The sequence below is a fragment of the Blastococcus sp. DSM 46786 genome, from assembly GCF_900109665.1.
Taxonomy (GTDB): Bacteria; Actinomycetota; Actinomycetes; order Mycobacteriales; family Geodermatophilaceae; genus Blastococcus; species Blastococcus carthaginiensis.
This window is the reverse complement of record NZ_FOAO01000010.1, coordinates 1-55,943: the sequence shown is the minus strand read 5'-3', so window position 1 is coordinate 55,943 and position 55,943 is coordinate 1. Positions and strand designations below refer to the sequence as shown.

The 55,943-nt window shown below is 74.1% G+C and carries 53 protein-coding genes and 1 riboswitch; of the genes, 34 read left to right on the top strand and 19 right to left on the bottom strand.

Annotated features, from left to right (window positions below; translation table 11 throughout):
• Positions 1-96: 96 nt before the first annotated feature.
• The 7 genes from BMW62_RS10730 to BMW62_RS10700 all read left to right on the top strand — a co-directional run bounded on the left by BMW62_RS10730 (position 97) and on the right by BMW62_RS10700 (position 6,840).
• Complete coding sequence (locus tag BMW62_RS10730) at positions 97-1,116, top strand: hypothetical protein (protein ID WP_091930853.1); 1,020 nt, start codon at positions 97-99, stop codon at positions 1,114-1,116.
• A 203-nt stretch (positions 1,117-1,319) separates the two neighbouring features.
• A complete protein-coding gene (gene rpsF, locus BMW62_RS10725) occupies positions 1,320-1,607 on the top strand; it encodes a 30S ribosomal protein S6 (protein WP_091930951.1) in 288 nt (95 codons plus the stop codon).
• Between the two features lie 2 nt (positions 1,608-1,609).
• The gene (locus tag BMW62_RS10720; protein WP_091930852.1) at positions 1,610-2,080 is read left to right on the top strand and encodes a single-stranded DNA-binding protein; all 471 of its coding nucleotides are present in this window, start codon (positions 1,610-1,612) and stop codon (positions 2,078-2,080) included.
• Positions 2,081-2,179: 99 nt separating this feature from the next.
• Positions 2,180-2,416: a 30S ribosomal protein S18 gene (gene rpsR / locus BMW62_RS10715; RefSeq protein WP_014378671.1), complete on the top strand. Its 237-nt coding sequence runs from the start codon at positions 2,180-2,182 to the stop codon at positions 2,414-2,416.
• Positions 2,417-2,427: 11 nt separating this feature from the next.
• Positions 2,428-2,874 carry a 50S ribosomal protein L9 gene (gene rplI / locus BMW62_RS10710; RefSeq protein ID WP_091930950.1) on the top strand — a complete coding sequence of 149 codons (447 nt, stop codon included), beginning with the start codon at positions 2,428-2,430 and terminating at the stop codon, positions 2,872-2,874.
• Positions 2,875-3,659: 785 nt separating this feature from the next.
• Positions 3,660-6,275 carry a replicative DNA helicase gene (dnaB, locus tag BMW62_RS10705; protein ID WP_091930851.1) on the top strand — a complete coding sequence of 872 codons (2,616 nt, stop codon included), beginning with the start codon at positions 3,660-3,662 and terminating at the stop codon, positions 6,273-6,275.
• A 64-nt stretch (positions 6,276-6,339) separates the two neighbouring features.
• Complete coding sequence (locus tag BMW62_RS10700; RefSeq protein ID WP_139206242.1) at positions 6,340-6,840, top strand: GIY-YIG nuclease family protein; 501 nt, start codon at positions 6,340-6,342, stop codon at positions 6,838-6,840.
• Positions 6,841-6,930: 90 nt separating this feature from the next.
• On the opposite strand, the gene BMW62_RS10695 is transcribed toward BMW62_RS10700, so the two are convergent.
• Both BMW62_RS10695 and BMW62_RS10690 read right to left on the bottom strand, forming a co-directional pair.
• Complete coding sequence (locus tag BMW62_RS10695) at positions 6,931-8,127, bottom strand: fatty acid desaturase family protein (protein WP_091930849.1); 1,197 nt, start codon at positions 8,125-8,127, stop codon at positions 6,931-6,933.
• Positions 8,128-8,156: 29 nt separating this feature from the next.
• The gene (locus tag BMW62_RS10690) at positions 8,157-9,266 is read right to left on the bottom strand and encodes a ferredoxin reductase (RefSeq protein WP_091930848.1); all 1,110 of its coding nucleotides are present in this window, start codon (positions 9,264-9,266) and stop codon (positions 8,157-8,159) included.
• 92 nt (positions 9,267-9,358) lie between these two features.
• Between BMW62_RS10690 and BMW62_RS10685 the strand changes: the two genes are divergently transcribed.
• Genes BMW62_RS10685 through BMW62_RS10675 form a run of 3 tightly spaced genes read left to right on the top strand, consistent with a single transcriptional unit; the run spans position 9,359 to position 12,802 of the window.
• Positions 9,359-10,567: a PucR family transcriptional regulator gene (locus BMW62_RS10685; RefSeq protein WP_091930847.1), complete on the top strand. Its 1,209-nt coding sequence runs from the start codon at positions 9,359-9,361 to the stop codon at positions 10,565-10,567.
• Positions 10,564-11,883, top strand: a complete 1,320-nt coding sequence (locus BMW62_RS10680; protein WP_091930846.1) for a CoA transferase — start codon at positions 10,564-10,566, stop codon at positions 11,881-11,883. Before BMW62_RS10685 ends, BMW62_RS10680 begins: the two co-directional genes overlap by 4 nt.
• 13 nt (positions 11,884-11,896) lie before the next feature.
• Positions 11,897-12,802 carry a hypothetical protein gene (locus tag BMW62_RS10675; RefSeq protein ID WP_244523959.1) on the top strand — a complete coding sequence of 302 codons (906 nt, stop codon included), beginning with the start codon at positions 11,897-11,899 and terminating at the stop codon, positions 12,800-12,802.
• Positions 12,803-12,894: 92 nt separating this feature from the next.
• Here the strand turns inward: BMW62_RS10675 and BMW62_RS10670 are convergent, their stop codons facing one another.
• The 7 genes from BMW62_RS10670 to thiM all read right to left on the bottom strand — a co-directional run bounded on the left by BMW62_RS10670 (position 12,895) and on the right by thiM (position 19,443).
• Entirely contained in the window at positions 12,895-13,509 is a 615-nt protein-coding gene (locus BMW62_RS10670) for a class I SAM-dependent methyltransferase (RefSeq protein ID WP_211435083.1), read from the bottom strand.
• 34 nt (positions 13,510-13,543) lie between these two features.
• Positions 13,544-15,118 carry an FAD-binding oxidoreductase gene (locus BMW62_RS10665; protein ID WP_091930843.1) on the bottom strand — a complete coding sequence of 525 codons (1,575 nt, stop codon included), beginning with the start codon at positions 15,116-15,118 and terminating at the stop codon, positions 13,544-13,546.
• The gene (locus tag BMW62_RS10660) at positions 15,115-16,452 is read right to left on the bottom strand and encodes a DNA polymerase IV (protein WP_091930842.1); all 1,338 of its coding nucleotides are present in this window, start codon (positions 16,450-16,452) and stop codon (positions 15,115-15,117) included. Before BMW62_RS10660 ends, BMW62_RS10665 begins: the two co-directional genes overlap by 4 nt.
• A gap of 48 nt (positions 16,453-16,500) precedes the next feature.
• A complete protein-coding gene (locus BMW62_RS10655) occupies positions 16,501-17,169 on the bottom strand; it encodes a TenA family protein (protein WP_211435082.1) in 669 nt (222 codons plus the stop codon).
• Positions 17,166-17,978: a bifunctional hydroxymethylpyrimidine kinase/phosphomethylpyrimidine kinase gene (thiD, locus tag BMW62_RS10650; RefSeq protein WP_091930841.1), complete on the bottom strand. Its 813-nt coding sequence runs from the start codon at positions 17,976-17,978 to the stop codon at positions 17,166-17,168. Before thiD ends, BMW62_RS10655 begins: the two co-directional genes overlap by 4 nt.
• Positions 17,975-18,637, bottom strand: a complete 663-nt coding sequence (thiE, locus tag BMW62_RS10645; RefSeq protein ID WP_091930840.1) for a thiamine phosphate synthase — start codon at positions 18,635-18,637, stop codon at positions 17,975-17,977. Before thiE ends, thiD begins: the two co-directional genes overlap by 4 nt.
• Positions 18,637-19,443 (bottom strand): hydroxyethylthiazole kinase, encoded by an 807-nt coding sequence (gene thiM, locus BMW62_RS10640; RefSeq protein WP_091930839.1) that lies wholly within the window; start codon positions 19,441-19,443, stop codon positions 18,637-18,639. Before thiM ends, thiE begins: the two co-directional genes overlap by 1 nt.
• Positions 19,437-19,530, bottom strand: a riboswitch (TPP riboswitch). It overlaps the preceding gene by 7 nt.
• Before the next feature lie 90 nt (positions 19,531-19,620).
• On the opposite strand from thiM, the gene BMW62_RS10635 reads away from it, so the two are divergent.
• The 4 genes from BMW62_RS10635 (at position 19,621) to BMW62_RS10620 (ending at position 21,894) form a co-directional block, all read left to right on the top strand.
• Positions 19,621-20,124, top strand: a complete 504-nt coding sequence (locus tag BMW62_RS10635) for a DUF3291 domain-containing protein (RefSeq protein WP_091930838.1) — start codon at positions 19,621-19,623, stop codon at positions 20,122-20,124.
• Complete coding sequence (locus BMW62_RS10630; RefSeq protein ID WP_170852326.1) at positions 20,121-20,774, top strand: Type 1 glutamine amidotransferase-like domain-containing protein; 654 nt, start codon at positions 20,121-20,123, stop codon at positions 20,772-20,774. Before BMW62_RS10635 ends, BMW62_RS10630 begins: the two co-directional genes overlap by 4 nt.
• A gap of 32 nt (positions 20,775-20,806) precedes the next feature.
• Positions 20,807-21,154: a hypothetical protein gene (locus BMW62_RS10625; protein WP_091930836.1), complete on the top strand. Its 348-nt coding sequence runs from the start codon at positions 20,807-20,809 to the stop codon at positions 21,152-21,154.
• 101 nt (positions 21,155-21,255) lie between these two features.
• Entirely contained in the window at positions 21,256-21,894 is a 639-nt protein-coding gene (locus BMW62_RS10620; RefSeq protein ID WP_091930948.1) for a maleylpyruvate isomerase family mycothiol-dependent enzyme, read from the top strand.
• On the opposite strand, the gene BMW62_RS10615 is transcribed toward BMW62_RS10620, so the two are convergent.
• Positions 21,881-23,629, bottom strand: a complete 1,749-nt coding sequence (locus BMW62_RS10615; RefSeq protein ID WP_091930947.1) for a DEAD/DEAH box helicase — start codon at positions 23,627-23,629, stop codon at positions 21,881-21,883. The genes BMW62_RS10620 and BMW62_RS10615 overlap by 14 nt on opposite strands.
• Positions 23,630-23,851: 222 nt before the next feature.
• Between BMW62_RS10615 and BMW62_RS10610 the strand changes: the two genes are divergently transcribed.
• Genes BMW62_RS10610 through BMW62_RS10600 form a run of 3 tightly spaced genes read left to right on the top strand, consistent with a single transcriptional unit; the run spans position 23,852 to position 26,494 of the window.
• Positions 23,852-25,099 (top strand): DUF3152 domain-containing protein, encoded by a 1,248-nt coding sequence (locus tag BMW62_RS10610; protein ID WP_170852325.1) that lies wholly within the window; start codon positions 23,852-23,854, stop codon positions 25,097-25,099.
• Positions 25,100-25,142: 43 nt separating this feature from the next.
• On the top strand, positions 25,143-26,162 hold the full coding sequence (locus BMW62_RS10605) for an alpha/beta fold hydrolase (protein WP_244523958.1): 1,020 nt from the start codon (positions 25,143-25,145) through the stop codon (positions 26,160-26,162).
• Entirely contained in the window at positions 26,159-26,494 is a 336-nt protein-coding gene (locus BMW62_RS10600) for a YnfA family protein (protein WP_091930834.1), read from the top strand. The genes BMW62_RS10605 and BMW62_RS10600 overlap by 4 nt, the downstream gene beginning before the upstream one ends.
• Before the next feature lie 25 nt (positions 26,495-26,519).
• Here BMW62_RS10600 and BMW62_RS10595 read toward each other — a convergent pair whose 3' ends face one another.
• Positions 26,520-27,734: an HNH endonuclease signature motif containing protein gene (locus BMW62_RS10595; protein ID WP_170852324.1), complete on the bottom strand. Its 1,215-nt coding sequence runs from the start codon at positions 27,732-27,734 to the stop codon at positions 26,520-26,522.
• A gap of 351 nt (positions 27,735-28,085) precedes the next feature.
• On the opposite strand from BMW62_RS10595, the gene BMW62_RS10590 reads away from it, so the two are divergent.
• From BMW62_RS10590 to pgm, 4 genes are all read left to right on the top strand, one after another.
• Complete coding sequence (locus tag BMW62_RS10590) at positions 28,086-28,538, top strand: DUF4190 domain-containing protein (RefSeq protein WP_091930832.1); 453 nt, start codon at positions 28,086-28,088, stop codon at positions 28,536-28,538.
• A gap of 100 nt (positions 28,539-28,638) precedes the next feature.
• A complete protein-coding gene (locus BMW62_RS10585) occupies positions 28,639-29,493 on the top strand; it encodes an AraC family transcriptional regulator (protein ID WP_091930831.1) in 855 nt (284 codons plus the stop codon).
• Positions 29,490-29,927 carry a VOC family protein gene (locus BMW62_RS10580; RefSeq protein WP_244523957.1) on the top strand — a complete coding sequence of 146 codons (438 nt, stop codon included), beginning with the start codon at positions 29,490-29,492 and terminating at the stop codon, positions 29,925-29,927. Before BMW62_RS10585 ends, BMW62_RS10580 begins: the two co-directional genes overlap by 4 nt.
• 38 nt (positions 29,928-29,965) lie before the next feature.
• Positions 29,966-31,600: a phosphoglucomutase (alpha-D-glucose-1,6-bisphosphate-dependent) gene (gene pgm, locus BMW62_RS10575; RefSeq protein ID WP_091930830.1), complete on the top strand. Its 1,635-nt coding sequence runs from the start codon at positions 29,966-29,968 to the stop codon at positions 31,598-31,600.
• Positions 31,601-31,845: 245 nt separating this feature from the next.
• Here pgm and glpK (BMW62_RS10570) read toward each other — a convergent pair whose 3' ends face one another.
• From glpK (BMW62_RS10570) to BMW62_RS10555, 4 genes are all read right to left on the bottom strand, one after another.
• A complete protein-coding gene (gene glpK, locus BMW62_RS10570; protein ID WP_091930829.1) occupies positions 31,846-33,363 on the bottom strand; it encodes a glycerol kinase GlpK in 1,518 nt (505 codons plus the stop codon).
• Positions 33,364-33,386: 23 nt separating this feature from the next.
• Positions 33,387-34,124, bottom strand: coding sequence for an MIP/aquaporin family protein (locus tag BMW62_RS10565; RefSeq protein WP_091930828.1), 738 nt, complete (start codon positions 34,122-34,124; stop codon positions 33,387-33,389).
• A 154-nt stretch (positions 34,125-34,278) separates the two neighbouring features.
• Positions 34,279-35,781: a glycerol kinase GlpK gene (gene glpK, locus BMW62_RS10560; protein ID WP_091930827.1), complete on the bottom strand. Its 1,503-nt coding sequence runs from the start codon at positions 35,779-35,781 to the stop codon at positions 34,279-34,281.
• Positions 35,774-36,502 carry an IclR family transcriptional regulator gene (locus BMW62_RS10555; RefSeq protein WP_091930826.1) on the bottom strand — a complete coding sequence of 243 codons (729 nt, stop codon included), beginning with the start codon at positions 36,500-36,502 and terminating at the stop codon, positions 35,774-35,776. Before BMW62_RS10555 ends, glpK (BMW62_RS10560) begins: the two co-directional genes overlap by 8 nt.
• A 225-nt stretch (positions 36,503-36,727) precedes the next feature.
• Here BMW62_RS10555 and BMW62_RS10550 point away from each other — a divergent pair, with 225 nt between their 5' ends.
• Genes BMW62_RS10550 through BMW62_RS23465 form a run of 3 tightly spaced genes read left to right on the top strand, consistent with a single transcriptional unit; the run spans position 36,728 to position 41,734 of the window.
• Positions 36,728-38,458 carry a glycerol-3-phosphate dehydrogenase/oxidase gene (locus tag BMW62_RS10550; RefSeq protein WP_091930825.1) on the top strand — a complete coding sequence of 577 codons (1,731 nt, stop codon included), beginning with the start codon at positions 36,728-36,730 and terminating at the stop codon, positions 38,456-38,458.
• Positions 38,459-38,501: 43 nt separating this feature from the next.
• Complete coding sequence (locus BMW62_RS10545; RefSeq protein ID WP_091930824.1) at positions 38,502-40,163, top strand: alpha-amylase family protein; 1,662 nt, start codon at positions 38,502-38,504, stop codon at positions 40,161-40,163.
• Positions 40,160-41,734, top strand: coding sequence for an alpha-amylase family glycosyl hydrolase (locus tag BMW62_RS23465; RefSeq protein ID WP_091930945.1), 1,575 nt, complete (start codon positions 40,160-40,162; stop codon positions 41,732-41,734). The genes BMW62_RS10545 and BMW62_RS23465 overlap by 4 nt, the downstream gene beginning before the upstream one ends.
• A 121-nt stretch (positions 41,735-41,855) precedes the next feature.
• Here the strand turns inward: BMW62_RS23465 and BMW62_RS10535 are convergent, their stop codons facing one another.
• Positions 41,856-42,758: a GGDEF domain-containing protein gene (locus BMW62_RS10535; RefSeq protein WP_091930823.1), complete on the bottom strand. Its 903-nt coding sequence runs from the start codon at positions 42,756-42,758 to the stop codon at positions 41,856-41,858.
• Positions 42,759-42,914: 156 nt separating this feature from the next.
• Between BMW62_RS10535 and BMW62_RS10530 the strand changes: the two genes are divergently transcribed.
• The 3 genes from BMW62_RS10530 (at position 42,915) to BMW62_RS10520 (ending at position 45,313) form a co-directional block, all read left to right on the top strand.
• Complete coding sequence (locus BMW62_RS10530; protein ID WP_091930822.1) at positions 42,915-43,850, top strand: hydroxymethylglutaryl-CoA lyase; 936 nt, start codon at positions 42,915-42,917, stop codon at positions 43,848-43,850.
• Entirely contained in the window at positions 43,850-44,365 is a 516-nt protein-coding gene (locus BMW62_RS10525; RefSeq protein ID WP_091930821.1) for a flavin reductase family protein, read from the top strand. The genes BMW62_RS10530 and BMW62_RS10525 overlap by 1 nt, the downstream gene beginning before the upstream one ends.
• Positions 44,366-44,626: 261 nt before the next feature.
• Complete coding sequence (locus tag BMW62_RS10520) at positions 44,627-45,313, top strand: hypothetical protein (protein WP_091930820.1); 687 nt, start codon at positions 44,627-44,629, stop codon at positions 45,311-45,313.
• On the opposite strand, the gene BMW62_RS10515 is transcribed toward BMW62_RS10520, so the two are convergent.
• Both BMW62_RS10515 and BMW62_RS10510 read right to left on the bottom strand, forming a co-directional pair.
• Positions 45,310-45,735, bottom strand: coding sequence for a hypothetical protein (locus tag BMW62_RS10515; RefSeq protein WP_211435080.1), 426 nt, complete (start codon positions 45,733-45,735; stop codon positions 45,310-45,312). The two genes, BMW62_RS10520 and BMW62_RS10515, sit on opposite strands and share 4 nt — an antisense overlap.
• Positions 45,728-46,090: a hypothetical protein gene (locus BMW62_RS10510; protein ID WP_091930819.1), complete on the bottom strand. Its 363-nt coding sequence runs from the start codon at positions 46,088-46,090 to the stop codon at positions 45,728-45,730. The genes BMW62_RS10515 and BMW62_RS10510 overlap by 8 nt, the downstream gene beginning before the upstream one ends.
• A 187-nt stretch (positions 46,091-46,277) precedes the next feature.
• On the opposite strand from BMW62_RS10510, the gene BMW62_RS10505 reads away from it, so the two are divergent.
• The 7 genes from BMW62_RS10505 to ngg all read left to right on the top strand — a co-directional run bounded on the left by BMW62_RS10505 (position 46,278) and on the right by ngg (position 55,588).
• On the top strand, positions 46,278-47,291 hold the full coding sequence (locus BMW62_RS10505; RefSeq protein ID WP_091930818.1) for a siderophore ABC transporter substrate-binding protein: 1,014 nt from the start codon (positions 46,278-46,280) through the stop codon (positions 47,289-47,291).
• Between the two features lie 37 nt (positions 47,292-47,328).
• On the top strand, positions 47,329-48,351 hold the full coding sequence (locus BMW62_RS10500; RefSeq protein WP_211435079.1) for an ABC transporter permease: 1,023 nt from the start codon (positions 47,329-47,331) through the stop codon (positions 48,349-48,351).
• Entirely contained in the window at positions 48,341-49,399 is a 1,059-nt protein-coding gene (locus tag BMW62_RS10495; protein WP_211435078.1) for an iron chelate uptake ABC transporter family permease subunit, read from the top strand. The genes BMW62_RS10500 and BMW62_RS10495 overlap by 11 nt, the downstream gene beginning before the upstream one ends.
• Entirely contained in the window at positions 49,396-50,154 is a 759-nt protein-coding gene (locus tag BMW62_RS10490) for an iron ABC transporter ATP-binding protein (protein WP_091930817.1), read from the top strand. The genes BMW62_RS10495 and BMW62_RS10490 overlap by 4 nt, the downstream gene beginning before the upstream one ends.
• A 191-nt stretch (positions 50,155-50,345) precedes the next feature.
• Positions 50,346-51,824, top strand: coding sequence for a S8 family serine peptidase (locus tag BMW62_RS10485; RefSeq protein WP_091930816.1), 1,479 nt, complete (start codon positions 50,346-50,348; stop codon positions 51,822-51,824).
• A gap of 211 nt (positions 51,825-52,035) precedes the next feature.
• Positions 52,036-53,820 (top strand): N-acetylglutaminylglutamine amidotransferase, encoded by a 1,785-nt coding sequence (locus BMW62_RS10480; RefSeq protein ID WP_091930815.1) that lies wholly within the window; start codon positions 52,036-52,038, stop codon positions 53,818-53,820.
• Between the two features lie 10 nt (positions 53,821-53,830).
• Complete coding sequence (ngg, locus tag BMW62_RS10475; RefSeq protein ID WP_244523956.1) at positions 53,831-55,588, top strand: N-acetylglutaminylglutamine synthetase; 1,758 nt, start codon at positions 53,831-53,833, stop codon at positions 55,586-55,588.
• 34 nt (positions 55,589-55,622) lie between these two features.
• Here the strand turns inward: ngg and BMW62_RS10470 are convergent.
• Positions 55,623-55,943, bottom strand: a 321-nt coding sequence (locus BMW62_RS10470) for a transposase (protein ID WP_139206241.1), incomplete at its 5' end; no start/stop codon positions are given.

Genomic DNA, 55,943 nt, shown 5'->3' with positions numbered 1-55,943 from the left:
AGGTGTGCCCGTATCGCCGAGGTCACATCATCGTTGAGGCTGTGACGGGGGTTACTCGCCGGTACAGCTGTGACGTCGACGTGGAGGTAGCAGAACATGGCAACGGGTCGCATCCGACGCTCGGCCCGCCGGGGCGTCGCCGTCGCCCTCCTGGGCTGGCTCGGCATCACCGCGGCGTCGGTGACGGCGACCCCTGCCGCGAGCGCCGCCCCGACGGCGACCGTGCCGATCCGCGACCTCACCCAGCTGATCGTGTCGATCGACGAGGGCGGCGCGGTCACCTTCGTCAACGAGCTCCAGGACAGGACGCTCCAGGTCGGGGGTGGTGGGCTGCTGCCCTCGCTGGTCAGCGTCACGGCCAGCACCGAGGTCACCCTCACCGTCCCGTCGGGGCAGCGGACGCTGGCCCCCGGCGCGAGCGTCACCGAGCGGTTCGACCGCAGCTGCGTCACCGGCTGCTGGCTGACCTTCACCTACTCGATGACGTCCGGTGCGGCGCTCACCCAGCCGCTGATCGACGCCACCACCGCGCTCCTGCCACCCCTCCCCCGGCCGCAGCCCCTCGTGGTGAACACGCTCCTGCCGCTGCCGAACGTGCCCGGGGTCAACCTGCCCCAGCTGCCACCGGTGACGCTGCCGGCCACCCCGCCCTCGGCCACCCCGCCGCCCGCACCGGCGCCGGAGGCCCCGCAGCCGCCGACGACCGCGCAGCCCCCGGCCCAGGCCGGCCCCGCGCCGCAGGACGTGCCGGGCGACCAGTACACCTACGAGACCGGGTCCGGTGGGGCCGCGCAGCTCCTCCCCGGGGCGCGGGCCGCGGCGGCGGCGTTCGACCCGTCCCGCTTCGTGCTCCCCGGCCTGACGGGCAGCAGCGCCGACGGCGGCGGCTCGGGCGGCGTGACGGGGACCTACGACGGCGCCGCCGTCCCCGAGTTCGGCCAGCTCGCCGGCCTGAGCACGCCGGCTCCGGGCGGCGAGGACGCCGGCCAGGTCGTCTCCGCCACCGGGGCGCGGCCGGTCACCCTGCCCGTCGCGGCGCTGGCCGCCGTCGTCGCGCTGGCCGCGGTCACCGCAGCCCTGGTCCGCACCGCGCAGGCGGCCCGCGGGTCCCGCTGAGCGCGGCGCCCGCCCAGGGTCCCGTCGCGGGCCTGCGAGGGGTGGGGTCCTTCCCCCGTCCGGGCAGCGCCTGGCCCGCCGGTCCCGGCCGCTGGTAGCCTGGGTTCGCGCGTTCCGGCTCCTGCCGGGGCGCGCGACGCGTGTACGACCCTCCTGCTGCAGATTCCCTGCAGCCGCGAAGACCAGAGGAGGTGGGGTTCTCCGTGCGTCACTACGAACTGATGGTCATTCTCGACCCCGACCTGGAGGAGCGCACGATCGCGCCCTCGCTCGAGCGGTTCCTGACCGTCGTCACCAACTCCGGTGGCACCGTCAAGACCGAGATCTGGGGCCGTCGCCGCATGGCCTACGAGATCAAGAAGCACGTCGAGGGCATCTACGCCGTCGTCGACATCCAGGCCGAGCCCGCCGCGGTGGCCGAGCTCGACCGGCAGCTGAACCTCAACGAGTCGGTGCTGCGCACGAAGCTGATGCGGCCCGAGGTCCACTGACCATGGCCGGCGAGACCGTCATCACCGTCATCGGTAACCTGACCGCCGATCCGGAGCTGCGCTTCACGCCGTCGGGCGCTGCCGTCGCGAACTTCACCGTGGCCTCCACGCCGCGGACCTTCGACCGCCAGTCGCAGGAGTGGAAGGACGGCGAGGCGCTGTTCCTCCGCTGCAACGTCTGGCGGCAGGCCGCGGAGAACGTGGCCGAGTCGCTGACGCGTGGCTCGCGGGTAATCGTCAGCGGTCGCCTGAAGCAGCGCTCCTTCGAGACGAAGGAGGGCGAGAAGCGCACCGTCGTCGAGCTCGAGGTCGACGAGATCGGCCCCTCGCTGCGCTACGCCACGGCCAAGGTCACCCGCGCCTCGCGCGGTGAGGGTGGCGGCGGCTTCGGTGGCGGTGGCGGCGGCGGCGGCGGTGGCGCGAGCGACCCGTGGTCGACTCCCGCCGGCCCGTCGGACGAGCCGCCCTTCTAAGAGGACCCTCCTGCCCCCCACGCCTCGCTTCGCTCGGCGTGGGCCTCTGCAGGAGGGCCACCCCAGGTCACCCACGCACTTCCCTCACTGGAGATATCAGTGCCCAAGCCCCCTGTTCGCAAGCCCAAGAAGAAGGTCTGCCAGTTCTGCAAGGACAAGGCGACCTACGTCGACTACAAGGACACGACCCTGCTGCGGAAGTTCATCTCCGACCGCGGCAAGATCCGTGCCCGCCGCGTCAGCGGCAACTGCAGCCAGCACCAGCGGGACGTCGCCACGGCCGTGAAGAACAGCCGTGAGATGGCCCTGCTGCCCTACACCTCGACGGCGCGCTGATCATGAGCACGATGAAGCTGATCCTGACGCAGGAGGTCACCGGTCTCGGGTCCTCCGGCGACACCGTGGAGGTCAAGGGCGGCTACGGCCGCAACTACCTCCTGCCGCGCGGGCTGGCGATCGTCGCCACCCGGGGCGCGCAGAAGCAGGTCGAGTCGCTGCGCCGGGCGCGTGCCGCCCGCGAGGTGGCCTCGCACGAGGAGGCGCAGACCCTCGCCGGCCGCGTGTCCGGGCTGACCGTCCAGGTGCCGGCCCGCGCCGGTGACGGCGGTCGTCTGTTCGGCCGGGTCACCACCGCCGACGTCGCCGCGGCCGTCACGGCTGCCGGCGGCCCGGAGCTCGACCGTCGCCGGATCGAGCTGCCCAGCAGCATCAAGACCACGGGCCAGCACACCGTCACGGTGCGGGTGCACCCGGAGGTCACCGCCCAGCTGACCATCGAGGTCGTCGCAGGCTGATCGAAGGCCCCCGTCCTCCTCACCCCTCGCACGCTCGGGGTGAGCCTCGGGACGGGGCCGTGCTCACGAGGGGCGTCGGACGCGAGTCCGGCGCCCCTCGTGGCGTCTCCGGGCCGGCCGCCGGCCGCTGTCCCGGCCCTCCGATCCCCGGGCCGGTCGCTGGGCCCTGTCGCTCCCCCTGCCCCAGGCCGGCCGCTGCGCCTCGTGGTTCCTCCTGCCGCCGTGCGGGCGGTGCCGGGCCCCCCGCAGACGGGTGGAGCACTCTCCGCGTCGCCCAGGCCCGCTGAGGGGCCGCGCCGCGCCCCGCGGTCTCCATGCGCGACCGCGTGACGCCGACCCGCCGGGCTGCCCGATCGCGGCCTCCACTCCGCCGAACCACCACCGTCGGCGACCGACGGCGGACCGCTGTGACTCGTGGTGCGTCGCCCGGAAGTTTCTTCCGAAGTTTTCTCCGTCCACACCCCGTGGGAGGAGTCCGTGCAGGTCAGCCGCGGTGGTCCGCACGACGTGCGGTGGCTGTCCCCCGACTCGTCCACATGTCGACACGCCTCCGTCCACCGACTTGTCCACAAGTTGTGCAGATCGGTGTGCACACCGGTGGTGGACGCGGCCCGCTGAGCTTCCTAACGTCCTCTCCGCCACCGAGCAGACGACGCGAATGTCGGTCCCCTCCGGTAGGCAGGAGCCGAACAGGTGTTCGGCAAGGCGCCGTCCGCCGAGCTCGCGTACTTCCCCTGCGCGCGGTGGTGATGCGGGCGCGCCCGCAAGGAGATGGAGGTACCCCCGTGGCGGTGGCCGACGAGTTCAGCCGACCGTCCGTGACGGCGCCGGAGTACGACCGGCAGCCGCCTCAGGACGTCGCGGCGGAGCAGTCGGTGCTCGGCGGCATGCTGCTGAGCAAGGACGCGATCGCCGACGTCGTGGAGGTCTTGCACGGCAACGACTTCTACCGGCCGGCGCACCAGGTGATTTTCGACTGCATCCTGGACCTCTACGGGCGGGGTGAGCCGGCGGACGCGATCACCGTCGCCGCGGAGCTCAACCGGACCGACCAGCTGTCCAAGATGGGCGGCGCGGTCTACCTGCACACGCTCATCCAGTCCACGCCCACGGCGGCCAACGCGGGCTACTACGCCGCGATCGTCGCCGAGCAGGCGGTGCTGCGGCGCCTGGTGGAGGCCGGCACCCGGGTGGTGCAGCTCGGCTACGGTGCGGCCGGCGGCAAGGGCGACGTCGACGACATCGTCGACCGCGCCCAGCAGGAGATCTACGACGTCACCGAGAAGCGCATGAGCGAGGACTACTCGCGCCTCGAGGACGTGCTCCAGCCGACGATGGACGAGCTGGACGCGATTGCCTCCCGCGGTGGCACCGCCCGCGGCGTCCCCACCGGGATCCGCGATCTCGACGAGCTGACCAACGGCCTGCAGGCCGGTCAGATGGTCGTCATCGCGGCGCGGCCCGGTGTGGGCAAGGCTCTGGCGCTCGACACCCTCATCGCCACGCCATCGGGGTGGACCACCATGGGCGAGGTCCGCGTCGGCGACCAGGTCATGGGGTCCGACGGGCGCCCGACGACGGTCGTCGCGGCGACCGAGGTCATGGACGGGCGCCCCTGCTACGAGGTCCACTTCTCCGACGGCTCGGTGATCGTGGCCGACGCCGAGCACCAGTGGCTCACCGACACCCGGGCCAGCCGGAAGTCGGCCCAGGCGGCGGCAACCGGCTACAACGGCTACCGCAACCAGCGCACGTTCGCGGAGGTGCGGACGACCGAGGAGATCGCGCGCACCGTCCGATGCGCGACGAAGGACGCCCGTCTCAACCACTCGGTGCGCAACTGCCGGCCCCTGGACCTGTCGCCGGCCGATCTCCCCATCCCGCCGTACGCCCTCGGCGTGTGGCTGGGAGACGGCACCTCCGCGGCAGCGCAGTTCACCAGCGCGGACCCGGAGATCGCCGTCTACATCGAGGCCGAGGGGCTCGTGGCCCAGCCGACCGGGGCTGACCGTCGGTACTCGTTGCGGCTGCCGGCGCGGGTCTCCGCAGAGATGCGGAGCTGCCCGATGTGCGGCGAGCTCTTCCTGCCGCGCACGTCGCAGGTGCAGACCTGCGGCAAGACGTGCGGCGGTCGACTGCGCGCCAGCGGCGGCGTGGGCATCCAGGCCACGTGTCCCGACTGCGGTCGCCCCTCGAGCGGCCTGGCGCAGTGCCAGGGCTGCCGCGACGAGCACGGCACCGTGAAGGGCCTCCTGCGCACCCTGGGCGTGCTCGGCGACAAGCACATCCCGACGTCGTACCTCCGGGCGTCCGTCCCCCAGCGACGGGCGCTGCTGGCCGGCCTGCTCGACACCGACGGCACCGTCACACCGAGCGGGGCCGTCCAGTTCGCCGTCACCAACCGGCGGTTGGCCGAGGACGCCCGTGAACTCGTCGCGGGCCTCGGCCACCGGGTGAAGTTCAGCACCAAGCGGGTGCGTGGTCGGTCCGAGGCGTCGTCGACCTGCTACACGCTCACCTTCAGCACCGACGACGAGGTGTTCGCGCTCGAACGGAAGAAGCTCCTGCACAAGGAGCGGGGCGCACGCACGTTCACCGCCCGTGGTGTCCGTTTCATCACCGACGTCCGGCCGGTGGCCAGCGTGCCCGTGCGGTGCATCCAGGTCGATGCTGCGGACTCCCTGTTCCTCGCGGGCCGCAGCTTCATCCCGACGCACAACTCGACCCTGGGCCTGGACATCGCGCGCTCGGCCACCGTGAAGCACCAGATGCCCGCGGTGATCTTCTCGCTCGAGATGAGCAAGCACGAGATCACCATGCGTCTGCTCTCGGCCGAGGCCAAGGTGCCGCTGCACCACATGCGCGCCGGCACGCTCTCGGACGAGGACTGGGCGAAGCTCGCCCGCCGCATGGGCGAGGTGGCCGACGCCCCGCTGTACATCGACGACTCGCCGAACATGACGATGATGGAGATCCGAGCCAAGGCGCGGCGCCTCAAGCAGCGCAACGACCTCAAGCTCGTGGTCATCGACTACCTCCAGCTGATGACCTCGGGCAAGCGCGTCGAGAGCCGCCAGCAGGAGGTCTCGGAGTTCTCCCGTGCGCTGAAGCTGCTGGCGAAAGAACTGGAAGTTCCGGTCATTGCTATGAGTCAGCTGAATCGCGGTTCGGAACAACGGCAGGACAAGAAGCCGATGTTGTCCGACCTTCGCGAATCCGGCTCGATCGAACAAGATGCGGATATGGTCATGATGATTCACAGAGAAGATATGTACGAAAAGGAATCCCCGCGGGCCGGTGAGGCCGACATCATGCTGGTCAAGCACCGCAACGGCCCGACCGCCAACGTCACCGTCGCCTTCCAGGGCCACTACAGCCGCTTCGTCGACATGGCGAACTGACTTGGAGGCTCGCGAGGACGACTCGGGCGGCAGTGCGCCCGGAGAATCGGTGCGATGCGTCGAAGTGGTCGGCATCGACGCGCGGTTGACGTTCGAGGTGCGCCACCGAATCTCGTGGAATCCGCGCTTCCGTCGGTACGAGCTGAGCCCTGAGCTCGTCGCGGGGCCGGGCGTCTACCGCATCGTCCTCTGGCCCAACGTGTTTTACGTCGGGGAGGGAAAGGACCTTGCGGCGAGGATCCGAGGCCACCTCCGCCGGAAGGGGTCGCGGACGTCGCCTGTCCGTCTCGCGTTGGACCGAGCCCGGGCCGCCGGGGGCGACGAGCGTGATCTAGGTCAGGTGGAAGTCGTCTCGATGACCGCCACCGCGGACCAACTCCAGCCCACTGCAGACTACGAGCTCCTGGAGTTCGTCCCGGTCACGCGCGCACTGCTTCCTGACAATGTCTACACACGACTGACCATCGAGGGACTCGCGCTCGCCGTGTCGGTCGAGATGTGGCCGAGCGGCCGATGTCTCAATCGCTTGACGCGCGATGGCGAAGGCATGAGGTACCTGAAATAGCGCAAGCAGCTGGGAAGTGCCAAGCTGTGAACCTGAGAGGCCCAGAACCAACATGGTTCTGGGCCTCTCAGGTTCAACGCGGTGCGGCGGTCAGGCGGCGGCGCGCATGAGCTCGCGGCGGACCTTCTTGCCACCGGTGGTCATGCGGACCAGCTTGACGACCTGCGCCGGCGCGTTCTTCGGCGTGGTCTCGGCCAGCCAGCCGTTGGGCAGCGACAGCCGGATCACCTTGTGCCACGCACTGCCGACCTGCTTGTACAGCGGCGCGGAGTGGTAGGTCAGGCCGTACCGGTCGAAGATGTCCTTCACCCGCGGGGCGATCTCGGCGTACCGGTTGCTCGGGATGTCGGGGAACAGGTGGTGCTCCACCTGGTGCGACAGGTTCCCGGTCATCAGGTGCATCGCCTTGCTACCGGAGATGTTGGCCGAGCCCAGCATCTGCCGGACGTACCACTCGCCGCGGGTCTCGCCGTCGATGGACGTCTTCTCGAACGTCTCGACGCCCTCGGGGAAGTGGCCGCACATGATCACCGAGTGCGACCAGAGGTTGCGCACCACGTTGGCGGTGAAGTTCGCGGCCAGGGTGGGCAGGAACGACGGACCCGACAGCAGCGGGTGGACGACGTAGTCCTTGGCGGCCTGGTTGCGGATCTTCTTCAGCACCTGCTTGGCGGCGGCGCGGAACTTGGGGTCGTTGCGACGCTTCTTGGTGGCCAGGTTCTTGCCGAGCTCCAGGTCGTAGGCGGCGATCCCGTACTCGAAGAAGCAGGCGTTGATGAAGTTCCAGACCGGCTGCGCCAGGTACATCGGGTGCCACTTCTGGTCCTCGTCGACGCGCATGATGCCGTAGCCGAGGTCGTTGTCCTTGCCGATCACGTTCGTGTACGTGTGGTGCAGCTCGTTGTGCGAGTGCTTCCACTGCTCGGCGGGGCTGGCCATGTCCCACTCCCACGTCGTGGAGTGGATCTTCGGGTCGCGCATCCAGTCCCACTGGCCGTGCAGGATGTTGTGCCCGATCTCCATGTTCTCGAGGATCTTGGCGACCGACAGGCCGGCCGTCCCGATCAGCCACGCGGGCGGGAACTTCGAGAACAGCAGGACGGCGCGGCTGCCGAGCTCCAGCTTGCGCTGCACGTCGATGACCGTGCGGATGTACTTCGCGTCGTCCTCGCCGAGGCTGTCGCGCACCTCCTGGCGGATGGTGTCGAGCTCCTTGCCGATGAGCTCGATGTCCTCGGGGGACAGGTGCTCGATCGGGTTGTCGGGCTTCTTCTGCAGAACGGTCATCGTCGGCGCTCCTCTGTCTGGGGGCTGGATCAGTGGTCGATGGCGCAGGCGCCGGCGGCGGCGCTGACGCAGGTCTGGATGAGGACGCCGTCGCCGACGTCCTCGGCGGTGGTGATCTCGCCGTTGCGCAGGTCGCGGACGGCGCCCTCGCGCAGGGGCAGCACGCAGCCGTAGCAGATGCCCATCCGGCAGCCGCTGGGCATGAGGACCCCGGCCTCCTCGGCGGCGTCGAGGATCGGCGTGGCGCCGTCGGCCTCGACGGTCGTGCCGTTCTTCGTGAAGGCGACCGTGCCGCCCTCGCCGGTGACCAGGACCCGCGGCCGGAAGCGCTCGGTGTACAGCCGGTCGGCGATCCCCACCGACGCCCAGTGCTCCTCGAGCGCCTCGAGCATGCCGACCGGGCCGCAGGCCCAGGTGGCGCGCTCGTGCAGGTCGGGCACCAGCTCGGCGATGGAGCGGGCGTCGAGCATCCCGGCGCTGTCGGTGTGCTGCTCGATCAGCCGGATCCGGCCCTCGGCCGCCATGCGCCGGAGCTCCTCGCCGAAGACGACGTCCTCGGCAGTGGGCGCGGAGTGCACCAGGACGGTGTCGGCCAGCTGGTCGACGGAGTTGCGCAGGATGCCCATGACCGGCGTGATGCCGGAGCCGGCGGTGACGAACAGCGCCTTGGCCGGCACCTGCTCGGGCAGGCAGAACTCACCGGTGGCCTGGTCGAGCTGGATGATCGTGCCGGGCTTCGCCCGGTGCACCAGGTGGTTGCTGACCTTGCCGCTCGGGATGGCCTTCACGGTGATCGTGAAGCAGCCGTCGGCGCGGTCGAGCACCGAGGTGATCGAGTAGGCGCGCCACTGGCGCACCCCGTCGATGTCGATGCCGATGCGCACGTACTGGCCGGGGACGTACGGCAGCCAGTCGCGGCCGGGGCGGATCACGATCGAGGCGGCGTCCCGGGTCTCCCGGTGGACGGCCTCGATCCGGCCGCGCAACGCCGCCCCGGAGCGGAGCGGGTCGAAGAGGTCGAGGTAGTCGACCGGGAGCAGCGGGGTGGTCACCAGCTCGGCGAACTTGAACACGCGGTCGCGCAGCGCCTTCCGTGCCGGCGGGCGGGCCGCGGCGGGGCGCGGAGCTGTTGCGGTCATGCTCTAGAGCTTTCCCAGGCCGGCGACCAAATACCTGTGCCCGGGACGTGAATCGGGCGGTAGGTTCTGTTCCCGGAGAACAAGGAGGCGCGATGCCGGTGGACCCTGCACCGTTCCCGGAGGCGGTGGCGGAGGCGATGCGCGCCGACCTGCCGGCGGTGGCCGAGCGGGCCGTCGAGGAGATCATCGTGGGCGTCCCGAGCTACGCCGATGCGTTCCTCGGCCCGATGGGGCGGAAGATCTCCACCGCGGTCGAGCTGGCGCTCCGGGGGTTCCTGCAGGTGGCCGCCGACGGGGGCAACGTGGACGCCGGCACCCCGGGCGGCCCCGTCGTCGAGGCCGCCTACGCCCTGGGTCGCGGCGAGGCGCGCAGCGGCCGGTCGATGGACGCCCTGCTGGCCGCCTACCGGGTCGGCGCGCGGGTGTCGTGGCGGGACATGAGCGCCACCGCCGTCCGCGCGGGCCTGGACCCCATGTCGCTGGCCCGGTTCGCCGAGCTGGTGTTCGCCTACATCGACCGGCTCTCCGCGGCGAGCGTCGCCGGGCACGCCGACGAGCTGGCCTCCAGCGGCCGGGCGCGCCAGCGGCTGCTCGAGCGGTTGGCGCGCGGCCTGCTCACCGGGAGCCCGCACACCGAGCTCGCCGAGATGGCGCAGCGGGCGGAGTGGGCCCCGCCGCGCACGCTGACCGCCGTGCTGCTGCCCGAGGGCAGGGTGCGCGGCGCGCTGGTCTCGCTGGACCCGCGCACCCTGGTCGCGACGGAGGACCTGCCGGGGCTGGACGCGCCGGGGGAGCTGGCGGTGCTGCTGGTGCCGGACGCCGACGGGGCCGCCCGCGGCGCGCTGCTGCGCGGGCTGGCGGGCCGCCGTGCCGTGGTGGGGCCCGCCCGGCCCTGGTGGGGCGCGCAGGCCTCGTACGGCCGGGCGCTCCGGGCGCTGCGGCTGGGCGTGGCCGAGGAGGACGACGCGCCGCTGGACACCGATGCGCGGCTGGCGGAGCTGGTCCTGCGCGCCGACGAGGAGGCGCTGGCCGACCTGAGGGCCCGGGTGCTGGCCCCGCTGCAGGAGGTGGGGGAGACCGCGCGCGAGAAGCTCACCGAGACGCTGCGCTGCTGGCTGCTCCACCACGGCCGGCGCGACCAGGTGGCCGCCGCCCTGTACGTGCACCCCCAGACGGTGCGCTACCGGATGACCCAGCTGCGCGAGCTCTACGGCCCCGGGCTGGAGGAACCGCAGGCAGTGCTGGAGCTGACCATCGCGCTCGGTGTCGCGCCCCGCCCGCAGCCTGCCGGGCCGGCGTGACGCTCCCCCCGGGTGCGGCCGGGCTGGTCGACGAGGTGCGGACGGCGGTCGGCGCCACCTGGGACGTCGGTGCGCCGGTGCTGCGCGCGCGGACGGGGCTGGGCGGCGCCCTCGACGTCCCGGGCCTGGCGGTCGGCGCGGTCGCTGCGCAGCTGCTCGCCGCCCGGGCGCTCGAGGACGCTTCGCCCGGGCCGCTCTCCCTCGATGCCGGGCACGTGGCCGCGTCCTTCGCCGGTGAGCGGCACGTGAGGTTTCACGGGAAACCAGCCGGCGGCGGGTTCGCCCCGCTGTCGCGGTTCTGGCGCACCGCCGATGGCTGGGTCCGGCTGCACGGCAACTACCCGCGACACCGCGCCGCCGCGACGGCGGTGCTGGGGGAGGACGTCGCGTCGGCGGCGCTCGGGTGGCGCGCCGAGGAGCTGGAGACGGCGGTCGTCGCGGCCGGCGGGGCGGCGGCGGCCGTCCGTGGCGCCGCGGCCTGGGCGGCGCTCCCCCAGGCCGCGGCGGTGCGCGAGCGCCCCCTCGTGGCCGTGGCCCGCACCGCCGCGCACCCGGGGCGCAGGGTCGGGCTGCGCGGGCTCCGGGTGCTCGATCTGACCCGGGTCATCGCCGGCCCGGTGGCCACCCGGGCGCTGGCGGCGCAGGGGGCCGACGTCCTGCGGATCGACGCCCCGCAGGCGCCCGACGACCCCGCCCTGCTGGACGACACCGGCGCGGGGAAGCGGCACGTGCTGCTCGACCTGGCCGACCGGCACGACCGCGCGCGGGTGGAGGAGCTGGTGGCCGCGGCCGACGTCGTCGTCCAGGGCTACCGGCCGGGCGCGCTGGACGCCCACGGCCTGGACCCCGGCTCGCTGGCCGAGCGGTACCCGCACCTGGTGGTGGCCCGGCTGTCGGCGTGGGGCACCCGCGGCCCGTGGGGGAGCCGCCGGGGGTTCGACTCGCTGGTGCAGGCGGCGACCGGCATCGCCGCGTTGTACGGGGGCGACGAGGCCCCCGGTGCGCTGCCGGTGCAGGCGCTCGACCACGCGACCGGTCACCTGGCGGCGGCCGCCGTCCTGGGGCTGATCGGTCGCCAGCAGGACGAGGGCGGCGGCTGGTGCGCGGAGCTCTCGCTCGCCGCCACCGCGCACTGGCTGCTGGGAACCGGACCCGGGCACGAGCCGCCGGGCAACCCGCCCGATCCCGGCCCGTGGCTGGTCGAGCTGCCGTCCCCGGCCGGGCCGGTGACCGTGGTCGGCCCGCCGGGGGCACCCCCGTTCACGACCGGGGCGCTGCTGCCGCCGGGCACGCGACCCCGGTGGCTGCCCCGCTGACACCGTCGGCCAGGTGGGGAAGGCTGGCACGGTGACCGTCGACCTCACCGCTGCCGCCGACTTCCTCGCCACGGCCGGGCGCGTCCTCGACCGCCGCCGCTTCGAGCTGCTGTTCAGCGGGGGGACGCCGGAACCGGTGCTCGCCGCCGTCGACGGCTACCGGAACGCCGACGGTGGCTACGGGTGGGGGCTGGAGCCCGACCTGCGCTCGGCCACCAGCCAGCCGGGTGGGGCGCTGCACGCGCTGGAGGTGTTCGCCGACGTCGCCCCCGCCACGACGGGCCGCGCCCTCGAGCTCTGCGACTGGCTGGCGGCGGCGACCCTGCCCGACGGCGGCCTGCCCTTCGCGCTGCCGGTGCCCGATCCGGCCGCGTGCGCCCCGTTCTGGGCCGGGGCCGACCCCACCCGGTCCTCGCTGCAGATCACCGCCGTCGTCGCCGCGACGGCACACCTGGTCGCCGCCGCCGACCCTGCCGTGGCCGGGCACCCGTGGCTGGCCCGGGCGACCGGCTACTGCCTGGACGCCATCAGTGCGCTCGACGGCAGCGCGCACGCCATGGAGCTGGCGTTCGCGGTGCGGTTCCTCGACGCCGCCGCCGTGGTCCGGCCGGACGCCGCGGACCTGGTGGAGCGCCTGCGGCCGCACGTGCCGGAGGACGGGCTGCTGCACGTGGCCGGGGGTGCGCCGGACGAGCACATGCGCCCGCTCGACTTCGCTCCGCTGCCCGGTGGGCCGGCCAGGTCCCTGTTCGCCCCGGCGGTCGTGGTCGCCGAGCTCGACCGGCTCGCCGCGGGTCAGCAGGCCGACGGCGGCTGGACGGTCGACTTCGACAGCTGGTCCCCGGCGGCCGTGCTCGAGTGGCGCGGCCACCGGACGGTGCAGGCGCTGCTCCTGCTGCGTGCCAACGGCCGCCTCTGAGCGCCCATCCGCGGAGCACTCGGGATCCGAACGCCGGGCGTGCCGTGCGGTCCGCCGATGACCCTGGCGGGCCGCACGGTGCTCTGGGCTGCTCAGGCGGGGCGCAGCACCGCCACCAGGAAGTCCGCGCCGGGGGTGAACGGCCGCAGGTCCCAGGTGGCAAGCAGCAGGTCCGGGGCCCAGCCCGCCGCGCGCGCGTCGTCCAGGAACTCGTCGAAGTCGTAGCCGCGGTCGGCGCCGAAACCGATGACCGCCCGGCCGTCCGACGCGATGTGGGCGCGCAGCCGGCGCAGCACGGCGCCCCGGGTGGAGGGTGCGAGGAACGCCATCACGTTGCCGGCGCTGACGATCGCGTCGAAGGGCTCGTCGATGCCCCGCGCCGGGAGGTCCAGCTCGGCGAGGTCGCCGACGAGCCACCGCGGGCCGGGGTGGTCCTCCTCGGCCGCCGCGATCAGCACCGGGTCGACGTCGACGCCCACCACCCGGTGACCGACCTCGTGCAGGTGGGCGCCGACCCGGCCGGGCCCGCAGCCGGCGTCCAGCACCCGCGATCCGCGCGGCAGCATCGCGTCGACCAGCCGCGCCTCCCCCACCAGGTCCATCCCCTGCTCCGCGAGCGTGCGGAACCGCTGCACGTAGGCGGCCGAGTGCTCGGGGTCCTCCTGCGTCATGCGGGTCCAGGCGCTGGGTTCGGGGCGTTCGGCCATGCAGCCGTTCTACAGGGCGGACGGCCCGGTGCGCTCAGCGGCCGGCAGGCAGTTCGTCGAGCAGCACCCCCGGGTTGAGCACCCCGGCCGGGTCGAGCGCGGACTTGGTCGCGCGCAGCGCGACGGCGAAGGGCTCCGGGCGCTGCCGGTCGTACCCGGGGCGGTGGTCCCGGCCGACCGCGTGGTGGTGGGTGATCGTCGCCCCGAGGCGCCCCAGCACCTCGGAGGCCGCCGCCTTCACCTCGTCCCACATCGCCACCTCTGCGCCGGGACGCCCGGCGGCGAGCACGGTGAAGTACGGCGCGGCGCCGTCGGGGTAGACGTGGGTGAGCCGGCAGTTGACGAGCCCGGGTGCACCGGTCACCCGCGCCACGGCGTCCCCCACCTCGGTGCGCACGGTCGCGTACAGCTCCTCGAGGCGGTCCCAGGTGCACGCCGTCTCGAAGGTCTCCACGAGCGCGCTCATCCGGGCCAGCCCGTCGCGGACGTACGGCATGCGCAGGAAGCTGCTGCGCCAGGCGTCCGCGGCCGCATCGCCCGCCCCCGCGGCGTCGGCGACCCGGCCCCCGTGCGCGCGCGCCAGGTCCGTCAGCTCGGCCAGCCGGCCCGCCACCGGGTGCGCCGCGGACTCCACGCCGAGGACCAGCACCCACTCTCCCGACGCGGCGCCGGCCAGCGCCGCCTCGCCGGGGTCCAGCAGCCGGCAGTTCGCCGGGTGCAGCCCGGCCTGCGCGATCGCGCGGACGGCCTCGAACGCGGCCGTGGCCCCGGTGAACGTCGCCGACGCCGAGGCCTTCCAGCGGGGCCGGTCCTGCAGCCGCATCCAGGCCTCGGTGAGGACGCCGAGCGTGCCCTCCGAGCCGAGGAAGAGCCGGTCGGGCGAGGGGCCGGCGCCCGAGCCGGGCAGCCGCCACGAATCGCTGATGCCCACCGGCGTGACCACCCGCAGCGACTCCACCAGGTCGTCGACGTGGGTGTGCAGGGTCGCGTAGTGGCCGCCGGCCCGGGTGGCCAGCCAGCCGCCGAGCGTGGAGAACTCGAAGCTCTGCGGGAAGTGCCGCAGCGTCAGGCCGTGCGGCCGCAGCTGCGCCTCGAGCACCGGCCCGAGCGCGCCGCCCTGGATCCGCGCGGCCCGGCTCACCGGGTCGACCTCCAGCACGCGGTCCAGCGCGGTCAGCTCCAGCGCGAGCCAGGGTCGGTCGCCGCGGTACTCCACCCCGCCCACCACCGAGCTGCCGCCACCCACGGGCACCACGACGACGTCCGAGGCGGCGGCCCAGTCGAGCAGGTCGACGACCTCGGCCTCGGTAGCGGGCCGGGCGACGGCGTCCGGTGCGCCGGCGAGGTTCCCCGACAGCGCCCGGACGACGTCGCGGTAGGCCTTGCCGAAGGCGCGGGCGGCGCGCGCCGCCGGATCGGTGGTCACCGGCAGGGTCGACGGCGGGGCGATCCGGGTCGGCGGGAGCACGAGATCCCGCACGTCCGGCACCGGCCGCGGGCGCGCGGGCAGCCCCGGGAGGAGCGCGGCGAGCGCAGCGCACTCGTCGTCGGGGAGTGCCTGGTCGGTCGTCCCCCAGCCCCACCAGGAGCGCGTCGCCGTGGTGGTCATGAAGGGGTCCTCCAGTCGGGTGGGTCGCCGGGCTGCAGCGCCGGGTCGTCGGCGGCCAGCGTGCGCACCGGGCCGGGCGGCGTCAACGGGCCCTCGAAACGCACGGTCACCCGGCCGAGCCCGCGGCCCCACACCCAGCCCGGCCCGTGCTCCTCGTGCCGCACGTCCTGCCCCGGCCACCAGCGCTTCTCCACCGGCTGCGGCGGCTCCGCGGTCGTCTCCGGCTCGGGTGCCGCGGTCTCGTCCGGCTCCTCGTCGTCGGCCGTGAAGAGGTCACCCTGCGCGTAGAGCGAGAGCCCGGAGACCCCGACCCCCAGCAGGCGCAACCCCCCGCCGGTGCCCGCCTCGGTGAGCAGCCGGCGGGCCGTGGCGGCGATCAGCCGGGGGTCGTCGGTGGGCTGCGGCAGCGTCTGGGAGCGGGTGATCGTCGTGAAGTCGTAGCGGCGCAGCTTGAGCGTGACGGTGCGGCCCGAGATCGCGGAGGTGCGCAGCCTCGCCCCGACCCGGGCCGCCATCGAGTCGATCTCCCGGTTCAGCACGACGAGGTCGGTGAGGTCCCGCTCGAACGTCTCCTCGTGCGACACCGACTTCACCTCCCGGTCGGGGACGACGGCGCGGTCGTCCTCGGCGCGGGCCACGGCGTGCAGCCCGGCGCCGTGCGCGCGGCCGGCCAGCGCCACGAGGTCGGGCAGCGACTTGGCGGCCAGGTCCCCGACGGTCCGCACCCCGACCTGGTGCAGCCGCTCCGCCGTCGCCGGCCCGACGCCGCCGAGCCGGGTGACCGGCAACGGGTGCAGCAGGTCGAGCTCACCGCCCGGCGGGACGACGACGAGGCCGTCGGGCTTCTGCAGGTCGGAGGCGATCTTGGCCATCAGCTTCGAGCTGCCGACGCCGACCGACCCGGTGACCCCTCCGGTGGCGCTCGCGATCCGCTCCTTGAGCCCCTCGGCCAGTTCTGTCACACCGGAAATCGAGAGGTCATGGCCGGGGCCGGCGGCGAGGTCGACGTAGGCCTCGTCGATCGAGACGGGCTCCACGAGCGGGGAGAGCTCGCGCAGCAGGTCCATGACGACGTCGGAGGTGCGGCGGTAGGCGGCGAACCGGCCACCGAGGAACGCCGTGCCCGCCGGGCATCGCCGGCGCGCCTCCGCGGTGGACATCGCCGACCGCGCCCCGTAGGCCCGCGCCTCGTAGGACGCGGTGGCGACGACGCCCCGGCCACCCACGCCGCCGACGACCACCGGCCGGCCGCGCAGCGAGGGCTTGTCGCGCTGTTCCACGGCGGCGAAGAAGGCGTCGAGGTCCAGGTGCAGGATGCTCGCCTCCCGCCTCATGCCCCGATGATCGCCCGTCCCCGCCCGGCCGGGGCGTGCGGCCCGCGGTCAGACCGGGACGGCCCAGCTCTCGCGGGCGTGGGCGGCACGCCAGAACTCGAGCTCGTACCGGGTGGCGACGGCGAACGCGGTGAGCATCGCGGCCTCCTGGTCGGGGGCCGACCGCGCCGCGGCGTCGGTCAGCCGGCGGGCGGTGGCCGTGGCCTCCTGGAACGGGGCGGCGTCGTAGGTGGCGACCCACCGGCGGTAGGGGTGGTCGGCGGCCGACCGCGCCACCGGGGCCAGGCGGCTTCCGACGTGGGCGTACACCCAGTAGCAGGGCAGGACGGCCGCGGCGGCGGCCGGGTAGGGCGCCGTCGCTGCCGTCGCCACCAGGTAGGACGTGTACGCCAGGCAGGTCGGCGACGCGACCGGCGCGCCGTCCGGTGTCCCCAGCAGGTCGGTGCCGAGCAGGTCGGCGTGCAGCTGGGTCTCCACCGCGCAGTTCTGCGCCGAGCCGGCCCAGAACGCGGCCGCCGGCGCATCGGGTGCCCGGGCTGCCAGCAGCGCGAGCGCCCGGGCGTAGCCGCCGAGGTAGAGCGCGTCCTGCTCCAGGTAGTGGCGGAACGCCTCCGGGGCGAGGGTGCCGTCCGCCAGCTCGGCGAGGAAGGGCAGCTCGTCGATCACCCGGCGGAGATCGGCCGTCGCCGCCCAGGCCCGGTCGCAGAAGCCGGTCACGCCGGCCAGATCCCGGCGAAGTGGTGCACCGGGCCGGAGCCGGAGCCGATCCCCAGCGCGGCGCCCGCGGCGAGCGCCCGCTGCAGGTAGTCGCGGGCGGGCTCCACCAGGGCGGCCCAGTCGGGGGTCCCACCGGCGCGGGCGGCGAGCGCGGCCAGCGCCGAGGAGAGCGTGCACCCGGTGCCGTGCGTCGCCGTCGTGTCGACGCGGGGCCGCCGGCTCTCGGTGGTGCCGGAGGCGGTGGCGAGGACGTCGACGCTCTCGGGCCCGCCCAGGTGGCCGCCCTTGAGCAGCACCGCGCGGGGTCCGAGGGCCAGCAGCGCCCGCGCCTGCTCGTGCAGCGCGGCGACGTCGGCCGCCGGTGCGGCGTCCAGCAGCGCGGCGGCCTCCGGCACGTTGGGCGTGATGAGGTCGGCCACCGGCAGCAGCTCGGTGCGGACCGCGGCCACCGCGTCGTCGTCGATCAGCCGGTGGCCGCTGGTGGCCACCATCACCGGGTCGCAGACGACCGGGCCGGGGCGCCGCTCGGCCAGCACGGCGGCCACCGCCCGCACTACGTCCGCGCTGCCCAGCATGCCGAGCTTGGTGGCGTGCACCGCGACGTCGTCGAGCAGGGTGTGCAGCTGCTCGGTGACGAACGGCGCGGGCACGGGGTGCACGCCGGTGACGCCGCGGGTGCTCTGCGCGGTGAGCGCGGTGAGCACCGCCGTCCCGTAGGTGCCGAGGGCGCTGAAGGTCTTCAGGTCCGCCTGGACGCCCGCGCCGCCGCTGGGGTCGCTGCCGGCCACGGTGAGCGCGGTCGGCGTCACCGCGCACCCACCGGGGTCAGCTCCGCGCGCAGCGCCGCCGCCGCGGCCCGCGGGTCGGCTGCCGTGCAGATCGCCGACACCACGCACACGCCGTCCACGCCTGTGGCCGCCACGGCGGCTGCCCGGGTGGCGTCGATGCCGCCGATCGCCACGGCGAGCAGCCCCGCAGCCCGCGCGGTGGCGGCCAGCTCCCGGACGGCGGCCAGGCCGAGCCCCGGACCCGCCTCGGGCTTGGTCGGCGTCGCCCACACCGGGCTCAGCCCCAGGAGGTCGACGGTGCCGTCCGGGAGGCGGAGCGCGGCGGTGAGGTCGTCGGTGCTCTCCACGGAGAGGCCCACCAGCCGGTCCGGCCCGAGCGCCGCCCGCACCTCGGCGACCGGCAGGTCCTCCTGCCCGACGTGCAGGCCCGAGGCGCCGGCCAGCAGGGCGACGTCCAGCGCGTCGTTCACCACCACCGCCACGTCCGGCCGGTCGGCGAGTGCGGCCTGGACCGAGCGGGTCAGCGCCAGCAGCTCCCGGCGCGAGGCCTCCTTGTCGCGCACCTGGACGGCGGTGACGCCACCGGCGACCGCGGCGCGCACGACGTCGGCGACCGGTCGCGGCCGGCACAGCTGCGTGTCGGTGACCAGGTAGAGCGTCGGGTCGAACGACGGGCGCATCAGGCGCTCCGCACGTCTGCGCCCGCGAGGTCGTCGGGGCCGACGGCGTCGAGGGCGTCGAGCCACGCCGCCGCGAAGGTGCCGGGTCCGGCGGCGGTCGCCGCGGCCCGCTCCGCGGCGAGGGCGACGTGCGCGTGCGCGGCCACCGCACCGGTCAGCGGGTCGCGGGTCGCGGCGACGTAGGCGGCGACCAGCGCCCCGAGCGCGCACCCGGCGCCGGTGGTGCGCGTGAGCAGCGGTGAGCCGCCGCCGACGCGGACGGTCCGCGCGCCGTCGGTGATCAGGTCCACCTCACCGCTGACGGCGACCACACCCCCGGTGCGCCCGGCGAGCCCCGCGGCGGCGGAGGCGGCGTCGTCGGCGCCCGCGGTGCTGTCCACCCCGCGCCCACCGGAGCCGGCCCCGGTCAGCGCCATGATCTCGGAGGGGTTGCCCCGGACCACGGCGGGCGCGAGCGCCACCAGCTCGCCGGCGAGCGCCGTCCGGTAGGCCAGGGCGCCGACGGCCACCGGGTCGAGCACCCACGGGGTGCCGGCGGCCCCGGCCGACCGGGCTGCCAGCCGCATCGCCTCGGCGGTGCGCGCGTTGACCGTGCCGACGTTGACCAGGACGGCGGAGGCGATGGCGGCGAAGTCGCCGGCCTCCTGCGGTGCGTCGACCATCGCCGGGGCGGCGCCCACCGCGAGCAGCGCGTTGGCGGTGAGCGTCTGCACGACCGTGTTGGTCAGGCAGTGGACGAGCGGTGCGTGCTCGCGCAGCGCCGTGCGGGCAGCGCGCAGGTCGACGACTTCCACAGCATCGGACATGCCGGTGACATCCCTTCGCCAGTGCGAACTGGAGCAGGTTCGGCGGGTGTGATCTCAGTCCCGGGCGGGACACCCCGTGCCACGTACGGGGCAGAACCTAGCGCAGCAGGCGGCCGGTGTCCCGCCGGGTGGGGGGACGCTGGCCTGCACGGGTGCGGATCGCCTAGGTTCCGGCGCGTGGCCCACCACCTCGCGCAGGTCAACGTCTCCCGGCTGCTCGCGCCGCTGGGCAGCCCGGTGCTGACCAACTTCATGGCCGCCCTCGACGAGGTCAACGCCGAGGCCGACCGTGCACCGGGCTTCGTCTGGCGGCTGCAGACCGAGGACGGGAACGCCACCTCGGTGCAGGCCTTCGGGTGGGACGCCGCCGGCAGCCACGGCGTGATCGTGAACCTCACCGTCTGGCGCGACGTCGAGTCCCTGGCCGGCTACGTGTTCGGCGGCCGGCACGTGCAGATCATGCGGCGGCGCCGGGAGTGGTTCCACCGCGCCGCGGAGGCCACCACGGCGCTCTGGTGGGTCCCGGCCGGCACCCTGCCCACGACCGACGACGCCGAGGCCCGCATCCGCCACCTGCGGGCGCACGGCCCCACCCCCGAGGCGTTCACCTTCCGCACCCATTTCCCGCCGCTGGAGGACGTCCAGGCGCCGTCGTCGGACGACTGGCTCTGCCCCGCGTGAAGCTGCTGCTGACCTCTGCCGGCCTCTGCGATCCCTCCCTCGTGGCGGCCGCCGAGGAGCTGGTCGGCCGCCCGCTGTCCGGGCTCCGGGCCGCTGTCGTGCCCACGGCGGCCAACGTCATCGCGGGCGACAAGGGCTGGCTGATCGCCGACTACGTGAACCTGCAGCGCGCCGGGTTCGCCGAGGTCGACATCGTGGACGTCTCCGCGCTGGAGGCCGATGTCTGGGGGCCCCGGCTGGAGGCGTCCGACGTCCTGGTGCTCACCGGTGGGGACACCACGCACCTGCTGCGGTGGCTGCGACGCTCCGGGCTGGCCGACCGGCTGCCCGGGCTGCTCGCCTCGCGGCTGCTCGTCGGGATCAGCGCGGGGAGCATGGTGCTGGGCCCGGACCTCCGCCTGAGCGCCTCGGCGAAGCCGCAGCCGGAGGACTCCGTCGGCCTGGGCCTGGTGGACTTCCTGGTGCTGCCGCACCTGGGCTCGCCGTACTTCCCGAACGCCTCCGAGGAGGCGCTGCGGGTAGCCGCCCGGGACCTGGCGCACACGGTGTTCGGGCTGGCCGACGGCACCGCGGTGGCCGTGGACGGTGACGGCATGACGATCGTCGGTGCGGGGGCGCACGTCCGGCTCGAGCCGGCCACCCCGCGATGACCGCTGCAACCGGAACGGATCCCGCCGGGGGCGTGCGTCGCCGCCTGCCGACCCCGCTCGGCTGGGCGCTGTGCGTGGTCCTCGGGCTGGCGCTGGGCTGGCTGTGCCGCTTCCCGCTCATCAACACCTGGCTGACCGGGTGGGTGGTGGCCATGGAGGCCGGCTGGACGCCGGTCGACCCGACCATGGTCGACGACGGGATCGCGATCTACTTCTGGTTCATCGGCGAGCTGTGGTCGGTGTTCGCGCTGCTGGCCGGGCCGCTGACGATGCTCGCCCGGCGCTGGGCCCGGCTGCCGGCACGTCCCTGGTGGTGGACGTCGGTGGCGCTGTGGCTCGTCCCCGCCACGGTGCTGGACCTGCCGGCCCTGCTCGGCTGAGCGCTGCTCGCGGGGAGCGATGAGTTCCGGCGCTCCCGGAGGTCGTGTGCAGGGAGGACCGGTCGGCTCCGTGGCCCACCGGCCGACGAGAGGGGATGGGGATGACCGGAGCGGGCGACGCGGACCCGGACGAGGTCCGGGCCTGGGTGGCGAGGACGTACGGCGGCCTCGCCGACCTGTTGGACGCCGAGCCGGGGGCGTGGGACGGACCATCGCTGTGCGCGGGCTGGCGGGCCCGGCACGTGGTGGCGCACGTGACCATGCCGGCGCGGCTGACCCCCGAGCAGTTCGGCGCCGAGCTGGCTGCCGCGGGTGGGGACTTCACCCTGGTCTCCGACACGGTGGCGGGCCGCGACGCCACCCTGCCGGCGGCCGAGCTCCTGGCGGCGCTGCGTTCGCCGGTGCTGCACCGGTGGCAGCCGCCGGGCGGCGGCGCTGCCGGTGCCCTGACGCACGCCGTCGTCCACTCGCTCGACGTGACCGTCGCGCTCGACCGGCCGCCGGTCGCTCCCGACGACGCGGTGCTCGCCGTCCTCGACCACGTCGCGGCTGCGGACGGCGCGGTCTTCGGCGTCGACCTGACCGGTGCCCGCCTCGACGCCACCGACGCCGGCTGGTCCCGCGGGGAGGGCGAGGTGGTCCGCGCCGACAGCGGCCGGCTCGTGGCGCTGCTGGCCGGCCGCACGCTGCCGGACGGCCGTGCCCTCCGCCGTCGCTATCCCCGGCTCAGCCCTCGGTGAGCGCGGCCGCGGGCAGCCAGTCGGCGTCGAGGAGCTCGGCGATCTCCTGCAGGGAGGAGGTGTCCGCCCCGGCGGTGGAGCCGCTGACGGCCAGCCGCTCGACCATCACCCGCGCCACCTGCTCCTCCACCGTGTCGGCGGCGAAGGCGACCCGCCACGGCGAGGAGCGCCCGTCGCGGTGGGTGCGCCCGGTGACCTGCCGCGCCTGGATGCCGGAGAAGCGCGGCTGGTGGAACAGCCCCACCCGCGGGATCTCCGATGCCGTGGACCCGCCGGGCAGCAGCTCACCGGCGTGCAGGCTGATCGACGCGGTGACGGTGAAGACGCAGACCGCGGCGTCACCGCGCTGGAAGCGCAGCCGCTCGGCCTCGACGTCGAAGCGGTCGCGGCCGTAGATCGACGCCACCGGGATGCCGGCGTCGAGCAGCGCCTCGCGGATCGGGTCGGCCGCCGTCTCCACGAACTCCACCGACACCGCGACCTGCCGCTCGGCCTCCACCTGCGCCTTGATCCAGTCGACGGTGGCCTGCACGCGGATCAGCCCGGCCTTCTGGCGGAACCGCAGCAGCGCCGCCCGGCCGCGCGCGGTCTGCCGGCCGCGCCGGGCCAGCTGCATCTCCGCGCGGAACTCCGACCACCCGGCCTCGTACTGCGCCCGCTCGGCCGGGGTGAGCAGCACCGGCGTGCCCGTGACCGACACCGGCCCCCAGGGCGCCGGGCGGTGCAGCGTGGCGGGCGGGTCGGCGTCGGCGAGCCAGGACTGCAGGCGGGCGAGGTCCGCCCGGCGCTCGTCGGCGTCCTCGGTCCACTGCCAGCCGTAGCGGCCACGTTCCACGTGGAACGTGTGCCGCACGAGCGCCTTGGGAAGGTCGGCCCACTCCTTGATGGACTCGCCGTGCCGGGCGGCGAGCTCGGGCGCCAGGTAGGGCAGCTCCAGGGGCGTGTGCGCCGGCGTCGCGGTCGCGGCCAGCACGTACGGGGTGTCCTTGACCCGCGCGGCGCCGGAGACGGCCTTCCAGTGCTTCCACCGTTGCGTCGTCGTGTGCCGCACCATGTGGGCCTCGTCGGCCACGACGACGTCGAAGCGCAGCTTCGCCACCTTGCCCAGCCGGTCCCACGTGGTGACGCACCACCGCAGGCCGCCGTCGCCGAAGCCGGCGATCGAGCGCGCCCAGTGCGGGATGGTGATCGCGGCCGGCCGGTCGGCGATGACCAGGACGGTGCGCACCGGCCGCTGCGCGGCGATCTCGTGCACCGCCAGGATCGCCGTCCCGGTCTTGCCCACCCCAGGGTCGTCGCCGAGCAGGAAGACCCGGCCTCCTGCGGCGGCGTGCGCGGCGACCACCGCGGCGCCCTCCTCCTGCTGGGGGCGCGGCACCAGCGCGGGGGTCACCGGCAGCGGGCGCGGCGTCTCGTTGAGCTCGTCCTCGAGGAAGCGCTCCAGGCTGTACGCCGGCGGGTCGTAGGGCGCGAGCTCCGGGGGCAGCGCCGCGCCGACCCAGACGTGGGCCTGCAGCCCGGGGTGCCAGACGGCGCCCGGCGCGGGAGCGCGGAAGGGCACGGCCAGCACCCAGACCCGCTCCCCCGGGCCGGCGGCGGGCAGGTCGGGGGCGGCCTTCCGCGGTGCCGCCTTCCGCGGGGTCGTCTTCCGCGTCGTCGCCGCCGTCGTCCGGCGGGTACGCGTGCTGCTGCCCGTGCTGCGGCCGCTGCCCGCGCTCCGGCGTCGTCCTGGCATCTGCATCCCCTCGTCGGTCCTCCGGCACGGTAGAGGCCGGGGACGACGGCTCCGGGCAGGCAGCGAGCGCGCCGTCGGGGCGATCGTCACGCGACCGACATGCCAACCGGGGGCACCGATGCGGTAGACCGGTCGGCGACAGCAGCCGGCGCTCGATCGGTCCCCGCCGTCCGCCGGCCCGGATGCGACGCACGGGCACCGCTGCCCGCGCCGGAGGACCTCATGACCAGAACCCTGCGCCTCATCCTCGCCACCCTCGTCGCCGTGGCGGCGGTGCTCCTGCAGCCCACCGGTGCCTCCGCCGCGGAGCGGACGGTGACCTACACGGTCTCCACCCGCGGGGCGGTCGCCGGCGACCTCGGGCACTTCGCCGACGTCGCGCGCGACGCGCTCACCGATCCGCGCGGCTGGAGCCTGGGTGGGACCCTGGCGTTCCAGCAGGTCGGCTCGGGGAGCGACTTCGACCTGATCCTGGCCTCGCCGTCGGTGATCGCGGCGGCCTCGCCGGGGTGCAGCGCCCAGTGGAGCTGCCGGGTCGGGCGCTCGGTCTACATCAACGACGAGCGCTGGCGGTTCGGCACGGCCGCGTGGCCGCACGACCTGGCGCTGTACCAGCGGTACGTGATCCTGCACGAGGTCGGGCACTGGATCGGGATCCCGCACACCGACTGCCCGACCGCGGGCCGCACCGCCTGGGTGATGCAGCAGCAGTCGATCTCGCTGCAGGGCTGCCGGGCCAACGTGTGGCCGGTCATCGCCGAGCGGGAGCAGGCGGGCTCGCGCATGGGCGTCCCGGTCACCTGGTCGGCGATCGAGGCCCGGTACCGCGCGCTGGGCCAGGAGGGCGGCATGCTCGGAGTGCCGGTGGGCTGGGAGATGCGCTCGCCGGACGGTGCCGGCGCCTACCAGAACTTCGCCCGACCGGCGACGATCTACTGGAGCCCGGCGACGGGGGCGCACGAGATCTACGGGGCCATCCGCGGGCACTACGGGTCGCTGGGCTACGAGCTGGGCCTGCTGGGCTACCCGACGACGGGGGAGCGCGGTTCGCCGGACGGGGTGGGGCGCTACCAGAACTTCTCCCGTCCGGGGACGATCTACTTCACGCCGGCGACCGGGGCGCACGAGATCTACGGGGCCATCCGCGGGCACTACGGGTCGCTGGCCTACGAGCTCGGGCCGCTGGGCTACCCGATCACCGGCGAGCGCAGCTCGCCGGACGGCGTCGGGCGGTACCAGAACTTCTCCCGGCCCGGTGGCGCCTCGATCTACTTCTCGCCGAGCACGGGCGCGCACGAGGTGTACGGGCCCATCTGGTCGCGCTGGGGCCAGACCGGCTGGGAGCTGGGGCCGCTGGGCTACCCGACGAGCGGCGTCCAGGCCGTCGAGGGCGGCAGCCGCGTCGACTTCCAGCGGGGGCACATCACGCTGGACGCCGCCACCGGCGAGACGGAGGTCGTGCTGGACTGACCGCGGGGCCGCGCGGATCCGCGCGCTCTGGTGGAATCGCCCGGTGACGGAGAACGCCGAGGAAGCCCTGCACGCCCGGACGCTGGGTGAGGCCGGCCCGCGCGTCGTCTTCGTGCACGGCCTGTTCGGCCAGGGGAAGAACTGGACGACGATCGCCAAGGGTCTGGCCGGCGACCACCGGGTGACGCTGCTGGACCTGCCCAACCACGGACACTCCCCGTGGACCGAGCGGGTCGACTACGTGGACATGGCCGAACTTGTCGCCGCGGAGCTGGAGTCCTTCGGGGAACCGGCCACGCTCGTCGGCCACTCCATGGGCGGCAAGGTCGCGATGCAGCTGGCGCTGCGCCGGCCCGAGCTCCTGCGCGCGCTCGTCGCCGTCGACATCGCCCCGGTCGAGTACCCGCTGAAGGGCGGCCGGACCGAGGACCCCGACGAGGAGGCCTCCCCGTTCGCCGCCTTCATCGCCGCGATGCGGGCGATCGACCTGGGGGCGCTGGAGTCCCGGTCCGACGCCGACGCCGCCCTGCGCACCGCCGTCCCCAGCCGGATGGTCCGCAGCTTCCTGCTGCAGAGCCTGAGCCGGGAGGAGGAGGGCGACGGCTGGCACTGGCGGCTGAACCTCGAGCTCCTCGCGCGGGACCTCGGCGAGCTGCGCGGCTTCCCCGACCCGCCGCCGGGCGCGGTGTTCGACGGCCCGGTGCTGTGGATCGCGGGGGCGAACTCCCACTACGTGCTGCCCGAGGACCGGCCGCAGATGGACGCGCTCTTCCCCTCCACGCGGCTGGTCAAGGTGAAGAACGCCGGGCACTGGGTGCACTCCGAGCAGCCGGAGGTCTTCCTGGCGACGCTGCGGCGCTTTCTCGACGGAGTCGAGGAGGAGGCGCAGGGTCTCGACGGAGTCGAGGAGGAGTCGCAGGGTCTCGACGGAGTCGAGGAGGAGTCGCAGGGCCTCGACGGAGTCGAGGAGGAGGCGCAGGGTCTCGACGGAGTCGAGGAGGAGGCGCAGGGCCTCGACGGAGTCGAGGAGGAGTCGCAGGGCCCGGGCGCGGTGGAGCGGTGACCGTCCTCCGCTCCCTGGTGCTCTTCGCGCTGGCGGCGCTGGCCGAGATCGGGGGTGCCTGGCTCGTGTGGCAGGGAGTGCGCGAGCACCGCGGCTGGGCCTGGATCGGTGCCGGGGTGATCGCGCTCGGGCTGTACGGCTTCGTGGCCACGCTGCAGCCCGACGCGAACTTCGGCCGGATCCTCGCCGCCTACGGCGGTGTCTTCGTCGCGGGGTCCCTGGCCTGGGGCATGGCCGTCGACGGGTTCCGGCCGGACCGGTACGACGTCGCCGGCGCGCTGATCTGCCTCGTCGGCGTCGCGGTGATCATGTACGCCCCGCGCGGCGCGTAGCGGGCGGCGGCGGGCCGCCGGCGGGTCAGGTGCCGGCGCGGCTGAGGATCTCGGTGCCGTCCGGCCGGTAGGTGTGCCAGCGGCCGGTGCCGGGATCTCGCCGGATGGCGAACCCGCCTTCGTGGCAGCTCGTGTGGTGCCGCTCGCAGAGGAGTGCGCCGTTGTCGCAGCTCGTCGGCCCGCCGTGCGCCCAGTGCACGACGTGGTGGACGTCGCACCACTCCGGCGGGGCGTCGCAGCCCGCGAAGACGCAGTGCGCGTCACGGACCTCGATGGCCCGGCGGATCGCCGTTGACGAGGTCCGCTGAGCGCGGCCGACGTCCAGTGGCAGCCCGTCCGGGCCGGTGATGACGCGGACGACGCTGGCATCGCAGGCCAGCCGGCGTGCCGTCTCGGGGTTGATGGGACCGGCCCAGCCCAGGGATCCGCCGGCCACGCCGGGAGCTCCTCGCGCGGCGCACAGGGCGAACCAGTCGATCGTCACCCGCACGTGCGGCCGTTCACCGCGGACGTCGGGGAGGGAGCCCCCGTCGAGAGCCCCACGAGCCAGCGCGACCAGCGCATCGGCCTGTCGCTCGGCGTGGGAGCGGGTGTCACCAGCAGGGCGGTCGCCGTTCATGAGAGCACCCAGCGCGCTGTGCAGGTACTCACCGCCGGCGGCATCCAGCTCGCCGCGGAGGTGGACGCGCCCGTCAAGGCCGGACGCCATGCTGAAACGTCGGCGGACATCGGCAGCGTCGTCCAGCGTCCCGTCCGGGTCCACCCCGGCGACCCACTCCTTCACGCCCCGAGCGGTCTCGTGCGGGGCCGTGGCCCGGGCAAGGTCGGCCAGGATGCCGTCGGTCTCGCCGAGGTCGATCCCCATCTCGGCAGCCTTGGCGATCCGGCCGGGCGTCATGGCCTTCGTGATGACCCGGGCGTGCGCGGCGCTGATCGCTCCGGCGGCGAAAGCCGCCGCGGTCTCCGGAAGCTGTTCGAGCCTCCGGCCGGTCGACACCGTGGCCGTCGCCTGCTCGGGCGCCATGCGGCAGCTGCCGCGCAACCAGGCCTGCATGGAGACGGCGCCGTCACGGCGGTAGGCCTCCCGGCGGTCGGCCGCCCGTACCGCGGTGGTGAGTGCCGCGGCGACCCGGCTCGCGGTGGTGCTCAGCTCGCCGACGAGGTCGAGCAACGTGTCGTCCGACAGATCGGTCAGGTCGATCGCGGCCAGCTCGTCGAGGGCGGAGCGCAGCTCGGACACGTGCTCGCTCCCTCCCGCCAGGCCTCGACCGACACCCCGAATCTAGGCCCCGGGTACGACAGAAACCGCAGCTCAGCGCGGTGGGCGGGACGCCCGCCGACTCGGCGTGGTCGACGAATCCGTGGGAGGGCACCGGCGCACCCGGTGAGCCCGACGTCCACCTGATCGAGGCGGACGGGCACGACCCACGGCCAGCGACGCCGACGCGGTGCCGGGGTCCGCGTCTTCCGAACGCTCCCTCGTCGGGGTGGTCGATGCCGCGCGCCGCGTCCGTGCGGCCCCCGTCGACCGTCACGATGGTGCGACCGCCGGGGACGTGCTCCCGGCGCCACCCGCCACAGGAGCGAGCAGATGACGTACTCCGGTCCGAACCACCCCGGCGCCGACGATCCGTACCGGCCGGCCCCGGCGGCCTGGGGTCAGCAGCCGGCGCCCTACGGCGGTCCTGCGCAGCCCGGCGGCTACCAGGGCCCGCCGCCTCCGCCGCCGGGCGGTCACCCCGGTCCCTACGGGCAGCCGTACCCCGGCCCCTACGGCCAGCCGCCGTACGGCGGCTACCCGTACGCGCCGCCGCAGCGCACCAACGGCATGGCCATCGCCTCGATGGTCTTGGGCATCCTCTGGCTGTACTGGATCGGCAGCATCCTGGCGCTGGTCTTCGGCTACGTCGCCAAGCGGCAGATCCAGGAGCGCGGCGAGGCCGGCGGTGGCATGGCGACGGCGGGGATCGTGCTCGGCTGGATCGGGGTGGGGCTCTTCACCCTCTTCGTCCTCTTCGGGGTCGCGTCCACCGCCGGCTACTGAGTTCTCACGGGCCCACGGACCACCGTCCGCGCGGACGGCTTGGTCCGCCGGCGTCGCGGACCCCCTGGAGCACCGGGCCCCCCGCTGCCATCCTGGCCGGGTGCGGCAGGAGTCGGTGGTGCACCGCCCGCACCCGGTGCTGCGCCCCGACGTCGCCGCCGCGCTCGGCTACCGGCACGAGGGCTTCCCGCCCGGCGAGCACCTGGGCCTCCCCTCCCCCTGGCTGACCGTCGTCCTCACCCTGGACGACCCGCTGGAGATGGCGGCGCATCCCGACCCGGCGCAGTCCCCCGGCCGGTTCGACGCCCTGGTGGGCGGGCTGCACACCCGCCCGGCGCGCATCGTCCACCCCGGCCGGCAGGCCGGCATCCAGCTCTCCCTCACGCCGCTGGGCGCGCGGGCGCTGCTCGGCGTACCCGCCGGCGAACTGGCCTCGGCGGACGTCGCGCTGGAGGACCTGCTGGGCCCGGCGGGCGGGGAGCTGCTCGCCCGGGTCCGCGCCGCCGACGGCTGGCCGGCCCGGTTCGCCGCGCTCGACCAGGGGCTGCTGCGCAGGCTGCGGGACGACGACGGCGTCCCGGCGGAGGTGGGCGAGGCCTGGCGGTTGACGACGGCGGGCGGCGGCCGGCTGCGCGTCGCCCAGGTGGCCGCCCGGGTCGGCTGGTCCACCCGGTACCTCGAGCGGCGGTTCCGCGCCGAGACGGGGCTGGGCCCGAAGGAGGCGGCCCGCGTGGTGCGGTTCGATGCGGCCCGCCGCGCGCTCGCCGCCCGCGTCTCCCGTGGTCTGCCGCCGGACCTCGCCGGCCTCGCCGTCGCCGCCGGGTTCAGCGACCAGGCGCACCTGACCCGGGAGTGGACGGCGTTCTCGGGGCTGGCGCCGACCCGCTGGCTGGCCGCGGAGTTCGGATACGTGCAAGACACCTCCGCGCTGGACTCGGCACTCTCGGGGGCATGACGAACCCGATGACCACCGCAGAGGCACCCGGCGCGGGCCAGGCCCCGCCGCCGCAGGTGTGGCCCGCCTTCCGCGCCCGCGACGCCCGGGCGCTCATCCGCTTCCTCGTCGACGCGTTCGGCTTCGAGGAGACCGTCACCTACGGCGAGGGCGGGCGGGTGGACCACGCCCAGCTCGACTGGCCCGAGGGCGGCGGCGTCATGCTCGGCTCGGTGCGCGACGACGGCGGGCAGTGGCCGGTGGAGTCCACCGGCTGCTACGTGGTCACGGCCGACCCGGACGCCGTGCACGCCCGCGCGGTCGCCGCCGGCGCCGAGATCGTCCGGCCGCCCTACGACACCGACCACGGCAGCCGGGACTTCGCCGCCCGGGACCCCGAGGGCAACCTGTGGCAGTTCGGCACCTACCGGGGCGAGCCCCGCCGGGGCGCCTGAGCTCGCGCCGGACCGGCGCGGGCGTCAAGATCAACGGCATGAGCGACGCCCGCGCCGGACAGCCCGCCCAGCCCGCCGACCTGATCGACGTGGCCTCGGTGGTCAGCGCGTACTACACCGTCGAGCCGGATCCGGCCGAGCCCGCCCAGCAGGTCGCGTTCGGCACCTCCGGGCACCGCGGGTCGTCGCTCGATGCGGCGTTCAACGAGGCGCACATCCTCGCGACCACGCAGGCGATCTGCGAGTACCGGGCCGAGCAGGGCTTCGACGGGCCGCTCTTCCTCGGCCGGGACACCCACGCGCTCTCCGAGCCGGCCTGGGCGACGGCGCTGGAGGTGCTGGCCGCCAACGACGTTCCCGTGCTGGTCGACGCCGGCGGCCGGTACACCCCCACGCCCGCGATCAGCCACGCGATCCTGCGGGCCAACCAGGGCAAGCAGCAGGGGCTGGCCGACGGCATCGTGGTGACGCCGTCGCACAACCCGCCGCGCGACGGCGGCTTCAAGTACGACCCGCCCAGCGGCGGGCCCTCCGACACCGATGCCACGGGCTGGATCGCCGGCCGGGCCAACGACCTGCTCCGGGCCGGGCTCAGCGGGGTCCGCCGGGTGCCGGTCGAGCAGGCGCGCGCCGCGGCGCAGACCTACGACTTCCTCGGCAGCTACGTCGACGACCTGCCCGAGGTCGTCGACCTCGACGCGATCCGCGAGGCAGGGGTCCGCATCGGCGCCGACCCGCTCGGCGGCGCCAGCGTCGACTACTGGGCCGCCATCGCCGAGCGGCACCGGCTGGACCTCACCGTCGTCAACCCGCTCGTCGACCCCACCTGGCGCTTCATGACGCTGGACTGGGACGGCAAGATCCGGATGGACTGCTCCTCCCCCTCGGCGATGGCGTCGCTGGTCGACCGCCGGCACGAGTTCCAGATCGCCACCGGCAACGACGCCGACGCCGACCGGCACGGCATCGTCACCCCCGACGGCGGGCTGATGAACCCGAACCACTTCCTCGCCGTCGCGATCGCCTACCTGCTCAGCCACCGCCCCGGCTGGGCCAAGGAGGTCGCCGTCGGCAAGACCCTGGTGTCCAGCTCGCTCATCGACCGGGTGGTGGCCGACCTGGACCGCCGGCTGGTCGAGGTGCCCGTCGGCTTCAAGTGGTTCGTCCCGGGCCTGCTCGACGGCTCGGTCGCCTTCGGCGGCGAGGAGTCGGCCGGCGCCTCCTTCCTGCGCCGCGACGGCGGCGTCTGGACGACGGACAAGGACGGCATCCTGCTCGCGCTGCTGGGCGCCGAGATCCAGGCCGTCACCGGCCGGTCCCCCTCGAAGCTGCACGAGCAGCTCACCAACCACTTCGGGGAGTCGGCCTACGCCCGCATCGACGCCCCGGCGAGCCGCGCGGAGAAGGCGGCCCTGGGCAAGCTCTCCCCCGAGGACGTCGCCGCGACCGAGCTGGCCGGCGAACCGATCACCGCCAAGCTCACCCGCGCCCCGGGCAACGACGCCCCGATCGGCGGCCTCAAGGTGACCACGGAGAACGCCTGGTTCGCCGCCCGCCCCTCGGGCACCGAGGACGTCTACAAGATCTACGCGGAGTCCTTCCGCGGCCCCGAGCACCTCGCCCAGGTGCAGGAGGAGGCCAAGGCCGTCGTGACGGCGGCCCTCGGGAGGTGATGCCGGACCCCGGCGGGCCGGTCGAGGACCGCCGGGGTACGGCATTCAGCCGGCGTGGACCGGTCGCGGGGCCCGGAGGGTTCCCGACCGGGACACGGGCAGTGGCTCGGCGCCGGTCGGGGACGGCACCTGGCCGCGGTGGACCGGTCGCGGGGCCCGGAGGGTTCCCGACCGGGACACGGGCAGTGGCTCGGCGCCGGTCGGGGACGGCACCTGGTCGCGGTGTCGTCCGGGAGGACGACAGATCACAGAGTGTCCTCGTCGACCCAGTCCAGGGACTTCGTCACCGCCTTCTGCCAGTTGCGGTAGTTCCGCTCCCGCTCCTCGGCCGCCATCTGCGGTTCCCAGCGCTTGTCCTCGGCCCACTTGGCGGTCAGCTCGTCGAGGTCGGACCAGAAGCCCACCGCGAGCCCGGCCGCGTAGGCGGCGCCCAGCGCGGTGGTCTCGGCGATCTCCGGGCGGATCACCGGCACGTCGAGCAGGTCGGCCTGGAACTGCATGAGCAGTTCGTTGCCGACCATCCCGCCGTCCACCCGCAGCTCGGTCAGGTCGACGCCGGAGTCGGCGTTCATGGCGTCGAGCACCTCGCGGGTCTGGTAGGCGGTCGCCTCCAGCACCGCCCGGGCGAGGTGGCCCTTGTTCACGTACCGGGTCAGCCCGACGACGGCCCCGCGGGCGTCGGATCGCCAGTGCGGGGCGAACAGCCCGGAGAACGCCGGGACGAAGTAGGAGCCGCCGTTGTCGTCGACCGAGCGGGCCAGGTCCTCGATCTCCGGGGCGCTCCTGATCATGCCGAGGTTGTCGCGCACCCACTGCACCAGCGACCCGGTGACCGCGATCGACCCCTCCAGCGCGTACACGGGCTTCGCGTCGCCGAGCTGGTAGCACAGCGTCGTGAGCAGGCCGTTCTGCGACGGCACGGCCTCCTCGCCGGTGTTCAGCAGCATGAAGTTGCCGGTGCCGTAGGTGTTCTTGGCCATCCCCCGCTCGAAGCAGACCTGCCCGAACGTCGCCGCCTGCTGGTCACCCAGCGATCCTGAGATCGGCACCCCGGCGAGGAATCCGGCCTTGCGCCCCTTGCCGTACTCCTCCGAGTTGGAGCGGATCTCCGGCAGCATCGACACCGGGATGCCCATCTCCTCGGCGATGGACTCGTCCCAGGCCAGCGTCCGGTAGTCCATGAGCATCGTGCGCGAGGCGTTGGAGACGTCGGTGAGGTGCTGGCCGCCGTCGGCACCGCCGGTCATGTTCCACATCAGCCAGGAGTCGATGGTCCCCATGAGCAGTTCGCCGCGTTCGGCCCGCGCGCGGGCGCCCTCGACGTTGTCCAGGATCCAGCGGATCTTGGGCCCGGCGAAGTAGGTGGCCAGCGGCAGCCCGACCCGGTCCTTGTACCGGTCGGCCCCGCCGCCCAGCGCGCCGAGGTCCTCGATGATCTTCGTGGTGCGGGTGTCCTGCCAGACGATGGCGTTGTAGACCGGCTCACCGGTCGCCCGGTCCCAGACGACGGCGGTCTCGCGCTGGTTGGTGATGCCCACGGCGACGATGTCGGCGGGGCCGGCGTCGCTGCGGGCGATGGCCTGGCCGACCACCTCGCGGGTGTTGCGCCAGATCTCCATCGCGTCGTGCTCGACCCACCCGGCCCTCGGGAAGATCTGCTCGTGCTCCTTCTGCCCGACCGACACGACCGCGCCGTCGTGGTCGAAGATCATGCAGCGGGTGCTCGTGGTGCCCTGGTCGATGGCTGCGACGTACTGCGGCATGGGAGTTCCTCTCGGTTGGGCGGTCAGAACGGGACGTGCGACAGGCCGCCCGCGAGGACGGCACCGACGAGCGGGCCCACGATCGGGACCCAGGCGTACCCCCAGTTGCTGCCGCCCTTGCCCCGGATGGGCAGGACGGCGTGGGCGAGGCGCGGACCGAGGTCGCGGGCGGGGTTGATGGCGTAGCCGGTGGGGCCGCCGAGCGAGGCGCCGATGCCGACGACGAGCAGGGCGACGGCCAGCGGGCCGAGCTGCGTGGGGGTGTCGCCGAACCGGAGGATGATGTACACGAGCACGAACGTGCCGATGACCTCGCTCACCACGTTGTCCTTGACCGTGCCGGTCGCCGGCCCGGTGGCGAAGGTGCCCAGCTGGGTCCCGGCGGCCTCCGGGTCGTTGTAGTGCCCGTAGTAGGCGAGGTAGGCGAGGACCGCGCCGAGGAAGGCGCCGGTCAGCTGGCCGGCGAAGTACACGAACGTGCTGGCGACGCTGACGGGAACCCCGGCGGTGTACTCGTCGGTCCCGCTCACCAGCAGGCCGACGGTGACGGCCGGGTTGATGTGCGCGCCGGAGCTCGCGCCGGCGAAGACGCCGGCGAAGACCGCGAGCCCCCAGCCGAAGATGACGACGATCCAGCCGCCGCCGTTGCCGAACGTCTTGGGCAGCGCGACGTTGGCGACCACCCCGACGCCGAGCAGCAGCAGGATCCCGGTGCCGAGCACTTCGCTGCCGAAGACTGTCCAGAGGCTCGTGGTGTCCACGTTCAGGCGCTCCTCGAGGTGGGCCCGCAGCGTCGCGGGTCGCGGATGTCGTCGGACCCCGGGAGATCACACCGCCGGAGCCGTCCCGCGGACCGTAGGAGCGCCACTGTGACGCGGACAACAGTGCCGGTTCGACATCATCGGACAGCTCCCTTCACGGCGCCCCCCACGCGATGCTGAGCTGCACCGCCCGCTCCCAGCGCGGGTACTCGGCGGTCAGCGCCCGGGTCGTCTCCGGCGAAGGCGTCCACTGCGCCGCGCGGTGCCAGTTGCGGCGCAGCGCCTCGACGTCGGACCAGACGCCGACCGCCAGCCCGGCGGCGTACGCGGCCCCCAGCGACACGGTCTCCCCCACCATCGGGCGGACCACCGGCGTGTCCAGCGCGTCGGCGATGAACTGCATCAGCAGGTTGTTGGTGGTCATCCCGCCGTCCACCCGGAGCGCGGGCAGCGACAACCCGGAGTCGGCCGCCATCGCCCGGACGACGTCGCGGGTCTGCCAGCCGGTGGCCTCGAGCACCGCCCGGGCCAGGTGCCCCTTGGTGACGTAGGAGGTCAGCCCGGCCACCAGCCCCCGGGCCTCGCCCCGCCAGTGCGGGGCCAGCAGGCCGGAGAACGCGGGGACGACGTAGCAGCCGCCGTTGTCCGCCACCGTGCGGGCCAGCGTCTCCACCTCGGGGGCGGTGCCGATCAGCCCCAGCCCGTCGCGGAGCCACTGCACCAGGGCGCCGGCGACCGCGACCGAGCCCTCGAGGGCGTACCGCACCGGCTCCCCCGCCAGCTGGTAGGCGACCGTGCTGATCGAGCCCGAGCGCGTGCGCACCAGCTCGGTGCCGGTGTTCTGCAGCAGGAAGCTGCCGGTGCCGTAGGTGCACTTGGCCTCCCCCGGCGCGAAGCAGGCCTGCCCGAACAGCGCGGCCTGCTGGTCCCCGAGCGCCCCGGTGATGGGCAGCGGCTGGGCGAGCGCGGTGGCGGTGCCCAGCATGCCGACCGAGGGACGGATCTCGGGCAGCATCGCCGCCGGGATGCCGAAGAAGGCCAGCAGGTCGGGATCCCAGCGGCAGCTGCGGACGTCCATCAGCAGGGTGCGGCTGGCGTTCGTCACGTCGGTGACGTGCCGGCCGCCCTCCGGGCCGCCGGTGAGGTTCCAGATCAGCCAGGTCTCCATCGTCCCGAACAGCAGCTCCCCGCGTTCGGCCCGCTCCCGGGCGCGGGGCACGTGCTCGAGGATCCAGCGCAGCCGTGGCCCAGAGAAGTAGCCGGCGATGGCCATGCCGCTGCGCTCGGGGACGAGGCCGGCGTCCGGGCGCGCGCAGAGCTCGGACACCAGCTCCGCGGTACGCGTGTCCTGCCAGACCAGGGCGCGGAGCACGGGCCGGCCCGTCGCCCGGTCCCAGACGACGGTGGTCTCCCGCTGGTTGGCGATGCCCAGGGCGACCACACCGCCCGCCGCGCCGACGTCTGCCAGCACCTGGTCGGCCGTCCACCGGGTGTTCGCCCAGATCTCCATGGGATCGTGCTCCACCCAGCCGGGCCGGGGGAAGTGCTGGCGGTGCTCGCGCTGCCGGACGGCGACCATGCGGCCACCGCGGTCGAAGACCAGCGACCGGGTCGACGTCGTCCCCTGGTCGACGGCGAGCACGTAGCGGTCAGGCACCGCCGTACCCCAGCTCGCGGGAGACGGCGGCGGCCGCGTCGGTGACCATGCCCAGCAGCAGGCCGCGCGGTGCACCGCGGCCGTCGAACAGCGAGGTCACCGGGCCGCTGACCCCGAGCGCGGCCACGACCGGGCCGCCAGGCCCGCGGACGGGCGCGGCGATGCACCCGCGCCCGGGCTCGTGCTCGCCCCGCTCGGCGGCCCAGCCCCGGGCCCGCACCTCGGCCAGCTCGGTGGCCCGCCCGTCGGGCGCGTTCCGCGCGGCCCGGGGCTCGGGCGAGTGCGCCAGGAGGACCTTGCCGAGCCCCGTCGTCCGGGCGGGCAGCGCGACCCCCACCTCCAGCTCCTGCGCCGAGTCGTCGGGCCGGAAGACGTGGTGGACGACGACCACCTCCTCCTCGCCGGCGAGGGTGGCCAGCCGCACCGTGTGCCCGCTGCGGGCGGCCAGCGCATCGGCCCAGTTCGAGGCGCGCGAGCGCACCTCGTTGACGTCGAGGGGGCTGCCCAGCCGCCGCAGGCCGGGGCCGACGGTGTACCGGCCGGTCTCCCGGTCCTGCTCCACGAACCCCACGTGCAGCAGCGTGCGCAGCAGGCCGTGGGTGGTCGTCTTGGCCAGACCGACGGCCTCGGCGATGTCGGTGACGCCGAGCGCACCACGCGTTCCTGCGACGACGTGGAGGATCGCCGCCGCTCGTTCGACGGATTGCACGGTGCCCGGCATGGCGCGACGCTAAGGCATCGGCGAACCGCCCGGTCCCCCGTCGGTACGACGATGTCGGACGCCGTGCGTCGACGCCGCGCCCGGGGCCGACCTACCGTGGGCTCAGCCGGGGGCGGGGCAGCACGCCCACCCCGCGGCCGAGGGCAGTGACACGGAGGTGCACCGCTGACACGGCGCCTCACCAGCGCGTCCCGCCCGGTGGGCGGGCATCCCCGGGGAGTGCAGATGACGGCAGTACGCCCGCTCGGACCTGAGCAGCGAGCGCAGGCCTGGGCCGAACTCGCCGAGGGTGGCTTCGAGGTGCTCGTCGTCGGCGGCGGCGTGACCGGGGCGGGGGTGGCGCTGGACGCCGCGACCCGGGGTCTGCGCACCGCGCTGGTCGAGGCGCGCGACTTCGCCAGCGGGACCTCGTCCCGCTCCTCGAAGCTCTTCCACGGGGGGCTGCGCTACCTGGAGCAGTTCGACTTCGGCCTGGTCCGGGAGGCGCTGCACGAGCGCGACCTGTCGGTCAACCGGCTCGCCCCGCACCTGGTCAAGCCGGTGCCGTTCCTCTATCCGCTCACCCACCGCGGCTGGGAGCGGCCGTACGTGACCGCCGGGCTCGCGCTGTACGACGGGCTGGCCCGGCTCGGCGCGCTGTCCGAGCCGATGCCCGCGCAGAAGCACCTGACCCGCACCGGTGCCCGCCGGATGTTCCCGGCGCTCAAGCCCGATGCGCTCGTCGGCGCCGTCCGCTACTACGACGCCCAGGCCGACGACGCCCGGCACACCCTGACCGTGGCCCGCACCGCCGCGGCCTACGGGGCGACCGTGCTCAACTCCGCCGAGGTCGTCGCCTTCGAGCACGCCGGCGGCCGGGTGGTCGGCGCGCGGGTCCGCGACGTGGAGACCGGCGACGAGGTCGACGTCCGCAGCGAGGTCGTCGTCAACGCCACCGGGGTGTGGACCGACGACGTCCAGACGCTGGTCGGCGGCCGCGGCAGGTTCCACGTGCGGGCCAGCAAGGGCGTGCACATCGTCGTCCCCCGCGACCGGATCAACGGCGAGGCCGGGCTGATCCTGCGCACCGAGAAGTCGGTGCTGTTCGTCATCCCGTGGGGCAGCCACTGGATCGTCGGCACCACGGACACCGACTGGGAGCTGGACAAGGCGCACCCGGCGGCCAGCAAGGCCGACATCGACTACATCCTCCACCACGTCAACCGGGTGCTGTCGGTCCCGCTGACCCACGACGACATCACCGGGGTGTACGCCGGGCTGCGCCCGCTGCTGTCCGGGGAGAGCGAGTCGACCAGCCAGCTCTCCCGGGAGCACGCCGTCGCCCGGCCGATGCCGGGGGTCATCGCCGTGGCCGGCGGCAAGTACACGACCTACCGCCCCATGGCGGCGGACGCGGTGGACGCCGTGGCGCAGGACGTCAGCCGCCGGGTGCCCCCGAGCGTCACGGACAACATCCCGCTCGTGGGCGCCGAGGGCTACGCGGCGATGCTGAACTCCCTCGACGGCCTCTCCCGGCGCTGGGGCATCCCCCGCTTCCGCGCCGAGCACCTGCTGAACCGGTTCGGCTCGCTGACCCCGGACCTCCTGGCGCTGGCCGAGGACCGGCCGGAGCTGCTGGACCCGGTGCCCGGGGCCGAGGAGTACCTCATGGCCGAGATGGTCTGGGCCGCCGGGCACGAGGCGGCGCTGCACCTCGACGACCTGCTGGCCCGCCGCACCCGGATCTCCATCGAGACCACGCACCGCGGCGTGGAGTGCGCCGAGCCGGTCGCCCGCGCGGTCGCCGGCGTGCTCGGCTGGGACGAGCAGCGGATCGCCAACGAGGTGGCCAGCTACAGCGCGCGGGTGGAGGCCGAGCGCCGCTCGCAGACCGAGCCGGGGGACCAGGAGGCCGACGCCGCGCGGGTGGCGGCGCCGGACACGCGAGCCGTCGCGGTCGGTCGCGCGCTGGGCTGAACCCGGCCGGGTCGGCGGGCGCGGACCGGGGTAGGGCGGTCCCATGTTCGATCCGGCAGTCAGCGACCAGTGGTGGAAGAACGCCGTCGTCTACTCCGTGGACGTCGAGACGTTCATGGATTCCGACGGCGACGGCATCGGCGACTTCCGCGGCCTGACCCGCCGCCTGCCCTACCTCTCCGGACTGGGTGTGACCTGCCTGTGGCTGCTGCCCTTCTACCCCAGCCCGAACACCGACGACGGCTACGACGTCAGCGACTACTACACCGTGGAGCCGCGGTTCGGCACGCTCGGTGAGTTCGTCGAGTTCGTGCGCACGGCCCGGGACCTGGGGATCCGGGTGGTGATCGACCTGGTCGTGAACCACACCTCCGACCAGCACCCCTGGTTCCGGTCGGCACGCCGGGACCGCGACTCCCGCTACCGGGACTGGTACGTCTGGGCGGACGAGCGGCCCGAGGACGAGGCCACGGTCATCTTCCCGGACCAGGAGGAGAGCAACTGGGCCTGGGACGAGGAGGCCGGTCAGTACTACCTCCACCGCTTCTACTCGTCGGAGCCCGACCTCAACACCGCCAACCCCGACGTCCGCGACGAGATCCACCGCATCATGGGGTTCTGGCTGGAGCTCGGGGTCTCCGGCTTCCGGGTGGACGCCGCGCCGTACCTGATCGGCGACACCGGCATCGAGGACCGGATGCCGCAGGACCCGCACCTGATCCTCCAGGACATGCGCGGCTTCCTCTCCCGCCGGCGCGGGGACGCCGTGTTGTTCGGCGAGGTCAACCTCGACCCCGGCGACCGCGAGACCTTCTTCGGTGACGACGGCGACGAGATGACGGGGATGTTCAACTTCATCCTGTCCGGCTCCGTGTTCACCGCGCTCGCCCGCGGCGAGGCGACCCCGCTGGCCGAGCACCTGCGGCGGACGCCGTCCCCGCCCCGCACCTCCCAGTGGCTGAACTTCCTGCGCAACCACGACGAGCTGAACCTCTCCCGGCTGCCGGACGACGAGAAGGACGACGTCATGGCCGCCTTCGCGCCGGAGCAGGACATGCGGATCTACGGCCGCGGCATCCGGCGGCGGCTGCCGCCGATGCTCGGTGGGGACCGCCGGCGCATCGAGCTGGCCTTCAGCCTGCTGCTGACCCTCCCCGGCACCCCGGTGCTGCTCTACGGGGAGGAGATCGGGATGGGCGACGACCTGGCGATCGAGGGGCGCAAGAGCGTCCGCACGGTCATGCAGTGGACCGAGGGGCCCAACGGCGGCTTCTCCAGCGGCAGCGACCTCGCCGCCCCCGTCGTCGACGACGGCCCGTTCCGCTACCAGGAGGTCAACGTGGCCGAGCAGCGGCGGCGCGAGGACTCCCTGCTCAACCGGGTGGAGCGGGCGATCCGGGTGCGCAAGGAGTCCCCGGAGTTCGGCTGGGGAGCCTGGACGGTCCTGGATTCCGGAGATCCGCGGGTCCTCGCCCACCGGTGCGACTGGCTCGAGGGCACGGTCATCGCCGTCCACAACCTGTCCGGTGACCACGTCGAGACGCGGCTCGAGCCGGCCCGTGAGGGGGAGTTCGAGGAGGTCATCGACATCTTCGGCAACGACCGGTTCGAGCCGCTGGACCCCGGCGACCCCCGCGTCTCCCTCGGGCCCTACGGCTACCGGTGGCTCCGCGGCCGGCGGTCGGGCAGCGGGCTGACGCCGTGACGGGCCCACGCGTCCCGCCCGGGACGGAGCCCCCGTGGTGGCGCAGCGGTGTGGTCTACCAGGTCTACCCCCGCTCCTTCGCCGACTCCTCCGGTGACGGGGTCGGCGACCTGGAGGGCATCCGGAGCCGGCTGGACCACCTGAGCTGGCTCGGTGTCGACGTCCTGTGGCTCTCGCCGATCTACCGCTCCCCCATGGCCGACGCCGGCTACGACATCGCCGACCACTGCGACATCGATCCCCTGTTCGGCGACCTGCCGGCGTTCGACCGGCTGCTGGCCGACGTCCACGACCGCGGCATGCGGCTGATGCTGGACTGGGTGCCCAACCACACCAGCGACCAGCACCCGTGGTTCCGCGACTCCCGCGCCTCCCGCAGCTCGCCCCGCCGGAACTGGTACCTGTGGCGCGACGGCGACCCGGGCACCCCGCCGAACAACTGGCTGGCGCAGTTCACCGGCGGCCCGGCCTGGACCTGGGACGAGCGCACCGCCCAGTGGTACCTGCACCTCTTCCTCCCCGAGCAGCCCGACCTCAACTGGGCCGAGCCCGCGGTGCGGGAGGCGATGCACGAGGTCCTCCGGTTCTGGCTGCGTCGCGGGGTGGACGGCTTCCGCGCCGACGTCGTCCATCTGATCGGCAAGGACCCGGACCTGCCCGACCACCCGCCGGAGCTGGTCGGTACGAACGTCGTGCACACCCACGACCTCCCGGTGACCCACGAGCTGCTGCGCGGCATCCGCGCGGTGCTCGACGAGTTCCCGGGCGACCGCGCCATGGTCGGCGAGGTCAACCTGCGCTCCCCCGCCCTCATCGCCCCGTACTACGGCGCGGGCGACGAGCTGCACCTCGCCTTCAACTTCGTGCCCCTGTCCGGGCCGTGGGACGCGGGCTTCTGGCGCTCGGTGGTCGAGGAGACGCTGGCGGCGCTGGGGCCCGGCGAGGCCTGGCCGACCTGGGTGCTCTCCAACCACGACAACCCCCGCCACCGCACCCGCTACGGCGGGTCGGAGGCCCGGGCCCGTGCGGCCGCGGTGCTGCTGCTGACCCTTCCCGGCACGCCGTTCCTGTACGCGGGCGAGGAGCTGGGGCTCGAGGACGCCGTCGTCCCGCCGGACCGGCAGGTCGACCCGGGCGGCCGCGACGGCTGCCGGGCGCCGCTGCCGTGGACGGCGGACGCGGGCCACGGGTGGCCGCCCGAGCCGTGGCTGCCGTTCCCCCCGGACGCCGCCGCGCGCAGCGCCGCGGCCCAGCGCGAGGACCCCACCTCGGTCCTGCACCTCTACCGCCGGCTCCTCGCCGCCCGGCGCGGCTCGCCCGCCCTGGCCACCGGCACCTGGGCCGCCGCGCCGGCTCCCGACGGCGTCCTCGCCTACACCCGGCAGACGGGGGACGACCGGCGGATCGTCGCGGTCAACTTCACCGACGCACCGGTCGGTCTCCCGCTGGGCGAGCCCGCGACCGTCGGCATCTCGTCGTCCGCACGCGGCGAGGGCGGCGCCTGGACCGGTTCCCTCGGGCCCGGGGAGGCCGTGGTCCTGGTTCCGGGCGGTGCCGGCGCCACCGGGTGACCGTCGCCCGTGCCATGCCATGCCATGCCGTGCCGTGCCGTGCCGTGCCGTGCCGTGCCGTGCTGTGCCTTGCCATGCCATGCCATGCCATGCCGTGCCGTGCCGGGCCGGGCCCGGCGGGTCAGCGGCGCGGTGCCGTGCGGCGGCGCGCCTTGTCGACGTACATGTCGTCGTCGGCCGCCCGCACGACCCGCTCGTAGACCTCCTCGGGCTGCTCGCCGCCCCGTGCCGTGCCGATGCCGATGCTGATCCCCACCGGCACCCGGGTGCCGCCGAGCTCGAGCGGCTCGGTGACCGCCGTGCGCAGCCGGTCGGCGAGGGCCTGGGCGTCGGCCCGCTCGGTGTTCTCGCAGACGATGCTGAACTCGTCGCCGCCCAGGCGGGCCGCGGTGTCGCTGGCCCGGAGCACGGAGCGCAGCCGCTCGGCGAAGGACACCAGGACCAGGTCGCCCATCGGGTGCCCGAGCTCGTCGTTGATCGCCTTGAACCCGTCCAGGTCGATGATCAGCACGCAGGTGGGCGTGTCCTCGCGCCGACCCCGGTCGAGCGCGTGCCGGAGCCGGTCGTGGAACAGCAGCCGGTTGGGCAACCCGGTGAGCGGGTCGTGCAGCGAGCGGTGCACCAGCTGCGCCTCGAGCGCCTTGCGCTCGGTGATGTCCTCGATGATGAGGACCAGGTGGGCGGCCTGCCCCTCGTCGCTCTCGGCCACCCACGAGGCGGTGATCTGGACGGGGAGGTCGGCGCCGTCCCCGCGCCGCAGGCGGGTCTCGTGCCGCATCGGGCGGTCCGGCTGGGCGGTCAGGGTGGCGTGCGCCTCCTGCGCGGCGAGGACCCCCTCGGGGTGCACCAGGTCGATCACCGAGCGCCCGTGGAGCTCCTCGGCGGAGCGGCCGGCCATCGCCGCGAGCGCGGGGTTGACGTCGACGAGCAGGCCCGCGGGCGTCGTCAACGCGATCCCCATCGGCGCGTTGGCGAAGACGCTCCGCCGATCCGCCGGGGGCAGCGCGTCCGCCACCTCGGTCACCCTCCACCTCCTGTGCCGGGTCCCATCTTGTCGGACGCGGACGACGAACCGCTGGCTGGGCGGCCTGTCGCGGTTCCGTGACGCCTGATCGGGGGAACCCGGCGCGGGAGGGGGAGGATGCGGGGAGCAACCGATGCCGGCGCCGAGGAGACGCAGATGAACGAGTTCGACCTGGTGCTGCCCAGCTCGGTCGACGTCCGCGAGGTGGGCATGCGCGACGGCCTGCAGCTGGAGGCGCCGGTACCGCTGGAGGCCAAGCTGGAGATGCTCGAGGCGCTGGTGGCCACCGGCGTGCGCCGGATCGAGGCGACGTCGTTCGTCTCGCCCAGGGCCGTGCCCGCCCTCGCCGACGCCGACCAGCTCGCCGCCGAGCTGCAGCGGTGGCCGGAGGTGCACTGGTCCGCTCTGGTCGCCAACCCGCGGGGCGCCGTCCGCGCCGTGGACTGCGGGATCGCCGACCTGGAGTACGTCGTCTCCGCCTCCGACGGGCACAGCCGCGCCAACGCTGGCCGCAGCACCGCCGAGGCCGTCGCCGCGGTCGGGGAGATCGCCGCACTGGCCCACGGTGCCGGCGGCTCGCTGGAGGTCATCATCGCCACCGCCTGGGACTGCCCCTTCGACGGCCGCACCCCGGTGGGCCGCACGGTCGACGTGGCGCGGGCGGCGGTCACGGCCGGCGCCGACCAGCTCTGCCTCGGCGACACCATCGGGACGACGACGCCGCTGCGCGTGGTCACCCTCGTCGACGCGGTCCGCCGCGCCTGCCCCGGGATCGCGGTGGGGGTGCACTTCCACGACACCCGCGGCACCGGGCAGGCCAACGCCCTCGCCGCCGTGCAGGCCGGGGTCACCCAGCTCGACGCGTCGGTCGGCGGGCTGGGCGGCTGCCCGTTCGCCCCCGGCGCGAGCGGCAACATCGCCACCGAGGAGCTGGTCTACATGCTCGAGGAGTCCGGGGTGCGCACCGGGCTGGACCTGGACGCGCTGCTGGCGGCGGCCCGGGTGACCGAGCAGGCGGTCGGCCACGAGCTGCCGAGCTCGCTGTACCGCGCCGGCGGCCGGTCGGTCCCCCGCTCGGCGGACGCGGGCTGATGGCGGCCGACGCCGTCTCCGAGCCGCCCCGGCTGGTCGACCCCCGGGTGATGCGCGACGTCCTCGGGCACTTCGCCTCCGGGGTCACCGTGGTCACCGCCGGCACCCCCGAGGGCCCGATCGGGTTCACCTGCCAGTCCTTCAGCTCGCTGTCGCTGGACCCCCCGCTGGTCGCGCTGGCCCCCGCCCGGACGTCGCGCACGTGGGCCCGGCTGCGCGAGATCGGCCGGTTCTGCGTGAACGTCCTCGCCGAGGGCCAGGACGCCGTCTCGCAGAACTTCGCGCGGTCCGGCACCGACAAGTTCGCCGGGGTCCCCTGGCGGCCCAGCCCGCACGGTTCCCCCGTGCTCGACGACGTCGTCGCCTGGATCGACGGCGAGCTGTGGGCCGAGTACGACGGCGGCGACCACACGATCGTCGTCGCCCGGGTGCTCGACCTGGGGGCCGTCCCCGACCGGCGGCCGCTCCTCTTCCACCGGGGCGCCTACGGCCTGCTGCGCGACGGCGAGGACTGAGCGCGGTTCCCGCAGGCCTGTCGCCCGGCGATGACGTGCGCTGCCGCCGAGCCGCTGAGCCGCCGGGCCTGTGGGTCGCCGGGCCGCTGGGCCGCCGGGCCGCCGGGCCGCCGACGGTGTGCGCTGAGGCCGGGTTCTCGTCGCTGGAACTCGGCGGCAGCGCACACAATCCCAGCGTGGGCCCGTCCGGCGGGGTTCCTCCTGCCGTATCCGGGCACCCTTGAGACCGGGCCGTGCGCCCCGACGCGAGGAGGGACTCCCATGGGACTGCTCGACCGGCTGTTCGGCCGCAAGCGCCACCACGACGACCGCAGCTCCAGCCAGACGTATCGACGGAGCGAGGGCGAGTGGTACGGCTACGAGGACCGCGGCCGCCCGCAGACCCCGCCCCGGTCGGCCGACGAGCAGGCGATCGAGCGCTACCGCTACCTGCTGCGCACCGCCCCGCCGGACCAGGTGGAGCAGGCGCACGCCGAAGCGTTCGCCCAACTCACGCCCGAGCAGCGCCGGGAGGTGCTGGAGCAGCTGAGCGCGGCGGTCCCGGCCGGCGAGCGGCCGGCCGGGGACGACCCGAGGACGCTCGCCCGCACCGCCACCCGCGCCGAGCTGCGTCAGCCCGGCTTCATGGAACGCACGTTCAGCGGTCCGGCCCGCGGCGGCTACGGGTCCGGATCGCGGGGCCCGGGGATGGGGAGCGTGATCGGCGGCAGCATGCTGGGCACCATCGGTGGCCTGGTCGTCGGCACGGCGGTCGCCGATGCGCTGTTCGACGGCGGCCCCGGCGACGGCGGGATGTTCGGCGGGGGCGACGAGGAGGCCTCCGCGGCGGGCTACGAGGACGGTGCCGGCGGCGGGTGGGACGACCCCGGCGGCGGCGATCCCGGCGGCTTCGGCGGCGGGGACTTCGGCGGCGGGGACTTCGGGGGCGGTTTCGGCGGGGACTTCTAGGCGCCGCGCCGGCGCGTGAGCAGCAGGAGGCCGAGCACGGGCAGCACGAGCGGCACGTACCCGTAGCCCCGGCCGTAGCCCGACCAGACGGTCTCGTCCGGGAACGCTGCCGGGTCGGCCAGCGACAGCGTGCCGATGACCAGCACGCCGGCCAGCTCGACCAGGATGGCGGCCAGCGCGGTGCGCCGTCCCCCGCGGCCACCGCGGGCCAGCGCGACCGTCGCCACCACGTACACGGCCGCCGCGAAGGCCGACAGCAGGTAGGCCAGCGGGGCCTCCTGGAACCGGGTGGCCAGCTGGACGCCGGCGCGGGCGCCCGCCGCGAGGGCGAAGATGCCGTAGAGCAGCACCAGCACGCGCGCCGGTCCGGTGGAGCCCGGCGCCGCCGCCTCGGCGGGGCGGCCCAGCCCGCGGTCACGCACCGGTCGTCTCCCACAGCTGCAGCAGCCGCCAGACCATGACGCCGACGGCGGCCGCCGCGACCGCCAGGACGGTGCCCGCCCAGCGGGTCCGCTCCGCCTGCGCCCACAGCACGCCCGCGACCGGGATCAGCAGCACACCGAACAGGTAGCCCAGGAACGTGGGGGTGTCGGCGGGCGTGCCGTCGCCCATCCGCGCGAACGCCAGCACCGCCTGGACCACCAGCAGCGCCTCCAGCAGGCCGGCGCCGGCGAGGTGCACCAGGCCGGTACGGCGGCGCGCGACCGTGGAGGCCAGCCCCGCGAGCACCACGAGGGCCGCGACCGCGGTGATCGCGACGACGAGGGCGAGGCTCACGGGCGCCGCGCGGACGGGACGGGGACGAGCACGCCGCCATGATCCCGCTCCCGGGTGCACCGGCGGCCGGGGGGTCGGTGTGGATCGGCGTCCCCCGGGACCCCGGTAGAGACCCGCCAGGACCGGTATGGCAGGTTAGGCACGCCTTAGTTAGGACTACCTACCCTCAGTTCCCGACAGGAGTACGATGCGCACCACCGCCCGGCCGCTCGCGGCCCTCGCCCTCCCGCTCACCGCCGTCCTCGTGCTCTCCGGGTGCGGCGGCGACGCCGACGCGGAGACCGCCGCCAGCAGCGAGACCGAGACGGTCACCTTCACCTGGGACCGCAACGTCGCCGGCGAGGACGAGGACCCGCGGTACGAGGAGACCACGGTCGAGGTCCCGAAGAACCCCGAGAAGATCGTCACCTTCGACATCGCCAGCCTCGACACCATCGGTGCGCTGGGCGGCGAGGTCGCCGGTGCCCCGCTGGATTCCGTGCCGGACTACCTCCAGGAGTACCTGGCCGACGACGCGTTCAACGCCGGCACCCTGTTCGAGGCCGACCTCGTCGAGATCGAGGCGCAGCAGCCCGACCTGATCGTCGTCGCCAACCGCTCCGCGGCGTTGTACGAGGACCTCAGCGAGATCGCCCCGACCGTCGACCTGAGCCTGCGCGGTTCCTACACCGAGAACCTGGAGCGCACCGCCACGTTCCTCGGCGAGGTGCTCGGCGCCGAGGACGAGGCCGCCGCCGCGCTGGAGGAGCTCGACGCCGGCATCGAGGAGGCGCGCGCCGCGACCGCCGACGCCGGCACGGGCCTGGGGCTCATGGTCTCGGGTGGCGAGCTCAGCGCGCTGGCGCCCGCGGGCGCGGACGCCGTCGGCCCCGCCGTCCGCGGCGGCCTCATCTACGACGTGTTCGGGGTGGAGCCCGCGGTCGAGGACGTCGAGGCCGCGACCCACGGCGAGCCGGTCTCGTTCGAGTTCCTGCTGGAGACCGACCCCGACACCCTCTGGGTCGTCGACCGCGACGCCGCCACCGGCGAGGCGGGCACGCAGCCGGCCGCAGCGGTGCTCGACAACGAGATCGTCGCGCAGACCACCGCCGCCCAGGAGGGCCAGATCGTCTACCTCGACCCGATGGCCTGGTACATCGTGTTCGGCGGCCTCGACACGACGCAGATCATGATCGACGACGTGCTGCAGATCGCCGAGTGACCGACCGGGACCACGCCGCGCAGCGCGCCTGCCACCCGTGACAGCGCTCGCCCCGGCACCGACGAGCACCCCCGCCCGGGTGCGGCCCAGCCGCCGCACGTGGGTGGGGGTGCTCGTCGGCGTCCTGCTCGTGATCCTCGCGGCGACGAGCCTGTTCGTCGGGGTCTCCGACGTCACCCCGGCGTCGCTGCTCGCCGGCGGGGCCGAGAGCGACGCGGCCTTCCTGCTGGTGGCGAGCCGCATCCCCCGGACGGTCGCCGTCGTGCTGGTCGGCGCCTCCCTGGGCATCGCGGGGCTCATCCTGCAGATGCTGGTGCGCAACAAGTTCGTGGAGCCCAGCACGACCGGGGTCACCGAGTTCGCGACCCTCGGTGCCCTCGTGACCATGATCGTCTTCCCGGGCATGGCCGTCCTGGGCAAGATGGGCGTGGCCGCGGTGTTCGGCCTCGTCGGCACCTGGGTCTTCCTCCGGGTGGTCCGCGTCGTCCCGGTGCGCCAGCTGGTGCTCGTCCCGCTGGTCGGGCTCATGCTCGGCGGAGTCGTCGCCTCGGTGACGGTCTTCTTCGCCTACCGGCTGGACCTGCTGCAGTCGCTCCAGCAGTGGTCGCAGGGCAGCTTCGCAAGCGTCATGCAGGGGCGCTACGAGCTGGTCTGGATCGCGGGGCTCATGGTCGTCGTCGCCTGGATCGCCGCCGACCGGTTCAGCGTCATCGGCCTCGGCGAGGAGTTCGCCACCAACCTGGGGCTGGACTACCGGCGCGTGGTCACGATCGGGATGGTGGTCGTCGCCGTCATCACGGCGGCGGTGCTCGTCACGGCGGGCATGATCCCGTTCCTCGGCCTCGTCGTCCCCAATGTCGTCAGCCTGCTCGTCGGGGACAACGTGCGCCGCGCGATCCCCTGGGTCGCGGGCCTGGGCGCCGTCTTCGTGGTCGCCTGCGACATCCTCGCGCGGGTCCTGCGCTTCCCCTACGAGATCCCGCTGTCGCTCATCGTCGGCGTCATCGGCGCCGCGCTGTTCCTGTGGCTGCTGCTCCGGAGGAGGAGCCGTGCTCACTGATCCCGCCACAGCGGCCTCCGGGGCGAGCGCGGCGACCGCGGCGCCTCCGCCGTCCGGCCGCGGGCTGCGGAGCCGCCTCGGTGCGGGCCGGGCTCCCTGGGGGCGGCCCGTGGTGCGCCTGGCCGCCCTCGCGAGCGCCGTCCTGGCGCTGGTCGCCACCTACCTGTTCACCGACGTCCCCGGCTCGCTGGCGTTCGCGCTGGAGATCCGCAGCCTCTCGGTGGCCGCGATGCTCGTCGTCGCGACGTCGGTCGGGGTCTCGACGGTGGTGTTCCACACGATCACCCAGAACCGCATCCTCACCCCCGCGATCATGGGGTTCGACGCGTTCTACCTGCTGATATCGACCGCGATCGTCTTCGTCGCGGGGTCCGCCACGTTCCTCGCCGCGGACGCGCTCACCCTGTGGCTCGTCCAGGTCGTCGTCATGGTGGCCTTCAGCGTCACGCTGTTCACCTGGCTGTTCGGCGGCAAGCGGCGCTCGATCCACCTCATGCTGCTGGTCGGCATCGTGCTGGGCACCTTCTTCCGGGCCTTCACCGAGTGGATGCAGCGGATGCTCGACCCGCTGGACTTCCAGGTGCTCTCCGACGCGATGTTCGCCTCCCTCACCCGGCCGGACGAGCTGCTGCTGGCCCTCACCGCCGGGCTCGTCGTCCTCGGCTGCGCCGGCGTCGTCCCGCTGCTGCGCACGCTGGACGTGCTGACCCTGGGCGAGCCGGCGGCCGTGGGGCTGGGCGTGGACCACCGGCGCGTGGTGATGGTCCTGTTCGGGGTCGTCTCGGTGATGGTCGCGGCCTCCACGGCGCTGGTCGGGCCGATCCTGTTCTTCGGCCTGATCGTCGCCAACCTCGCCTATTCCTACGCGGGCTCCTTCCGGCACGTCTGGACGCTGCCCACCGCCGTGCTCATCGGGATGGTCTGCCTGCTCGGCGGCCAGCTGGTGCTCGACCGGGTGTTCGACTTCGGCGGCACGCTGTCGACGATCATCGAGTTCGCCGGCGGCCTGTTCTTCCTGTACCTCGTGCTGCGGAAGGGGGCGCGGTGATCGCGCTCGAGAACGCGACCAAGCGCTACGGCCGCCAGACGGTGGTCGACGACGTCTCCCTCGAACTGGGCGGGGAGGGCGTGACGGCGCTCATCGGCCCGAACGGAGCCGGGAAGTCCACGCTGTTCGGGCTCGTCGGCCGCCTGGTCACGCCCGACGCCGGCCGGATCGTGGTGGACGGCATGGACGTGGCGACGACGCCGTCGCACCGGCTGGCCACGGTGCTGGCGGTGCTGCGGCAGGACAACCACGTCGCCGCGCGGCTGACCGTGCACGACCTCGTGGAGTTCGGCCGCTTCCCGCACTCGCGGGGGCGGCTCACCGTGCACGACCGCGAGCACATCGAGCGTGCGATCAGCTACCTGGAGCTGGAGGCCTACCGGCACCGGTTCCTCGACGAGCTGTCCGGCGGGCAGCGCCAGCGCGCCTTCATCGCGATGGTGCTCGCGCAGGACACGAAGTACGTGCTGCTCGACGAGCCGCTGAACAACCTGGACCTGCGGCACATGACCGAGATCATGCGGCTGGTCCGGCAGCTGGCCGACGAGCTCGGCAAGCGGGTGGTCACCGTGCTGCACGACATCAACTTCGCGGCGACCTACGCCGACCGGATCGTCGCGATGCGGGACGGCGCGGTGGTGGCCGACGCCCCGGCGCGGGAGGTCATGCGCCCCGAGGTGCTGGCCGCGGTCTACGACACCGCCGTCGACGTCCGCGAGATCGACGGCCGGCCGGTCGCCCTCTACTACGGCTGACCGGGCTTCCTGCTCGGTACGCCGGGATCAGGTGACCCGATCTTGGCGTGTCCTCCCGTGCGGTGGGCGGTGCGGGAGGACGCGCCCGTGACCGGCCCGCCCGGCATGTTGGCGTAACCCCTGAGTAACTCCTACGGCGCTGCCTCGTTTGTCCGGTCACGTCCGCCCGCCGTGAACCCGCGAGGAGCGCCATGAACCCGTCGTCCCGCCGTCTGCTCGGGGTGGTGTCCGGCGCCGTGGTCGCCGGCGCCCTCCTCTCCGCGCCTGTGCAGGCAGCCCCGGCCGATCCCCCGCTCGCGCCGGTGCAGGACTTCCTGGCCGACCAGCTCGCCGGTCTCGGTGCGGCCGTCCCGACGACGGTCATGGTGCACGGCACCGACGCCGCCGCCGCCCGCGCGGCCGTCGCCGCCACCGGCATGCGCACCGTCACCGAGTACGAGCGCATCGGGGTGGTCGTCGCCTCCGGGACCGCCGGGCAGATCGAGGCCGCCCGCACCCACCCCGGCGTCACCTACCTCGAGGGCAACACCCCGATCGAGTTCGCCCAGGAGACGTCGAACCTCGCCACCCGCGGCGCCGAGGCCGCGGCCACGGTGACCGGCGCGAACGGGCTGCCGCTCGACGGCAGCGGGGTCTCGGTCGCGGTCATCGACTCCGGCGTCGACCCGAGCCACCCCTACTTCCGCGAGCCCGGTGGCGGCAGCGCCGTCGTCGCCAACCTGAAGAGCGTCTGCCTGCTGGAGACCACCACGACGCCCGACTGCGTCGTCCGGGTGCCGTCGGTGGTCGACACCGACACCCTCTCCGTCGGCGGTCACGGCACCCACGTGAGCGGCATCGTCGCCGGCCGGCCGACCACGCTGGCCGACGGCGGGCAGGTCCAGGGCGCCGCGCCCGGTGCGAGCCTGGTGTCCATCTCCACGGGCGCCGTGCTGCTCATCGTCGGGGCGGACTCCGCGCTGAACTGGGTCCTGGAGAACCACGAGGCGCCGTGCGGTGCCGGGGTACCCGCCGACGTCTGCCCGCCGATCAAGGTGACCAACAACAGCTACGGCCCCTCCGGGGGCGGGGAGTTCGACCCGGACTCGGCCACGGTCAAGCTGCAGCGCGCGCTGGCCGCCGAGGGCGTGGTCACCGTCTGGGCGGCCGGGAACGACGGCGGCGACGGCGCCACCTCGCTCACCAACCCGCCGGGGCAGGACCCGACCGGCGGCATCCTGTCGGTGGCCTCCTTCTTCGACCAGGGCACCGGCACCCGGGACGGCGTGGTCAGCGACTACTCATCCCGTGGCGCGGCGGCCGCCCCCTCCACCTGGCCCGACCTCTCCGCCCCCGGCGAGGACATCACCTCGGCCTGCCGGCCCTACCTGCCCATCTGCGCCACGGGGCTGGACTTCCGCAACGGCCCGGGGCTGCTGGACGTCGGTACCTTCAACACCATCAGCGGGACGTCGATGGCTGCCCCGCACGTGGCCGGCACCGTCGCCCAGCTGTTCCAGGCCGACCCGGCGGCCACCCCGGCCGAGATCGAGGCGGCGCTGAAGAGCACCGCGTACCGCTACACCGATGGGGCCGCTTACGAGACCGTGGGCGGGTACGTGACCTCGTTCGACAAGGGCACCGGCCTGGTCGACGTCGTCGCCGCGACGGAGGCGCTCACCGCCGGCTGACCCCGTCGTCGGCCCGTGTCGATCAGGTGACCTGATCACCCGGGGTCCTGGCTCACGGTCGACGGTGAGCCAGGACCCCGAGCGGTGAGCCAGGACGCGGGAGCAACCGCCGGGCGTTCCACGTGGAACAGGCGTGAGGTGGGCCACGATCGGGCCCGCACGGGTGACCCCGCCCTGCGGCCCGACCGCGGCAGGAGTTAGATCGTTGTGCATGTGCGGCCTCTGCGGCGAGATCAGATTCGACGGGACCACGGCCGACACGACCGCGGTAGCCCGCATGGTCGAGGCCCTGGTCCCCCGCGGCCCGGACGGGCAGGGATCCTGGAGCAACGGGCGGGTGGCCTTCGGGCACCGCCGGCTCTCGGTGATCGACCTCTCCACCTGCGGGTCCCAGCCCATGGTCGACAACGAGCTCGGGCTGACCGCGGTCTTCAACGGCTGCATCTACGACTACCAGGAGCTGCGCGCCGAACTCGAGGGCCACGGGTACCGCTTCTTCTCGCACAGCGACACCGAGGTGATCCTCAAGGGCTACCACCACTGGGGCACCGACGTCGTCTCGCACCTGCACGGCATGTTCGCCTTCGTCATCGCCGAGCGGGACACCGGTCGCGTCGTCATGGCCCGGGACCGGCTGGGCATCAAGCCCCTCTACCTCTCCGAGACGCCGGGCAAGCGGCTGCGCTTCGCCTCCACGCTGCCGGCGCTGCTGCGGGGCGGCGACGTCGACACCTCGATCGACCCGGTCGCGCTGCACCACTACCTCACCTGGCACGCCGTCGTCCCGGCCCCGCGGACGATCCTCAACGGGGTCCGGAAGCTGCCCCCGGCCACCGTCCGCGTGATCGAGCCCGACGGTACGAGCACCGAGCAGCGGTACTGGAACGCCACCTACGAGCGGCGCCCCGAGCACGCGGGCTGGAGCGCCCGCGACTGGGAGGACGCGATCGAGGAGGCGCTGCGCGTCGCCGTCCGCCGCCGGCTGGTCGCGGACACGCCGGTCGGCGTGCTCCTCTCCGGCGGCCTGGACTCCAGCTTGATCGTCGGCCTCCTGGCCCAGGAGGGGCAGACCGGCCTGGCCACGTACTCCATCGGTTTCGAGTCCGTCGGCGGCCGGGAAGGCGACGAGTTCGCCTACTCCGACGTCATCGCCGAGCGCTTCGCCACCGACCACCACCGCATCCGCGTCGGCTCCGACGAGCTCGCCGGTGCGCTCGGGCACGCCATCGGCGCCATGGCCGAGCCGATGGTCAGCCACGACGTCGTCGCCTTCGACCTGCTCTCCGAGCGGGTCAGCCAGACGATCAAGGTGGTGCAGTCCGGGCAGGGCGCCGACGAGGTCTTCGCCGGCTACCACTGGTACCCGCCGCTGGCCGGCGTCGGCCGCGAGGAGGCGGTGCACACCTACGCGCGGGCCTTCTTCGACCGCGACCACGCCCAGATGCGCTCGGTCGTCTCCGACCGGTACGCGCTGGCCGAGGACCCGAGCCTGGAGTTCGTCCGCCGGCACATGTCCGCCGCCGGGGCCGAGACGGCGGTCGACGCCGCGCTGCGCCTGGACAGCGAGGTCATGCTGGTCGACGACCCGGTCAAGCGGGTGGACAACATGTCCATGGCCTGGGGCCTGGAGGCCCGCGTGCCCTTCCTGGACCACGACCTGGTGGAGCTGGCGGCGATGTGCCCACCGGAGCTCAAGCTCGCCGACGGCGGCAAGGGCGTGCTCAAGGCGATCGGGCGCCGGATCATCCCGCCGGAGGTCATCGACCGGCCCAAGGGCTACTTCCCGGTGCCCGCGATCACCCACCTGCAGGGCAAGGTGCTCGACCTGGTCAAGGACGCGCTCTCCAGCGAGGCGGCCGCCGACCGCGGGATGTTCCGCCCGGAGTACGTCCGCGAGCTGCTCGCCGACCCCAACGGTGAGCTCACGCCGTTGCGCGGGAACAAGCTCTGGCAGCTGGGCCTGCTCGAGCTGTGGCTCCAGACCCACGCGGTCTGAGGAGATGACCATGGCACCCCGGCTCGCCGGCCACCGCCGTCGCACGGCGGTGGCCTCCACCCCGGCCATCACCAGCCGGTCGTGGAAGAAGCCGTCGGAGCACCAGCTCCGCGGCATGGCCTCCGACGTCGTGCTCGACCTCGGGTGGGGGCGGCTGGTGTTCGGCCAGACCTTCGCCGACCTGCGCGGCATCGTCCACGCGCTGCGGGCGGAGGAGACCGGCGAGCGGGACATCTGCATCTACCCGCGCGACCCGCACGTGCTGGTCGGCCTCGCGCCCGACGAGCTGTTCATCGACCCGAGCTACACCTACCGGCTGGACCTGCACCGCTACCGGCCGCGCCACGACCTCATCCGCGGCGTCTTCGTCCGCACGGTGACCTCCCGGGCGGAGATGGAGGCGATCAACGACATCTACGCCCTGAACGGGATGGTCGTCGGGGACGCCGACGTCATGTGGGACAACCACCGCACCCGCTGCTTCACCTACCTGGTCGCCGAGGACACCCGCACCGGGAAGATCGTGGGCACGGTGACCGGGGTCGACCACGCGCTGGCCTTCGACGACCCCGAGGGCGGTACCAGCCTGTGGTGCCTGGCGGTGCACAACCAGGACGCCCCGCCCGGCGCCGGCGAGGCGCTGGTGCGGGTGCTCGCCGAGCGCTACGTCGGCCGCGGGCGCTCCTACCTCGACCTCTCGGTGATGCACGACAACGAGGGCGCGATCCGGCTGTACCGCAAGCTCGGCTTCAACCGGGTCTCGGCGGTCTGCGTGAAGCGCAAGAACCCGATCAACACCCCGCTGTTCGCCGCCCGCCCGCCGGGCCTGGAGGATCTCAACCCGTACGCGCTGATCATCGCCGAGGAGGCGCTGCGCCGGGGGGTGCGGGTCGAGGTCACCGACGCGAGTTGGGGCGAGATGCGGCTGTCCCTCGGCGGCCGGACGGTGGTCACGCGCGAGTCGCTGTCGGAGTTCACCACCGCCGTGGCGATGAGCCGGTGCGACGACAAGCGGGTCACCCGCCGGATCATGGAACGGGCCGGTGTCCGCGTGGCCCGCGGTGCGCTGGCCTGCGAGGGTGAGCTCGACGAGGCCGCGACCCTGATGCGCGAGGTCGGGCAGGTGGTGGTGAAGCCGGCCCGGGGTGAGCAGGGGCGCGGCATCACCGTCGGGGTGCACGACGAGGAGGGGCTGGCGCGCGCGGTCGACGTCGCGCTCCAGTTCTGCCCGGACGTGCTGGTGGAGGAACTCGTCCCCGGCCAGGACCTGCGGGTGGTGGTCATCGACCGGGCGGTCGTCGCCTCCGCGGTGCGCCGACCGGCGGAGGTGGTCGGCGACGGCCGGAACTCGGTCACCGACCTGGTGAGGTCCACCAGCCGGCGCCGGGAGCGGGCCACGGGTGGCGAGTCCCGGATCCCCCTCGACGGCACCACGGCCGAGGTGGTGGCCGACGTCGGCTACGGGATGGACGACGTCCCGCCCAACGGGGAGCGCATCCAGGTGCGCCGGACGGCGAACCTGCACACCGGCGGCACGATCGAGGACGTCACCGACCAGCTGCACCCGGAGATCGCCGCCGCCGCGGTGCGGGCCGCCACGGCGCTGGACATCCCGGTGACCGGGATCGACTTCCTCGTGCCCGACGTCGCCGGGCCCGACTACGTCTTCATCGAGGCCAACGAGCGGCCGGGCCTGGCCAACCACGAACCCCAGCCGACCGCCGAGCGCTTCGTCGACCTGCTCTTCCCCGAGACCCGTCGCCGCTGAGGTCGCCGCCTCCCCCTCCCCCCTCCCGCCGCCGCTAGGGCATGTCTCCTAACCGCTTGAGCCAGAGGGTGACCGCGCGCAGGACTGCTGCGGCCCGGTAGACGACGGCGAGCTTGTCGTAGCGGGTGGCCAGGGAGCGCCACTGCTTGTCCTCGTTGAAGGCGCGTTCGACGACGTTGCGTCCGCGGTAGCGCTCTGCGTCGAAGGCCGGTGGTCGTCCTCCGCGGCTGCCCCGACGTATGCGGTGGCCCTTCTGGTCATCCCGTTCGGGGATGCAGGCGCCGATGCCACGCTCGCGCAGCTGGGTGCGGATCGCGCGTGAGGAGTAGGCCTTGTCCCCGGCCACGGTGTCGGG

Excerpts from the sequence above, each read along its gene's own strand:
- BMW62_RS10610 (WP_170852325.1), top strand. The coding sequence starts at position 23,852 with ATGACCAGAACCCTGCGCCTCATCCTCGCCACCCTCGTCGCCGTGGCG.
- BMW62_RS10545 (WP_091930824.1), top strand. The coding sequence starts at position 38,502 with ATGTTCGATCCGGCAGTCAGCGACCAGTGGTGGAAGAACGCCGTCGTC.
- ngg (WP_244523956.1), top strand. The coding sequence starts at position 53,831 with ATGGCACCCCGGCTCGCCGGCCACCGCCGTCGCACGGCGGTGGCCTCC.
- pgm (WP_091930830.1), top strand. The coding sequence starts at position 29,966 with ATGAGCGACGCCCGCGCCGGACAGCCCGCCCAGCCCGCCGACCTGATC.
- BMW62_RS10690 (WP_091930848.1), bottom strand. The coding sequence starts at position 9,266 with ATGACCGCAACAGCTCCGCGCCCCGCCGCGGCCCGCCCGCCGGCACGG.
- BMW62_RS10530 (WP_091930822.1), top strand. The coding sequence starts at position 42,915 with ATGAACGAGTTCGACCTGGTGCTGCCCAGCTCGGTCGACGTCCGCGAG.
- BMW62_RS10615 (WP_091930947.1), bottom strand. The coding sequence starts at position 23,629 with ATGCCAGGACGACGCCGGAGCGCGGGCAGCGGCCGCAGCACGGGCAGC.
- BMW62_RS10480 (WP_091930815.1), top strand. The coding sequence starts at position 52,036 with ATGTGCGGCCTCTGCGGCGAGATCAGATTCGACGGGACCACGGCCGAC.
- BMW62_RS10525 (WP_091930821.1), top strand. The coding sequence starts at position 43,850 with ATGGCGGCCGACGCCGTCTCCGAGCCGCCCCGGCTGGTCGACCCCCGG.
- BMW62_RS10620 (WP_091930948.1), top strand. The coding sequence starts at position 21,256 with ATGACCGGAGCGGGCGACGCGGACCCGGACGAGGTCCGGGCCTGGGTG.
- BMW62_RS10695 (WP_091930849.1), bottom strand. The coding sequence starts at position 8,127 with ATGACCGTTCTGCAGAAGAAGCCCGACAACCCGATCGAGCACCTGTCC.
- BMW62_RS10505 (WP_091930818.1), top strand. The coding sequence starts at position 46,278 with ATGCGCACCACCGCCCGGCCGCTCGCGGCCCTCGCCCTCCCGCTCACC.
- rplI (WP_091930950.1), top strand. The coding sequence starts at position 2,428 with ATGAAGCTGATCCTGACGCAGGAGGTCACCGGTCTCGGGTCCTCCGGC.
- glpK (WP_091930829.1), bottom strand. The coding sequence starts at position 33,363 with ATGCCGCAGTACGTCGCAGCCATCGACCAGGGCACCACGAGCACCCGC.
- thiM (WP_091930839.1), bottom strand. The coding sequence starts at position 19,443 with ATGTCCGATGCTGTGGAAGTCGTCGACCTGCGCGCTGCCCGCACGGCG.
- BMW62_RS10665 (WP_091930843.1), bottom strand. The coding sequence starts at position 15,118 with ATGACCACCACGGCGACGCGCTCCTGGTGGGGCTGGGGGACGACCGAC.
- BMW62_RS10485 (WP_091930816.1), top strand. The coding sequence starts at position 50,346 with ATGAACCCGTCGTCCCGCCGTCTGCTCGGGGTGGTGTCCGGCGCCGTG.
- BMW62_RS10590 (WP_091930832.1), top strand. The coding sequence starts at position 28,086 with ATGACGTACTCCGGTCCGAACCACCCCGGCGCCGACGATCCGTACCGG.
- BMW62_RS10580 (WP_244523957.1), top strand. The coding sequence starts at position 29,490 with ATGACGAACCCGATGACCACCGCAGAGGCACCCGGCGCGGGCCAGGCC.
- BMW62_RS10550 (WP_091930825.1), top strand. The coding sequence starts at position 36,728 with ATGACGGCAGTACGCCCGCTCGGACCTGAGCAGCGAGCGCAGGCCTGG.
- BMW62_RS10670 (WP_211435083.1), bottom strand. The coding sequence starts at position 13,509 with ATGGCCGAACGCCCCGAACCCAGCGCCTGGACCCGCATGACGCAGGAG.
- thiE (WP_091930840.1), bottom strand. The coding sequence starts at position 18,637 with ATGCGCCCGTCGTTCGACCCGACGCTCTACCTGGTCACCGACACGCAG.
- BMW62_RS10720 (WP_091930852.1), top strand. The coding sequence starts at position 1,610 with ATGGCCGGCGAGACCGTCATCACCGTCATCGGTAACCTGACCGCCGAT.
- BMW62_RS10520 (WP_091930820.1), top strand. The coding sequence starts at position 44,627 with ATGGGACTGCTCGACCGGCTGTTCGGCCGCAAGCGCCACCACGACGAC.
- BMW62_RS10555 (WP_091930826.1), bottom strand. The coding sequence starts at position 36,502 with ATGCCGGGCACCGTGCAATCCGTCGAACGAGCGGCGGCGATCCTCCAC.
- BMW62_RS10730 (WP_091930853.1), top strand. The coding sequence starts at position 97 with ATGGCAACGGGTCGCATCCGACGCTCGGCCCGCCGGGGCGTCGCCGTC.
- BMW62_RS10685 (WP_091930847.1), top strand. The coding sequence starts at position 9,359 with ATGCCGGTGGACCCTGCACCGTTCCCGGAGGCGGTGGCGGAGGCGATG.
- BMW62_RS10660 (WP_091930842.1), bottom strand. The coding sequence starts at position 16,452 with ATGAGGCGGGAGGCGAGCATCCTGCACCTGGACCTCGACGCCTTCTTC.